56 protein-coding genes (1 of these 56 cut by a window edge) are annotated in these 56302 nt (G+C 69.0%); 33 read left to right on the forward strand and 23 right to left on the reverse strand.

Annotated features, from left to right (window positions below; all coding sequences use genetic code 11):
• Window positions 1–72 precede the first annotated feature (72 nt).
• Both ACWEPL_RS41375 and ACWEPL_RS41380 read right to left on the reverse strand, forming a co-directional pair.
• Window positions 73–549 carry an MFS transporter gene (locus tag ACWEPL_RS41375; RefSeq protein ID WP_452439422.1) on the reverse strand — a complete coding sequence of 159 codons (477 nt, stop codon included), beginning with the start codon at window positions 547–549 and terminating at the stop codon, window positions 73–75.
• The gene (locus ACWEPL_RS41380; RefSeq protein ID WP_363976565.1) at window positions 546–1112 is read right to left on the reverse strand and encodes a winged helix-turn-helix domain-containing protein; all 567 of its coding nucleotides are present in this window, start codon (window positions 1110–1112) and stop codon (window positions 546–548) included. Before ACWEPL_RS41380 ends, ACWEPL_RS41375 begins: the two co-directional genes overlap by 4 nt.
• A 74-nt stretch (window positions 1113–1186) precedes the next feature.
• Here ACWEPL_RS41380 and ACWEPL_RS41385 point away from each other — a divergent pair, with 74 nt between their 5' ends.
• The 5 genes from ACWEPL_RS41385 to ACWEPL_RS41405 all read left to right on the forward strand — a co-directional run bounded on the left by ACWEPL_RS41385 (window position 1187) and on the right by ACWEPL_RS41405 (window position 7718).
• On the forward strand, window positions 1187–1831 hold the full coding sequence (locus tag ACWEPL_RS41385) for a B3/B4 domain-containing protein (protein WP_355205179.1): 645 nt from the start codon (window positions 1187–1189) through the stop codon (window positions 1829–1831).
• A 204-nt stretch (window positions 1832–2035) separates the two neighbouring features.
• Window positions 2036–5677: a multifunctional oxoglutarate decarboxylase/oxoglutarate dehydrogenase thiamine pyrophosphate-binding subunit/dihydrolipoyllysine-residue succinyltransferase subunit gene (locus tag ACWEPL_RS41390; protein ID WP_452439423.1), complete on the forward strand. Its 3642-nt coding sequence runs from the start codon at window positions 2036–2038 to the stop codon at window positions 5675–5677.
• 68 nt (window positions 5678–5745) lie between these two features.
• Window positions 5746–5925, forward strand: a complete 180-nt coding sequence (locus tag ACWEPL_RS41395; RefSeq protein ID WP_192793777.1) for a DUF6104 family protein — start codon at window positions 5746–5748, stop codon at window positions 5923–5925.
• 228 nt (window positions 5926–6153) lie between these two features.
• On the forward strand, window positions 6154–6981 hold the full coding sequence (locus tag ACWEPL_RS41400) for a DUF4097 family beta strand repeat-containing protein (RefSeq protein WP_350729333.1): 828 nt from the start codon (window positions 6154–6156) through the stop codon (window positions 6979–6981).
• Window positions 6978–7718 carry a helix-turn-helix transcriptional regulator gene (locus tag ACWEPL_RS41405; RefSeq protein WP_452439424.1) on the forward strand — a complete coding sequence of 247 codons (741 nt, stop codon included), beginning with the start codon at window positions 6978–6980 and terminating at the stop codon, window positions 7716–7718. The genes ACWEPL_RS41400 and ACWEPL_RS41405 overlap by 4 nt, the downstream gene beginning before the upstream one ends.
• Window positions 7719–7725: 7 nt before the next feature.
• On the opposite strand, the gene ACWEPL_RS41410 is transcribed toward ACWEPL_RS41405, so the two are convergent.
• From ACWEPL_RS41410 to ACWEPL_RS41435, 6 genes are all read right to left on the reverse strand, one after another.
• A complete protein-coding gene (locus tag ACWEPL_RS41410; RefSeq protein ID WP_452439425.1) occupies window positions 7726–8586 on the reverse strand; it encodes an oxygenase MpaB family protein in 861 nt (286 codons plus the stop codon).
• Window positions 8587–8660: 74 nt separating this feature from the next.
• Window positions 8661–9617: a zinc-binding dehydrogenase gene (locus ACWEPL_RS41415; protein ID WP_350729328.1), complete on the reverse strand. Its 957-nt coding sequence runs from the start codon at window positions 9615–9617 to the stop codon at window positions 8661–8663.
• Between the two features lie 9 nt (window positions 9618–9626).
• Window positions 9627–10505 carry a hypothetical protein gene (locus ACWEPL_RS41420; protein ID WP_452439426.1) on the reverse strand — a complete coding sequence of 293 codons (879 nt, stop codon included), beginning with the start codon at window positions 10503–10505 and terminating at the stop codon, window positions 9627–9629.
• A gap of 46 nt (window positions 10506–10551) precedes the next feature.
• Entirely contained in the window at window positions 10552–10971 is a 420-nt protein-coding gene (locus tag ACWEPL_RS41425; protein ID WP_363976582.1) for a type II toxin-antitoxin system VapC family toxin, read from the reverse strand.
• Window positions 10958–11212, reverse strand: coding sequence for a hypothetical protein (locus ACWEPL_RS41430; RefSeq protein WP_363976585.1), 255 nt, complete (start codon window positions 11210–11212; stop codon window positions 10958–10960). The genes ACWEPL_RS41425 and ACWEPL_RS41430 overlap by 14 nt, the downstream gene beginning before the upstream one ends.
• A gap of 96 nt (window positions 11213–11308) precedes the next feature.
• Window positions 11309–12745, reverse strand: coding sequence for an acetyl-CoA synthetase (locus ACWEPL_RS41435; protein WP_452439427.1), 1437 nt, complete (start codon window positions 12743–12745; stop codon window positions 11309–11311).
• Window positions 12746–13028: 283 nt separating this feature from the next.
• Between ACWEPL_RS41435 and ACWEPL_RS41440 the strand changes: the two genes are divergently transcribed.
• The 7 genes from ACWEPL_RS41440 to ACWEPL_RS41470 all read left to right on the forward strand — a co-directional run bounded on the left by ACWEPL_RS41440 (window position 13029) and on the right by ACWEPL_RS41470 (window position 23158).
• On the forward strand, window positions 13029–14150 hold the full coding sequence (locus ACWEPL_RS41440) for a trypsin-like serine peptidase (protein ID WP_363976591.1): 1122 nt from the start codon (window positions 13029–13031) through the stop codon (window positions 14148–14150).
• Between the two features lie 280 nt (window positions 14151–14430).
• Window positions 14431–15552, forward strand: coding sequence for a hypothetical protein (locus ACWEPL_RS41445; protein ID WP_452439428.1), 1122 nt, complete (start codon window positions 14431–14433; stop codon window positions 15550–15552).
• A gap of 197 nt (window positions 15553–15749) precedes the next feature.
• Complete coding sequence (locus tag ACWEPL_RS41450) at window positions 15750–16916, forward strand: trypsin-like serine peptidase (RefSeq protein ID WP_452439429.1); 1167 nt, start codon at window positions 15750–15752, stop codon at window positions 16914–16916.
• A 132-nt stretch (window positions 16917–17048) separates the two neighbouring features.
• The gene (locus ACWEPL_RS41455; RefSeq protein ID WP_452439430.1) at window positions 17049–17450 is read left to right on the forward strand and encodes a transposase; all 402 of its coding nucleotides are present in this window, start codon (window positions 17049–17051) and stop codon (window positions 17448–17450) included.
• Window positions 17451–18022: 572 nt separating this feature from the next.
• Entirely contained in the window at window positions 18023–19531 is a 1509-nt protein-coding gene (locus ACWEPL_RS41460) for a trypsin-like serine peptidase (protein WP_452439431.1), read from the forward strand.
• A gap of 435 nt (window positions 19532–19966) precedes the next feature.
• On the forward strand, window positions 19967–21481 hold the full coding sequence (locus ACWEPL_RS41465) for a trypsin-like serine peptidase (protein ID WP_452439432.1): 1515 nt from the start codon (window positions 19967–19969) through the stop codon (window positions 21479–21481).
• Between the two features lie 174 nt (window positions 21482–21655).
• A complete protein-coding gene (locus tag ACWEPL_RS41470; protein ID WP_452439433.1) occupies window positions 21656–23158 on the forward strand; it encodes a trypsin-like serine peptidase in 1503 nt (500 codons plus the stop codon).
• A 76-nt stretch (window positions 23159–23234) separates the two neighbouring features.
• Here the strand turns inward: ACWEPL_RS41470 and ACWEPL_RS41475 are convergent, their stop codons facing one another.
• Both ACWEPL_RS41475 and ACWEPL_RS41480 read right to left on the reverse strand, forming a co-directional pair.
• On the reverse strand, window positions 23235–24593 hold the full coding sequence (locus tag ACWEPL_RS41475) for a hypothetical protein (RefSeq protein WP_350729309.1): 1359 nt from the start codon (window positions 24591–24593) through the stop codon (window positions 23235–23237).
• Between the two features lie 156 nt (window positions 24594–24749).
• Complete coding sequence (locus ACWEPL_RS41480) at window positions 24750–25946, reverse strand: NAD(P)-dependent malic enzyme (RefSeq protein WP_355205138.1); 1197 nt, start codon at window positions 25944–25946, stop codon at window positions 24750–24752.
• Between the two features lie 278 nt (window positions 25947–26224).
• Here ACWEPL_RS41480 and ACWEPL_RS41485 point away from each other — a divergent pair, with 278 nt between their 5' ends.
• From ACWEPL_RS41485 to ACWEPL_RS41500, 4 genes are all read left to right on the forward strand, one after another.
• Window positions 26225–27082 (forward strand): ABC transporter substrate-binding protein, encoded by an 858-nt coding sequence (locus ACWEPL_RS41485; protein ID WP_363976615.1) that lies wholly within the window; start codon window positions 26225–26227, stop codon window positions 27080–27082.
• 3 nt (window positions 27083–27085) lie between these two features.
• Entirely contained in the window at window positions 27086–27913 is an 828-nt protein-coding gene (locus ACWEPL_RS41490) for an amino acid ABC transporter permease (RefSeq protein WP_350729305.1), read from the forward strand.
• On the forward strand, window positions 27910–28653 hold the full coding sequence (locus ACWEPL_RS41495) for an amino acid ABC transporter ATP-binding protein (protein ID WP_363976618.1): 744 nt from the start codon (window positions 27910–27912) through the stop codon (window positions 28651–28653). The genes ACWEPL_RS41490 and ACWEPL_RS41495 overlap by 4 nt, the downstream gene beginning before the upstream one ends.
• Window positions 28654–28867: 214 nt before the next feature.
• On the forward strand, window positions 28868–29293 hold the full coding sequence (locus tag ACWEPL_RS41500) for a CGNR zinc finger domain-containing protein (protein WP_355205127.1): 426 nt from the start codon (window positions 28868–28870) through the stop codon (window positions 29291–29293).
• Here ACWEPL_RS41500 and ACWEPL_RS41505 read toward each other — a convergent pair.
• On the reverse strand, window positions 29290–29655 hold the full coding sequence (locus ACWEPL_RS41505) for a S24 family peptidase (protein ID WP_363976621.1): 366 nt from the start codon (window positions 29653–29655) through the stop codon (window positions 29290–29292). The two genes, ACWEPL_RS41500 and ACWEPL_RS41505, sit on opposite strands and share 4 nt — an antisense overlap.
• A 17-nt stretch (window positions 29656–29672) precedes the next feature.
• Here ACWEPL_RS41505 and sodN point away from each other — a divergent pair, with 17 nt between their 5' ends.
• The 3 genes from sodN to ACWEPL_RS41520 all read left to right on the forward strand — a co-directional run bounded on the left by sodN (window position 29673) and on the right by ACWEPL_RS41520 (window position 31424).
• A complete protein-coding gene (gene sodN, locus ACWEPL_RS41510; protein ID WP_350729297.1) occupies window positions 29673–30074 on the forward strand; it encodes a superoxide dismutase, Ni in 402 nt (133 codons plus the stop codon).
• Between the two features lie 127 nt (window positions 30075–30201).
• Entirely contained in the window at window positions 30202–30627 is a 426-nt protein-coding gene (locus ACWEPL_RS41515) for an ATP-binding protein (protein WP_127936220.1), read from the forward strand.
• Window positions 30628–30644: 17 nt separating this feature from the next.
• Window positions 30645–31424, forward strand: a complete 780-nt coding sequence (locus tag ACWEPL_RS41520) for an RNA polymerase sigma factor SigF (protein ID WP_176573444.1) — start codon at window positions 30645–30647, stop codon at window positions 31422–31424.
• Here the strand turns inward: ACWEPL_RS41520 and ACWEPL_RS41525 are convergent.
• A complete protein-coding gene (locus ACWEPL_RS41525; protein WP_350729295.1) occupies window positions 31421–31804 on the reverse strand; it encodes a hypothetical protein in 384 nt (127 codons plus the stop codon). The two genes, ACWEPL_RS41520 and ACWEPL_RS41525, sit on opposite strands and share 4 nt — an antisense overlap.
• 88 nt (window positions 31805–31892) lie before the next feature.
• Here ACWEPL_RS41525 and ACWEPL_RS41530 point away from each other — a divergent pair, with 88 nt between their 5' ends.
• Both ACWEPL_RS41530 and ACWEPL_RS41535 read left to right on the forward strand, forming a co-directional pair.
• Complete coding sequence (locus ACWEPL_RS41530; RefSeq protein WP_350729293.1) at window positions 31893–32849, forward strand: diacylglycerol/lipid kinase family protein; 957 nt, start codon at window positions 31893–31895, stop codon at window positions 32847–32849.
• 270 nt (window positions 32850–33119) lie between these two features.
• Entirely contained in the window at window positions 33120–33374 is a 255-nt protein-coding gene (locus ACWEPL_RS41535) for a WhiB family transcriptional regulator (RefSeq protein ID WP_185068358.1), read from the forward strand.
• Window positions 33375–33619: 245 nt separating this feature from the next.
• Here the strand turns inward: ACWEPL_RS41535 and ACWEPL_RS41540 are convergent, their stop codons facing one another.
• Window positions 33620–35089 (reverse strand): histidine kinase N-terminal domain-containing protein, encoded by a 1470-nt coding sequence (locus ACWEPL_RS41540; RefSeq protein ID WP_363976630.1) that lies wholly within the window; start codon window positions 35087–35089, stop codon window positions 33620–33622.
• A 227-nt stretch (window positions 35090–35316) separates the two neighbouring features.
• On the opposite strand from ACWEPL_RS41540, the gene ACWEPL_RS41545 reads away from it, so the two are divergent.
• From ACWEPL_RS41545 to ACWEPL_RS41575, 7 genes are all read left to right on the forward strand, one after another.
• The gene (locus ACWEPL_RS41545) at window positions 35317–35574 is read left to right on the forward strand and encodes a hypothetical protein (RefSeq protein WP_355205114.1); all 258 of its coding nucleotides are present in this window, start codon (window positions 35317–35319) and stop codon (window positions 35572–35574) included.
• Complete coding sequence (locus ACWEPL_RS41550; RefSeq protein ID WP_350729287.1) at window positions 35571–36290, forward strand: GntR family transcriptional regulator; 720 nt, start codon at window positions 35571–35573, stop codon at window positions 36288–36290. Before ACWEPL_RS41545 ends, ACWEPL_RS41550 begins: the two co-directional genes overlap by 4 nt.
• Before the next feature lie 40 nt (window positions 36291–36330).
• Entirely contained in the window at window positions 36331–37041 is a 711-nt protein-coding gene (gene bioD / locus ACWEPL_RS41555; RefSeq protein ID WP_363976634.1) for a dethiobiotin synthase, read from the forward strand.
• Between the two features lie 77 nt (window positions 37042–37118).
• Complete coding sequence (locus ACWEPL_RS41560) at window positions 37119–38282, forward strand: sensor histidine kinase (protein WP_363976637.1); 1164 nt, start codon at window positions 37119–37121, stop codon at window positions 38280–38282.
• The gene (locus ACWEPL_RS41565) at window positions 38273–38929 is read left to right on the forward strand and encodes a response regulator transcription factor (RefSeq protein WP_350729282.1); all 657 of its coding nucleotides are present in this window, start codon (window positions 38273–38275) and stop codon (window positions 38927–38929) included. Before ACWEPL_RS41560 ends, ACWEPL_RS41565 begins: the two co-directional genes overlap by 10 nt.
• Window positions 38926–39705 (forward strand): DUF4097 family beta strand repeat-containing protein, encoded by a 780-nt coding sequence (locus tag ACWEPL_RS41570; protein WP_452439434.1) that lies wholly within the window; start codon window positions 38926–38928, stop codon window positions 39703–39705. The genes ACWEPL_RS41565 and ACWEPL_RS41570 overlap by 4 nt, the downstream gene beginning before the upstream one ends.
• A gap of 49 nt (window positions 39706–39754) precedes the next feature.
• Window positions 39755–41395, forward strand: a complete 1641-nt coding sequence (locus ACWEPL_RS41575) for an acetolactate synthase (protein WP_452439435.1) — start codon at window positions 39755–39757, stop codon at window positions 41393–41395.
• A 3-nt stretch (window positions 41396–41398) separates the two neighbouring features.
• On the opposite strand, the gene ACWEPL_RS41580 is transcribed toward ACWEPL_RS41575, so the two are convergent.
• A complete protein-coding gene (locus tag ACWEPL_RS41580; RefSeq protein WP_452439436.1) occupies window positions 41399–42982 on the reverse strand; it encodes a serine/threonine protein kinase in 1584 nt (527 codons plus the stop codon).
• Window positions 42983–43232: 250 nt separating this feature from the next.
• Here ACWEPL_RS41580 and ACWEPL_RS41585 point away from each other — a divergent pair, with 250 nt between their 5' ends.
• Window positions 43233–43625: a thioesterase family protein gene (locus tag ACWEPL_RS41585; protein ID WP_452439437.1), complete on the forward strand. Its 393-nt coding sequence runs from the start codon at window positions 43233–43235 to the stop codon at window positions 43623–43625.
• Here the strand turns inward: ACWEPL_RS41585 and ACWEPL_RS41590 are convergent.
• The 7 genes from ACWEPL_RS41590 to ACWEPL_RS41620 all read right to left on the reverse strand — a co-directional run bounded on the left by ACWEPL_RS41590 (window position 43615) and on the right by ACWEPL_RS41620 (window position 49995).
• Window positions 43615–43827 (reverse strand): biotin/lipoyl-binding carrier protein, encoded by a 213-nt coding sequence (locus ACWEPL_RS41590; RefSeq protein ID WP_363976649.1) that lies wholly within the window; start codon window positions 43825–43827, stop codon window positions 43615–43617. The genes ACWEPL_RS41585 and ACWEPL_RS41590 overlap by 11 nt on opposite strands.
• Before the next feature lie 32 nt (window positions 43828–43859).
• The gene (locus tag ACWEPL_RS41595; protein ID WP_355205095.1) at window positions 43860–45215 is read right to left on the reverse strand and encodes an acetyl-CoA carboxylase biotin carboxylase subunit; all 1356 of its coding nucleotides are present in this window, start codon (window positions 45213–45215) and stop codon (window positions 43860–43862) included.
• 96 nt (window positions 45216–45311) lie between these two features.
• Complete coding sequence (locus ACWEPL_RS41600; protein ID WP_452439438.1) at window positions 45312–46604, reverse strand: HD-GYP domain-containing protein; 1293 nt, start codon at window positions 46602–46604, stop codon at window positions 45312–45314.
• Window positions 46601–47950, reverse strand: coding sequence for an HD-GYP domain-containing protein (locus tag ACWEPL_RS41605; protein WP_363976654.1), 1350 nt, complete (start codon window positions 47948–47950; stop codon window positions 46601–46603). The genes ACWEPL_RS41600 and ACWEPL_RS41605 overlap by 4 nt, the downstream gene beginning before the upstream one ends.
• 225 nt (window positions 47951–48175) lie before the next feature.
• The gene (locus tag ACWEPL_RS41610; protein ID WP_363976657.1) at window positions 48176–49117 is read right to left on the reverse strand and encodes an NAD-dependent epimerase/dehydratase family protein; all 942 of its coding nucleotides are present in this window, start codon (window positions 49115–49117) and stop codon (window positions 48176–48178) included.
• 9 nt (window positions 49118–49126) lie between these two features.
• On the reverse strand, window positions 49127–49354 hold the full coding sequence (gene rsrA, locus ACWEPL_RS41615) for a mycothiol system anti-sigma-R factor (protein ID WP_452439439.1): 228 nt from the start codon (window positions 49352–49354) through the stop codon (window positions 49127–49129).
• 35 nt (window positions 49355–49389) lie between these two features.
• On the reverse strand, window positions 49390–49995 hold the full coding sequence (locus ACWEPL_RS41620; protein WP_173526616.1) for a sigma-70 family RNA polymerase sigma factor: 606 nt from the start codon (window positions 49993–49995) through the stop codon (window positions 49390–49392).
• 234 nt (window positions 49996–50229) lie between these two features.
• Between ACWEPL_RS41620 and ACWEPL_RS41625 the strand changes: the two genes are divergently transcribed.
• Window positions 50230–50970, forward strand: a complete 741-nt coding sequence (locus ACWEPL_RS41625) for a class I SAM-dependent methyltransferase (RefSeq protein ID WP_357750681.1) — start codon at window positions 50230–50232, stop codon at window positions 50968–50970.
• Window positions 50971–51031: 61 nt separating this feature from the next.
• Here the strand turns inward: ACWEPL_RS41625 and ACWEPL_RS41630 are convergent, their stop codons facing one another.
• Entirely contained in the window at window positions 51032–51364 is a 333-nt protein-coding gene (locus ACWEPL_RS41630; protein WP_452439440.1) for a TraR/DksA family transcriptional regulator, read from the reverse strand.
• 154 nt (window positions 51365–51518) lie between these two features.
• Window positions 51519–52265 (reverse strand): SOS response-associated peptidase, encoded by a 747-nt coding sequence (locus ACWEPL_RS41635; RefSeq protein WP_350729260.1) that lies wholly within the window; start codon window positions 52263–52265, stop codon window positions 51519–51521.
• A 271-nt stretch (window positions 52266–52536) separates the two neighbouring features.
• On the opposite strand from ACWEPL_RS41635, the gene aroA reads away from it, so the two are divergent.
• The 3 genes from aroA to hisN form a co-directional block, all read left to right on the forward strand.
• Window positions 52537–53838, forward strand: coding sequence for a 3-phosphoshikimate 1-carboxyvinyltransferase (gene aroA / locus ACWEPL_RS41640; RefSeq protein ID WP_452439441.1), 1302 nt, complete (start codon window positions 52537–52539; stop codon window positions 53836–53838).
• A gap of 250 nt (window positions 53839–54088) precedes the next feature.
• Complete coding sequence (gene rsgA / locus ACWEPL_RS41645) at window positions 54089–55132, forward strand: ribosome small subunit-dependent GTPase A (RefSeq protein ID WP_364260048.1); 1044 nt, start codon at window positions 54089–54091, stop codon at window positions 55130–55132.
• 862 nt (window positions 55133–55994) lie between these two features.
• Window positions 55995–56302, forward strand: the 5' end (the start) of a protein-coding gene (gene hisN, locus ACWEPL_RS41650; RefSeq protein ID WP_452439442.1) for a histidinol-phosphatase. 526 nt of this gene lie beyond the right edge of the window; only the first 308 of its 834 coding nucleotides appear in the window; it begins with the start codon at window positions 55995–55997; its stop codon lies off the right edge, out of view.

Genomic DNA, 56302 nt, shown 5'->3' on the forward strand with positions numbered 1-56302 from the left:
GGCGCCGTGAGGTCGATCACCTCGATCGCCCCGCTGCGCACGCTGTCAACGAAGCTCTGCAAGACCGACATGTCATCCTCCCGATGGGCCCGCCAGCACGCCCACGCACAGCGCCCCGGACTCCATCGCGCCGCCCCTGGCCAGCCCCGGTTTGAGGTCGGCGTCGCGGCCCTCGATCCCGTGGAGCGTGTCGACGTACCAGGAGGTGGCCGGGCCGCTGGACAGCGCCCTGGCCACGCCCTTGAGCACGCCGCTGATCAGGAACATCCAGAACGTGGTGGAGACGGCGAGCAGCGCGAGCGCGGCCACGGTGAACGCGGCGGAGACGGCCAGGACCACGCGCCGCCCGAGGACGTCGGCCAGGCCGCCGGTCGGCAGCTCCAGGGTGGCGGTGACGACCGAGAACACCGTCACCGCCAGGCCCACCTCCGCCAGGCCGAGCCCCCGCGCGGTCATGAGGAGCACCATGGTGGCCGCCATCAGGCCCAGGGGCAGCCAGGTCAGGAAGCTGACGAGCATGTAGCGGCGTAAGGCCGAGCGTGCGGTCACGACTCCTCCTCCTGCGATCGCGGTACGGCGCCGTGCCAGGCGTGGACCTGCCTGGCCTCGGGATCGCCGGCGTATTTGGCGGCGAGGTCGCGCAGCAGCTCCTCGGCCCTGTCGTTGAACTCGCGCACCCCGGCGGGCGGCAGCGAGACGATGTGGTCGCTCATCCCCGCCGCGTCGCCCCAGTCGCGCGACCAGCCGTCGAGGTCGAACTCCTCCATCACCCGCCCGACGAACTCGGCCTGCCGCAGGTGCATGATCCGGACCGCCTCGCGGCCCTCGGCCGTGTCGGACAGCTCGCCGGCGTCCCACGAGGTGTAGCGGTGGCGGGCCCGCCAGCGTCGCTCGCGCCCGTCGCGCCGGTCGTCGTCCTCCTCGATGAAGCCGTACTTGAACAGCTCCCGGAGGTGGTAGCTGGTGGAACCCGAGCTCTCGCCCGCCTTGCGCCCCAGCTCGCTCGCCGTCGCGGGGCCGTCCAAGCGCAGCAGGCCGAGCAGGCGCACGCGCAGCGGGTGGGAGACCGCTTTGAGCACCCGCGGGTCACTGATCCTGTACTGCTCCTCCATGCGTTCCACCGTAAACCGCAAAGCTAATTTTGCAAAGAGATTTTTGCGGTCTCGGTCACTTCTAGACTGTGGGGATGCTTGACGACATCTGGGTGGACGACTCCGTCTTCGCGCTGCGCCCCGACTTCGCGGTGCTGGTCATGACCGCGCACGGCCTGCGTAACGGGCCCACGGACGACCGGTCCCGGGCCTGGCTGGCGGCGGCCTCCGAGTACGAGGTGCAGACGGACAAGATCGACGCCTGGAAGGACGCCTATCGGGCGTTCGGCGCCAAACCACAGCGGACCAGGCCCTCGGTCGACGCCCTGACCCGCAGGATGCCGCTGCCGGAGATCAACCAGGCGGTGGACGCGTACAACTCGATCAGCGTGAAGCACGCGCTGCCGATCGGCGGCGAGGACCTCGACCACTACGCAGGCCCGGCCCGGCTGCTGCGGGCGACCGGCGACGAGGCGTCCGAGGAGGCGCTCGGCACGCCCGAGCCGGGCGAGGTGATCTGGCGCGACGACGTCGGCGTCACCTGCCGCAGGTGGAACTGGCGTCAGGTCGCGCGCACCCGGCTCACCGAGGAGACCACCAACGCGATCTTCCTCCTCGAGCGCCTCGAGCCGATGTCCCTGGAGGAGCTCAAGGAGGCGGGCGAGGAGCTGGCCGACCTGCTGTCCGAGTTGTCACCAGAGGTACGGATTGCTAGCAGATTGGTGTCCGGCGGGAAATAAACCTCCCGTCGTAGTGTTGATACCAAAGAGTAATAATTGCGGCACCACCCGGATTGACTAGGGGGACGTGACCTCTTTGCACTGTCCTGAGAGGATCGTTCGAGGCGGCACGGGCTCTTCGGCGCGCGCTGCCGGTCCGGGCGAGTAGCCTTGGACAGGTTCTCTAACATCAACGCCGATCTGCGGAAGAGGGCGATTTCCGCCGTGTCGTCAGAGTCGTCGCGGACAAACCCGCTGGCAAGCTTTGGTCAGAACGAGTGGCTTGTCGACGAGCTGTACCAGAAGTACCTCCAAGATCCCGAGTCTGTCGACAAGGCATGGTGGAACTTCTTCGCTGACTACAACCCTGATTCCGGAACGGGCCGGGCAGCGCCGGTCAGGGAGGTGGCGAACGGCACCGTGACCGCTCCCGCTCCCCCCCAGGCGCCGCCGAAGGCACCACCGGCTGCCGAGAAGCCGAAGCAGCCGGCCACCCCGGTGCCCAAGGGCGCCGAGGAGGTCAAGCTGCGCGGCGCCGCTGCCCGCACGGCCGCCAACATGGACCTGTCTCTGACGGTCCCGACGGCCACCAGCGTGCGCGCGATCCCGGCCAAGCTGCTGATCGACAACCGCATTGTGATCAACAATCACCTCAAGCGGGGTCGCGGCGGGAAGATCTCCTTCACCCACCTGATCGGCTTCGCGATCGTCAAGGCCCTGAGGGCCATGCCGGAGATGAACTACTCCTACACGGAGGTCGACGGCAAGCCGACGCTGATCAAGCCCGAGCACGTGGGCTTCGGCCTGGCGATCGACGTCCAGAAGAGCAACGGCGAGCGCCAGCTCCTCGTGCCCTCGATCAAGGGCGCCGAGGAGATGGACTTCCGCCAGTTCTGGATGGCGTACGAGGACGTCGTCCGCAAGGCCCGCGCGGGCAAGCTGGGCGTCGACGACTTCGCCGGCACCACGATCTCGCTGACCAACCCCGGCACGATCGGCACCGTCCACTCCGTGCCGCGCCTGATGCCCGGCCAGGGCACCATCATCGGCGTCGGCGCGATGGAATACCCGGCCGAATACCAGGGCGCCTCGCCCGACACGCTCTCGCGCCTGGCCGTCTCCAAGGTCATGACGCTGACCAGCACCTATGACCACCGGATCATCCAGGGCGCCCAGTCGGGCGACTTCCTGCGCCAGATCCACCGGCTGCTGCTGGGCGAGGACGGCTTCTACGACGAGATCTTCGAGGCGCTGCGGATCCCGTACGAGCCGGTCCGCTGGGTCCAGGACGTCTCGGCCTCCCACGACGACGACGTGTCGAAGTCCGCCCGCGTGATCGAGCTGATCCACGCCTACCGCGTGCGCGGCCACCTGATGGCCGAGACCGACCCGCTGGAGTACAAGCAGCGCAAGCACCCCGACCTGGACATCCAGTCCCACGGGCTGACGCTGTGGGACCTGGAGCGCGAGTTCGCCACGGGCGGTTTCGGCGGCCGCGCGCTGATGAAGCTCCGCGAGATCCTCGGCGTGCTGCGCGACTCCTACTGCCGCACGGTCGGCATCGAGTACATGCACATCCAGAACCCCGAGGAGCGGGCCTGGATCCAGGCGCGGGTGGAGAAGCCGCACAAGTCGCCCGAGCGTGACGAGCAGCTCAACATCCTGTCCCGGCTCAACACCGCCGAGGCGTTCGAGACGTTCCTGCAGACGAAGTTCGTCGGCCAGAAGCGCTTCTCCCTGGAGGGCGGCGAGTCCCTGATCCCGCTGCTCGACTCGGTGATCAGCGACGCCGCCGACGAGGGCCTCGACGAGGTCGTCATCGGCATGGCCCACCGCGGCCGCCTCAACGTGCTGGCCAACATCGTGGGCAAGTCGTACGCGCAGATCTTCGGCGAGTTCGAGGGCAACATCGACCCGCGCACGGCGCACGGCTCCGGCGACGTGAAGTACCACCTCGGCGCGACGGGCACGTTCACCTCGCCGGGCGGCAAGACCATCACCTCCTCCGTGGTCGCCAACCCCTCCCACCTGGAGGCGGTCGACCCGGTGCTCGAGGGTGTCGTCCGCGCCAAGCAGGACCTCCTGGAGCGCGGCGAGGAGGGCTTCACCGTCCTGCCCGTGCTCATCCACGGCGACGCGGCCTTCGCCGGCCAGGGCGTCGTGGCGGAGACGCTCAACCTGTCGCAGCTGCGCGGCTACCGCACCGGCGGCACCGTGCACGTGGTGGTCAACAACCAGGTGGGCTTCACCACCTCGCCCGCCTCGTCCCGGTCCTCGGTCTACGCGACCGACGTGGCCCGGATGATCCAGGCCCCGATCTTCCACGTCAACGGCGACGACCCCGAGGCCGTGGTGCGCGTGGGCCAGCTGGCCTACGAATACCGCCAGGCGTTCCGCAAGGACGTCGTCATCGACCTCATCTGCTACCGCCGCCGCGGCCACAACGAGGGCGACAACCCGGCCTTCACCCAGCCGCTGATGTACGACCTGATCGACGCCAAGCGCTCGACCCGCAAGCTCTACACCGAGGCGCTGATCGGCCGGGGCGACATCACGGTCGAGGAGGCCGAGCAGGCGCTGCGCGACTACCAGGCCAAGCTGGAGCAGGCGTTCACCGAGACCCGCGAGGCGGCGAAGAAGCCGGCCGAGGCCGCCGCGATGCGGGTGCCGCCGACCGAGGTCGTCAAGTGGTCGCACGCCGACACGGACACCGCGATCAGCGACGAGACGCTCAAGCGCATCGTCGACACCCAGCTCAACCTGCCCGAGGGCTTCACGCCGCACCCGCGCCTGGCGCCGGTGCTGCAGCGCCGCGGCCAGATGGTCGAGACGGACACGATCGACTGGGCGATGGGCGAGACGCTCGCCTACGGCTCGCTGCTGATCGACGGCCACCCGGTGCGCCTGGTCGGCCAGGACTCGCGCCGCGGCACGTTCACGCAGCGCCACGCCGTCCTGGTGGACCGGATGACCGGCGCCGACCACACGCCGCTCAAGACCTTCAACCAGGGCACCACGAAGTTCTACATCTACGACTCGCTGCTGAGCGAGTTCGCGGCGCTCGGCTTCGAGTACGGCTACAGCGTCGTCCGCCCGGACGCCCTGGTCGCCTGGGAGGCGCAGTTCGGCGACTTCGTCAACGGCGCCCAGACGATCATCGACGAGTTCATCTCGTCGGGCGAGCAGAAGTGGGGCCAGAAGTCCTCCGTCGTGCTGCTGCTGCCGCACGGCTTCGAGGGCCAGGGCCCCGACCACTCCTCGGCCCGCATCGAGCGGTTCCTGCAGGTCTGCGCGCTCGACAACATGACGGTCGCGCAGCCCTCGACCCCGGCCAACTACTTCCACCTCCTGCGCTGGCAGGTGGAGTCGCAGCGGCACAAGCCGATGGTGGTCTTCACGCCGAAGTCGCTGCTGCGCCACAAGGCGGCCACGTCCAAGGCGTCCGACTTCACCACGGGCACCTTCCAGCCGGTCCTGGGCGACACGACCGTGGACGCGGCCAAGGTCACCCGGGTCGTGCTCACGTCCGGCAAGCTCTACTACGACCTGGCGGCGGAGCGCGACAAGAAGGGCCGCAACGACGTCGCGATCGTCCGGCTCGAGCGCCTCTACCCGTTCCCGGGTGAGGAGCTGGCCGCCGAGCTGTCCCGCTACGGGTCGCAGGCGGAGCTGATCTGGGCGCAGGACGAGCCGGTCAACATGGGGCCGTGGCCGTACCTGGCGCTCAAGCTGGCCGAGGACCCGGAGACGCTGGGTGGCCGCCCGCTGCGCCGCGTCTCGCGCCGCCCCAACAGCTCGCCGGCGACGGGCTCGCACAACTCGCACGACACCGAGCTCGAGGAGATCCTCCACGAGCTGTTCGGCTGATCCAACACCAGAGTGAGCCCCCGGCCCCGGCTGGGGGCTCACTGCCGTTTCAGGAGGACTTGAGAAAGATGTACTTCACCGATCGGGGGATCGAGGAACTGGTCGAGCGGCGGGGCGAGGAGGAGGTCAGCCTGCTCTGGCTCGGCGAGCGGCTGCGCGAGTTCGTCGACCTCAACCCGGAGTTCGAGATCCCGATCGAGCGGCTGGCCACCTGGCTGGCACGGCTCGACGACGACGAGGACGACTGACCCCACCCCACCGCGGCCCCCTTCCCCGCCACGGCGGCGAGGGGGCCCCGGCGCCGCCACCCGCAAGCGTCCTGCACGATGGGGCCCTCGCCCCCCAGCCCGCCCCAAGGGTCCTGCACGGCGGCCCTCCAGCCCGCCCCCTCCCCCAAGGGACGGCACCTCGACGCGCCAACGCGATACATCTTGAGTTTCCCAAGAACGCGACATATCGTGTTACGTAGGGAGAACATGTCGCCAGAAGGGCGGGGGAACATGCAGCAGTGGACGATCGAGGGCCCAGAACAGCTGACGTTCGGCCAAGTGGAAGCGCTCGACGTGCGCATCGTCGCCGGCCGCCTGGCCGTGCTGGCCAGCGACGGCCCGCCCACAGTCGAGGTGTCCGAGATCGAGTCGGCATCCCCGCTGCTGGTCACGTACGACGAGGACGCCAAGGAGCTCTCCATCACCTACAAGGACCTCACCTGGGACGGCCTCCTCGGCTGGCTCCGGCGCGACCGGCGCAGGACGGTCCTGACGATCACCGTTCCCAAGCACTGCACCGTCAACGCCGGAGTGGTCTCCGCGCCCGCCGTGGTGGCCGGGTTCGAGAGGATGACGCAGGTCAGGAGCGTGTCCGCGGAGATCGTGCTCGACGGCGTCAGCGGCGACGTGAACGCGACGACCGTCTCCGGCCCCGTGGAGAGCCGGGCGATGGACGGCGACCTGGCGTTCAAGAGCGTCTCGGGCGACCTGACCGTGGCCGACGGCACCCCGCGCCGCCTCAAGGCGAACACCGTCTCCGGCCGCATCACGGCGGATCTGGCGCTTCGGCCGACCGGCCATGTGACGCTCAACAGCGTTTCCGGTGACATCCTTGTCAGGCTGCCGGAAAACGTGGAGGCGGACGTCAACGTGAGATCCACCTCCGGCAGGCTGGTCAGCACGTTCCACGAACTGTTCAACTCGAACGGCCCCGGCACGAAGTCGATGTCGGGCAGGCTGGGCGGCGGCATGGCGTCGCTGTCGGCGATCACGGTCTCCGGCGAGGTCGCGCTGCTCAAGGGGGAGAAGGAATGAGCCCTGTCTTCGGTCACGGCCGGCTCCGGCTGTACCTGCTCAAGTTGCTGGAAGAGAGCCCGCGTCACGGCTACGAGGTCATCAGGCTGCTCCAGGACCGCTTCCTCGGCGTCTACTCGCCCTCTCCCGGCACGATCTACCCGCGCCTGGCCCGCCTGGAGGAGGAGGGCCTGGTGACGCACGAGGTGGTCGAGGGCAAGAAGGTGTTCTCGATCACCGACAAGGGCCGCGAGGAGCTGAACGCCCGGCTCGACGAGCTCGACGACCTGGAGCAGGAGATCTCCGCCTCCGTGCGCGACATCGCCCGCGAGGTCAAGGAGGACGTCCGCGACACGGTCAAGTCGTTGCGCGACGAGCTCACGCGGATGGCCAAGGACGTTCGCACGGGGGCCCGGGACGACACCCGGCGGCTCAAGGAGCAGCAGAAGGCGGACTTCAGGCGGCTCAAGGAGCAGCAGAAGCGGCAGTGGATGGAGCACGCCACCCACTGGCAGGACGAGGGCGAGCGGCTCAGCGGGGAGTGGCGCAGGATCTGGTCCGAGGTCTGGGCCACGCTGGGCGGCTCGCCGATGAGCCGCGCCGACCTCGACGCGGAGCTGGGCGAGCTGCTGGCCGACTTCATCGCCGAGGCCCGGCAGGAGGCGTCCGAGGCCCGGCTGACGCCGGAGAAGCTGGCGGAGCTGCGTACGGCGCTCGACGAGACCCGCCGCCGCGTCCGCGACATCCTCGAAGGCTGACCTCCGTTCATGCCGAGCGGAGGTGCCGTTCCGGGCGGCGCGGGCCGCGGGCGGCCTTGCGGGCGTGGTAGGCGATGGGCATGTACCTCAGGCGTTCGGGCAGGCGCGGCGTCAGCACGGCCACCGCGTGCCCGAGGTGCCGCAGCCGCCGCTCCTCCCGCGCCGTCCACGGCAGCCCCAGCTTCCGCCGGATGGCGGGCGGCAACGTACCGACCGTCACGAAGTAGTTGAACTCCCCCGATCCCACTCCCACAGGCGTCCACAGCCGCCGCAACGGTCTCGGCAGCCCGGGCGGCGCCGGCGTGCCGCGCAGGACCGACAGCACGTCGAGCGCCGTCGGGTGCGCCTCCAGCCGGTCGGCCACCATCGCGTCGAAGTACCGCCAGAACGCCTCCAGGTCCGCGGGCATCTCCCGCTCCGGCACCCGCAGGATCGCGCCGAGCTGCCGCGACTCGGCGTAGAGCCGCCGCTCCTGCTCGACGGTGAACGGGGTGCCGAAATAGCGGTTGAGCGCGACGAAGCGCTCGAACAGCGACAGGTGCACCCACGCCCACGCCTCCCCGTTCAGCGCGTGGTAGGGCCTGCCGAGCTCGTCCACCCCGCTGATCTGCCGGTGCAGCCTCCTGAGCCGCGCGCCCTCGGCCGGGCCGTCCGCGCCGCCGTACACCCATTTCTGGATCGAGACGAGCGTGCGGGTGAGCCGCCCCCACGGGTCGTCCTTGTACGTGGAGTGCTCGGCGACGGCCGCACCCACGGCCGGGTGCATCGTCTGCATGACCAGCGCGCTCCCGGCGACGAGCAGATTGCGGTATTCGCCGGTGGTGTCCCAGTGCATCGAACCGGGACCGAAGGGCTGAACCTCCATCATCACGGCCTCCCGGGTGAGACAAGCCCACTCATGCTTGTATCACCCGGAAAGCCGGGAAGTAACCCTTTACTTATTCAGACGGTGAAGACGATCTTTCCGAAGATGTCCCCTTCGGCCATGGCCGCGAACCCGTCCCGCGCCTCCGCCAGCGGCAGCACCCTGTCGACGACGGGCCGTACCCCGGTCTGCTCCAGGAAGACCGCCAGCCGGCCGAGCTGTTCCCGCGTGCCCATCGTGGAGCCGACGACGGACAGCTGCAGGAAGAAGACCCGGTTCAGGTCGGCGGGCGGGACCGCGCCGCTGGTGGCGCCGCTGACGACGATGCGCCCGCCCGGCTTGAGCGACTTGAGCGAATGGTCCCAGGTGGCCTGACCGACGGTCTCCATGACCGCGTCCACCCGCTCGGGCAGCCGCGCGCCCGGCTCGAACACCTGGTCGGCGCCGAGTTCGAGGGCACGCGCGCGCTTCTCCTCGGAGCGGCTGGTGGCCCACACCCGGTAGCCGCCGGCCCGGCCGAGCGCGATCAGCGCGGTGGCGACGCCGCCGCCCGCGCCCTGCACCAGCACGGTGGAGCCGGGCTCGAGCCCGGCCTTGTCGAACAGCATCCGGTACGCGGTCAGCCAGGCCGTGGGCAGGCAGGCGGCGTGCTCGAAGCCGAGCCCGGCCGGCTTGGGCACGAGGTTGCGCCGCGGCACGGCCACCCGCTCGGCGAACGTGCCGTCGTGCACCTCGGACAGCAGCGTGCGCTTGGGATCGAGCGTCTCGTCGGCGCCCGTGCCGATCACGGAGTGCACGATGACCTCGTTGCCGTCCTCGTCCACGCCGGCGGCGTCGCAGCCGAGCACGATCGGCAGCCGGTCCTGCCTGATGCCGACGCCTTTGAGCGTCCACAGGTCGTGATGGTTGAGTGCGGCCGCGCGCACGGAGACGGTTGTCCATCCGTCCGGGACCTTCGGCTCCGGACGCTCGCCGAGCGTCAGCCCGGCGAGTGGGTTGTCGGGGTCGGTCTGTGTGGCGGTTACGGCGAACATGGCCGCACCCTACTTCAGCGTGATCCGAATCCCTTCCAAGGCCCGCTTCCTGAACGACTGTGGCCCCGTGACCGCGACCAGCACATCGCCCCTGCACACCGAGCCGGCCGGCCGCCCGCGCCCCACGATCACACTCGGCATCCCGGCCTTCTTCTTGCAGCCGGGCGTGGGCGCCAGCACGACCATCTCCCCCGCGCCGCCGCCGAACCACAGCTGCGGCCCCAGCGGCTGCCCCTGCGCCGTCTCCCCCGGCCTGGCCAGCCGCACGGGCGACCTGGCCGACAGCACGAGGTAGCCGTCCTTCGTCTCCCTGCCCTTCAGCCCCCGCGCGAGGGCCACCCGCTGGTCGAACGTCAACCCCTGCCCCCGGTCGTACATCGCCAGCCGCCACCGCCCGAACGTGAACAGCAGCACCTGCCCGTAGTAACCGCTGCCCGCCCGGCGGGGCCAGAGGGTGACGTTGGGCGCGTAGTTCCTGATCGCCTGGCCACCCGCGGTCACCTCGAACTCACCGTTGTACGGGGCGGACAACTGCCGATACTGCCCGTCGATCCAGACCCCCTGGTAGGGCCGCGACCCCATGGCGGCAAGACCGAGCTCGGCCGGGTATCGCACCTCGGCCCGCACCCCGTGCGGGAACACCACCTCCATGACCTCCTCACCGCCCTTGGCCGCGGGCCGGACGGTGAGGGCGTTAGGGGCGCTGTCTATCTTGGTGAGGGACCTGATGGGCTCGGAGGTCGGCCCTGCCGGCGGCGCAGGCTCGGGATCCCGGCTGATGAGCAGGCTGACGACAGGGATCAGGAGGAGCGCGAGCACCACCACCAGCCCGACCCACCGGCGGCGACCACGCTCGCCTACCTCGATGACATCGAACCGGTCAACCACGACGGTTCCTAGCCGAGTAGTGCGGGCTTGCGCCCTTTCATCCAGTTCAGTTGAGCGGCGACCGCCAGCGCAAGCCCTGGAACCTGGCGAAATCCTTGTCGCAGGTCACAAATTCACAACCGTGCTCGATGGCGAGTGCGGCGAGATAGGCGTCGGGGATGAGCTTGCCCACGGCGCCGGTTTGCTCGCACAGCTTGACGAAGATCTCCCAGTGTCTCGGGCCGGCGTGCACCACCACCGCATGAGGCTGGTGGCGGACGATCTCGGCAAACGTCCGCGCGGCCTCGAACGAGGTGGGGCGCGGGATACGCGTCGCCACGCGGATGAAGCCATTGAGTGCGAAGTCGCTCACTGCATAGGCCTCGTCGCCATGCAGCATCTCGGTGAGCACGACATGGCACTGCTCGTGGTGCTCCATGTCACGCCGCTGCGCGTTGACGAGGACGTTCGTGTCAAGCATCCGCATGGCAGGTCCTCATAACGCGCTCGATGTCCTCCTGCTCGAGAATCTCCTTGATCTCGGCCCAGGTCAGCTTCGGCCCTGCCGCGGATCCGGAGACGGGTAGCTCGATGCGCGGCCGTTCTGCCAGCTCCGCGGAGCGGTTGAGCAGTTGCCTCAAGGCATCCTCCATCACTGAGTTGAGACTGCGTCCGTTACGTGCCGCGTACGCCTTCGCCTCGTTGAGGAGCGTCTCGTCGATGCGCACCGTTGTCCTCCGCATGACTCCAGCGTCCGCCGCTGACATCAAAATGTCAACTCCAGACAGTAGTCGCACGGTCACGGTCTTTGCATCAACTTTGAGTCACCACGCCGCCACGTTGACCTTCCCGTCAGAGGACACCCGCACCACCTGCCCCACCAGCTCCCGCGACTCCGCGTCCGCCAGCAGCCCGGCCTCCTCCACCACCGCATAGGCCCGCCCGCCCGGCACCTCCACCACCAGCACCCCCCGCTCGGCGGCACCGTCGCGCCCGTGCGCCACCGTGTACCCCGCAACCACCCCCTCCCCCGCACAGACCCCCACCAGAGGCACCTCCTCGGCCACGAACACCGGCGCGGCGCTCCCCAGCCGCCCTCCCGGCTCGCTGGACCACACCGCATACGTGTGCTTGGTCAGATGCATCCCCACCCCGCTCACCAGCCCGTGCCCGGACTGGGCCCGCAGCAGCCCCGCCATGGTCGCCGTGGAGTGCAGGACGTAGTCGCTGGCCGGCCCGCCCGCGTACGGCAGCCCGCCGGTGACCGTGAGCCCGCGCCGATCCAGGGGATCGAGCCCGATCGCGTCGCACGCCTGCCGCAGCGCCACCGCGAAACAGCTGTACAGGTCGAGCGCGTGCATGTCGCCGAGCCCGAGCCCGGACCGCCGGAAAGCGGCCTCCGCCACGTGCGCGATGGCCCGGGAAGACCCGAGTTCGGGCCGCGCGGCCACCTCCCAGGTGTCCTCCCCGTACGCCCACCCGCGCAGGTAGACCCGCCCCTCCGCCGGCACCCCGAGCCGGTCGGCCAGCCGCGAGCTGGCCAGGATGACGGCCGCCGCCTGGTCCACCTCCAGCACGGCCACCGTGTCCCTGGTGTAGGGCCAGCCGACGAAGCGGTCGCCCGTCGCGAGCTCGTCGGGGGTGCGGACGGTCCGGCGCCAGGCGTGCGGGTTCGCAGCGGCCACCTCGGTCATGGGCGCCATCAGCCGGCCCCTGTCGCGCATCTCCTCCGCGATCGTGAGCCCGGACGCCGCCCGCCGCGCCGTCTCCATGATCGCGTAGGTGTGCACCGGCATGAAGAGCCCGTGGGCCAGCGCGTACGGGTGAGGCGGGCGCTCCCACCCGTACGGGGGCTTGGGCACGGCGGGGTGGCTCCACGGGACGTGCTCGCCCGCCCGCCGGTACGCCCGGCGCGTCGCCAGCGCCTCGGCTCCCGTGACCAGCGCGGAGTCCAGGTCACCCGCCGCGATCCTGGCCGCCGCCTCGCCGATGAGCAGCTGCGGGGCCGTACCGCTGACCTTGGAGTACGCACGGTGCCGCGGCGTCGCCCCGAGACGCTCGGCGAGGCGGCCGACCGGCGAGTCGTACTGCCACGAGTCCGTGTGGACGATCTGGATCGAGTCCAGCCGCTCGACGGGGAGCCGGGCGTCCTCGGCGGCCGCGCGCGCCGTCTCCTCCCACAGATCGAGCGGTTCCGGGCCGGGCTGCTCGCGAATGGTGCGTTGTGCGATGCCGATGAGACAGGGGGTGCGAGGATCCATGAATCCATCTAACCAGAACAAGATTCGGTTGATAAGGAGTGGCATTTGATAATGCCTGTTACCGCTGTTGCGCGAGACAAAAAACGGGCGGCGTGACCTGCGGGGATGCCAATCATGAATACATGCGGTTTCGCTATTTCTATAACGGAATGGAACCGGGCCATGCTTTTTCGCGTCGTTTCATGGCCATCCCCTTGCGCCATTCATTAGCGTTCCGATCGTTTTCCTGGCCCACCGGGGCGCAGTACCCCGCTCTGGGCCGCCGAAAGCCGAAAGGAGCTCCATGTTTTCCCGAGCAAGGCGCATCGCGTTCCCGCTCGCCGGCCTGATGGCCGTCGGGCTGGCCGCGGGCATGGTCGGCGGCACCCCGGCCAACGCCCAAGCACCCTCCGACGTCGTGTCCCAGAACTCCGCCACCCCCGCCGAGCAGGCGGTCCAGTTCTGGACCCCCGACCGCGTCAAGCTGGCCACCGACTACGACGCCGGCCTCGACCTGACCTCCAAGGGCGTCAAGGGCAGCAACGACGCACCTGACGGCCCTCCGGGATCCGTCCCGCCGATCGGCGAGGAGAAGACGAAGGCCAAGAAGAGCAAGCACGTCAATCTGCCCAACACGGTCGGCCGCGTGTTCTTCACGCTGCCCAAGGCCGACCCGCGCGACCCGAGAAGCTGGCGGTACTGCTCGGCCAGCTCGGTCCAAGGCAAATACCGCAACCTCGTGGCGACCTCGGCCCACTGCGTCTACGACACCAGCAAGAACACCTTCTACGACAACTGGATCTTCATTCCGTCGTACTGGGACGGCAACAATGTCTGGGAGGGCAAGGCGCCCTACGGCATTTACGCCGCCAAGACGTTCAACGCGCACGACGACTTCGTGGTGAAGGAGGACTACGACTTCGACTACGCGTTCGTCAACGTCTACAACGGCATCAAGGTCAACTGGGAGAAGGTCGGCAACCGCTGGCAGTGGACGGTCAAGAACGTCGGCCGCCTCGGTGACAACGTCGGCGGCCAGGGCTTCACCTGGAACAGGAGCACGAAGCTGGACGTGTTCTCGTTCGGGTACCCGGCGGGCGAGCACCCCGACGGCGACAAGCCGTACACCGGCCGCACGATGAAGTACTGCTTCGGCAAGACCCGGCCGATGCCCGAGGCCAGGAAGTACAACCTGCAGGAGCACATCGGCTTCAAGTGCTCCTTCACCGCCGGCGCGAGCGGCGGGCCGTTCATCTACAACTACAAGAGCGCGTCGCGCACCGGCTACCTGGTCGGCGTCAACAGCGTCGCGTGGGACACCGACGCCAACGACCGCTACGACTACATCTCGTCCCCGTACTTCAACACCGACACGTACAAGGTCTACAAGGCCGCGGCCAACCGCTGGACCGGCAACTTCCGCTGATCGAGGTGGCTTCCGAGGCCCCGGTTCCCCTGGGAACCGGGGTCTTCCACTGAGGCGTACATCACTGGAACGGGCGCGGAATGAGTGGAATTCAACAAGCGCCTACACCCACTCCGACCTGCGGAAACACCTCTTACCAATGATCATTTAGAGATCTGTCTGACGATGTCCTTATAGTGCACAGAGCACTCTTGATCAGGTAACGAATCTCTATCCTGGCTGCAATACCACCAGTACATCTGGAAAAATCCACCCTTACGACCCCAAGAAAGGTTAATTCATGATCCCCCGGGCCAGGCACTTGGTGGCGGCTGCGCTCAGCAGCGCGCTGCTGATGGCGCCTGCCTTCACGGGGACCGCGAACGCCGCGCTCGACAGCAACGCCGCGCTCGACAGCAGGGTCTTCGCCGTCTCGCTGGCCAAGACCGCGGTGGACGTCAAGCGGGTCGCCGACTACTGGACACCCGACCAGCTCAAGCAGGCCGACAGCTACAGCCCCGCGACGCCCGGCACCCAGGCCGCCACCCCGGCGCCGTCGACCTCCGCGCAGGCCTCCAACCCCGCCACGCAGGCCGCGACCACCGTCACGCGGGCCGTCGCCGCGCAGGCCGTGTCGCCGGTGCTGCCGCGCAAGGGCTCGGTCGCCAGGACCATGGGCAAGGTCTTCTTCCGGTTCGGGGAGAAGGAGTACTGGTGCTCCGCCAGTGCGGTCGCCGCCGGAAACCGCAGCGTCGCCGCGACGGCCGGGCACTGCGCTTACGACCCACGACAGGCCAAGGCTGCCGACTACTGGATCTTCGTCCCCAACCCCGGGCCCAACGGCGAGACGCCTGACGGCATCTACGTGGGCTCCTCGATCAGCATGCACGAGGACTGGTCGGGCAAGGGCGACTACGACTTCGACTACGCGTTCGTGACCGTGCACCGCGGCTTCAGGTGGGAGGCCAAGGACGGCCGCTACGTCATGAGGGACGTGGGCCGGCTCCAGGACAACGTGGGCGGCCAGGGCATCGAGCTGAACAAGAAGCCGACCACGTACACGGTGGCCGCGTTCGGCTACCCGGCGGGCGCGCAGCCCGACGGCACCCGCCCGTTCGACGGCAAGCGCCTGGAGATGTGCAAGGAAGGCCCCACCCGCTGGACCTCCGCCGTCAGCCTCGACCTGCAGAAGGGCGTGCAGCTGCTCAACTGCGACTTCAGCCCGGGCGCGAGCGGCGGCCCATGGCTGATCGGCTTCAACAAGGATCGCTGGACCGGCTACCTCAACGGCGTCAACAGCCTGACCTGGAACAGAGACGCGAAGGGCTGGTACGACGCGGTGTCGTCCCCGTACTTCGACACCACCGCCGGAGCGGTCTACCGACGCGCCGCCGCGCAGACCACTCCGTCAAATGTGACCTAAATCACTGCAACCGTCCGGTCACTGCTGGTGATCAGCGCATCCTTTGTCTCAGCAAGGTCACGATGCCCTGTTGGAGCGCTGACATGATCTACCCGAAATTCACATGAGCATTGTCAAACCGGTAAGTTCCGGGCTGTCCGTTTGCTGAGTTATGGAGGTGCACCAGGCGCCTCATGTCAGCGCAACCTGGAGTTACCTTGAAGCGAATCCTGCTGCCCGCCGGCGGTGCCGTCCTCGCGACCGGCCTGCTCGCCGTAGGTCTGACCGGTACGGCCCAGGCCGAGGGCGACGTCTCCCACGACCCGATGGCCAACAACACCGCCGAGGCCGCCTCCGTCGCCTCCTTCTGGCTCGCCTCGAACGGAGCCGCGCTCCGGCAGGCGACCCAGTACACCTGGGACGCGAACGACGTTCGGAAGGTCGTCTCCAAGGGCGGCTACACCCCCGACGGCAAGCCCGGCACCACGGCTCCGACCGGTGAGACGAAGTCGAGCGGCGCCAAGGCCCAGAACGTGAACATCCCCAAGACCATCGGCAAGGTCTTCTTCGTCGACGGCTCCGGCAAGTTCCGCTGGTGCTCGGCCACCTCCATCCAGTCGAACTACCGCAACCTGGTCTCCACGGCCGGCCACTGCGTCTACGACACGGACAGCAACAAGGCGCTCCTCGACAACTGGGTCTTCGTCCCCGGCTACTACCAGGGCAAGACCCCGTGGGGCATCTACGTGGGCAAGCAGGCCTTCACCCACTATGACTTCGACACGTACGAGGACTGGGACCGCGACTACGCGTTCGTCACCGTCTACAACGGCATCCAGTTCAACGGCGTGAAGCAGGTGGACCGCAAGGACTACCAGAGCTTCACCGGCCCGAAGCGCGCGTGGGGCGGCCGCTACTACATCCTGCTGTCCAAGGACGCCGGTCGCCTCGGCGACAACGTCGGCGGCCAGGGCTTCTCCTGGAACCAGCCCACCGGCAAGCCGGTCCGTGCCTTCGGCTACCCGGCCGCTCCGCACCCGGACGGCAACAAGCCGTACAGCGGCGTCACGCCGAAGAACTGCTACGGCACGACCACCGCCAAGGCGGTCGGCGCCTCCTGGCTCAAGATCGAGGAGCACATCGGCCTCAAGTGCGCCGTGACCCCCGGTTACGACGGCGGCCCCTGGCTCCAGAACTACAGCAACGGCAAGCGCCTCGGTTACGTGAACGGTGTGACGAGCACCTTCGCCGACCAGGACGGTAACGACCGCGTCGACTACATCACCTCGCCCTACTTCGACGGCGAGACGGCCGCGGTCTACAACGCGGCCAAGAACGTGTGGTCGGGCAAGATCGTCGGCCCGAACGGCGAGCTGTACAAGTAAGCCCTTCCAGGGGATAGCCGAGGGTCTCGGTATTCCGAGGCCCTCGCCTCATCTTTTGTCGGGGCACTTCCGAAGACGAAGATCTTTTTTGGATCTGCTGACACAGAGTGTTTACCTTGTCACGATGGGCACATGCATCGTGGCGATCTGACGAACGCCGAATGGGCACGGCTGGCATCGCTGCTACCCCCCGGCGACACGCTTGGAGACCGGTGGGACGAGCACCGGATGATGATCAACGGGGCGCTCTACCAAGCCAGGACCGGTCTGCGATGGCGTCATCTGCCCGGGCGGTTCGGCTGCTGGGTGACCATCTACCGGCACCACCGCCACTGGACGGCCGACGGCACCTGGCGACGACTGCTGAGAGCGATCGAGACCGCCCAGGACGACACGACCACCGATGACGGCGCCGCACCGCCACAACGCCCCGTGCCGGCCCACCACCCGCGACACGAAGCCCTCGCCCGCGATCCGGTGCTGCTGAGCCTGCGCACCCACCTGGCGGCAGTCGTCCGCCAGAGGGACATCTAAGCCACACCTGGCGAACCGACCCGTTCGCCCTTCCTCCGACGGCCGAGGAGCACCCCTCCAACTCCTCGCCCGCCATCACGCACACTGAGGCGCTCAAGGGCGCCCCAGTCCACATAGGCCAGGCGCGGGGGTGTCTCCCCTACGACCCCACGCCTGGCGCTCCACAGCCGTCCTCGCCGCCCCTCCTCCCGGCGAGGACGGCTTCTTTTTGGCCCCTATAACCCGAACCTGAAGATCACCTGTGAGGATTGGAGCGAGTTAGACGGATTAGGCGCCAATCCGGTTCCTGTGATCTGAGTCACGTTTCGTCGGCTACGTTATGTGGCGAACAGCTAACGGCACACGGGTCCCATCTGCCACAACCCGTCCATACCCAGCGAAAACGTAACTATCCAATCACCGCGCGCGAAGATCTCTGACAGATAACAGCACGGTAACGGCGGTAGGAGCGCCTACCGGATCGCCCAAACCGGGTTCCACCTGCGGAGATCACCACGCTATGTTCCTTGCTATCCCTTTACTGACGCATGGGACGCATGTTGCGACCCACGACAGAGCAAGGAGCAGTTCCCTTGAAGCGCATCCTCATCCCCGCCGGTGGCGCCATCATGGCTACCGGCCTTCTGGCTGCCGGCCTGGCCGGCACCGCCCAGGCCGCCAGCGACGTCGCCAGTGACCCGATGGCGGCGAGTGCGGCGAACGCCAAGGCCATTGCCGAGTTCTGGGCTGACAACAACGGTGCTGCCCTCCGGGCCGCCAAGGAGTCCAACGTCTGGGACAAGGGCGACATCGCCAAGCTGCAGAGCAAGGGCGGCTACAGCGCCGACACCAAGCCCGGCTCGACGGCTCCGATCGGCCAGGAAAAGAAGACGACCGTCAAGGTCCAGAACGTCAACATGCCGAAGACCATCGGCAAGGTGTTCTTCGTCAACAGCAAGGGCGAGAAGAAGTGGTGCTCCGCCACTTCGATCCAGTCCCAGTACCGCAACCTGGTCGCCACGGCCGGTCACTGCGTGTACGACACGGCCACCAACTCGGACGTCATGTCCAAGTGGGTCTTCGTCCCCGGTTACTACCAGGGCAAGTCCCCTTGGGGCATCTACGTGGGTAAGCAGGCCTTCACCCACTACGACTTCGACGTGTACGAGGACTGGGACCGCGACTACGCGTTCGTCACCGTGTACAACGGTGTCCAGCTCGGCAACGGTACGCCCAAGAAGGTCACCAAGGCCGAGTGGGACAAGTTCCAGGGCGTCAAGGACGCCAAGGACGAGCAGATCACCCAGGCCGAGTACCAGAAGTGCAAGGACCTCAACGGCGGCGAGACGCCGGACTGCTGGGCCAAGGCGACCGACTTCGACGACCTGGTCGGCCCCGACTACGCGGGCGCGATCAAGGTTCTGAAGGAAGTCTCCAAGGAGCAGTACGACGCCGCGCCCACCGGCAAGAAGAACGGCGCCAAGGCGGAGCAGGCGACCGTCACCGAGAACGTCACCGAGTCGCAGTACAAGGGCTACAACGGGCCTGGCTACAAGAAGATCGATGACAAGGGTAACTTCACCATCACCCACACCTTCCTCAAGTACTGGGTGAAGCGGACCACTGAGGTCAAGTACTACAGGACGACGTTCTTCATCGTCGATGGCTACGTCAAGGACGCCGGCCGTCTCGGTGACAACGTCGGCGGCCAGGGCTTCGCCTGGAACCAGCCCACCGGCAAGCCCGTCCGCGTGTTCGGCTACCCGGCCGCTCCGCACCCCGACGGCAACAAGAACTACACCGGCGTGACTCCGAAGTGGTGCTACGGCAACACCACGAAGAAGCTGGTCGGTTCGGCTGCCAAGAAGATCGAGGAGCACGTGGCCCTCAAGTGCGCCTTCACCGAGGGCGCCGACGGTGGTCCGTGGCTGTACAAGTACAGCAACTCCAAGCGTCTCGGTTACCTGAACGGTGTCGTGAGCACCTTCAACGACCAGGACGGCAACGGTCGCGTGGACTACATCTCCTCGCCGTACTTCGACGGTGAGACCAACGTGGTCTACAAGGCCGCTGCGGTCGCGTGGTCCGGCAAGATTGTCTAAGGTGACGGACAGCGACCGGTCTTAGACCGTTCGTATAACCGTTTCCTCCGAAGGGCCCGGCATCCTGCCGGGCCCTTCTGCGTTCCCGCCAAAAGTGAAGGGCCGTTGGACGCATGGGGCGCCCATACGGTGCCATCAATCCAATGTGATCTGCATCACATCGACTCTTCGACCGCGATCGAAGGGACACTCGGACCCCGCGAACCGCTCTGACAACTCCCTTATGTTGATCAGGGCAAACGGTCCCGAAGCGAGCTTTCCTCGACTCCTGCGCATCAGCCGTTTAAACATCACAGAACGGTCACGCCCGTCTTGTCGCCTCTTTTCCTGTCAAAGCGGCTACCCGCGAGCAAGATCCACACTGTATGTTCCTGGCTATCCCTTTACTGACGCATGGGACGCAAGAGGCGTTCCACGACAGCGCAAGGAGTTTCCATGAAGCGCATCCTCCTCCCGGCCGGTGGCGCCATTCTGGCCACTGGTCTGCTGGCTGCTGGTCTGGCTGGCACCGCCCAGGCTCAGGCCGACAACACCGTCGCTAGCGACCCGCTCGCCAAGACGGCGGCCCAGGCGGCCGAGACCCTGGACTTCTGGACCAAGTCCAACAACGCGGCCCTGAGGGGCGCCGTGGCGTTCACGCCCGACGCTCTCGAGGTCTCGAAGATCTCCTCCAAGGGTGGGTATACGAACGACACCAAGCCTGGGTCGACCGCCCCCATCGGCGAGGAGAAGAAGGCCACCGTCAAGGTTCAGAACGTGAACCTGCCGAAGACCATCGGTAAGGTTTTCTTCGAGGGCCGCGACGGCAAGCTGTACTGGTGCTCCGGTACCTCGATCCAGTCGCAGTACCGCAACCTGGTCGCCACGGCCGGTCACTGCGTGTACGACCTGGCTGCGAACGACGAGGTCGTGTCCCGCTGGGTCTTCGTCCCCGGTTACTACCAGGGCAAGGCTCCTTGGGGCGTCTACGTGGGTAAGCAGGCCTTCACCCACTACGACTTCGACGTGTACGAGGACCTCGACCGCGACTACGCCTTCGTTACCGTCTACGACGGCATCGGCGGCACGCTCAACAAGCCGAAGCAGGTCAAGAAGGCCGAGTACGACGCCTACCAGGGTGAGAAGTTCGGCAAGGACATCGAGATCTCTGCGGCCGACTACCAGAAGTGCAAGGACCTGAACGGCGGCGAGACGCCGGACTGCTGGGCCAAGACCACCGAGTTCGGTGACGTTGTCGGCCCGGACTACGCCGGCGGCGTCAAGGTTCTGAAGGAAGTCTCCAAGGAGCAGTACGACGCTGCCCCCTCGGGCCAGGTCAACGGCGGCAAGGCCATCAACGCCACCACCGTCGAGAACGTGACCGAGTCGCAGTACAACGCCTACAGCGGCCCTGGTTACAAGATCAAGGACGCTAAGGGCAACTACACCATCACCCACTACTACCTCAAGTACTGGGTGAAGAAGACGACCGAGGTCAAGTACTTCCGGACCGAGTTCTACATCGTCGTCCACGAGGTCAAGAGCGTTGGTCGCCTCGGCGACAACGTTGGCGGCCAGGGCTTCGCGTGGAACCAGCCGCGTGGCAAGTACGTGCGGACCTTCGGTTACCCGCAGGGCGCTCACCCCGACGGCAACAAGCCCTTCACCGGTGTCACGCCGAAGTGGATCTACGGCAAGACTGCCACCAACTACGTCGTGGTGCCGAAGTACAAGGTCGAGGAGCAGGTCGGTCTGAAGGGCACCGTGACCGGTGGCTACGACGGCGGCCCGTGGCTGTACAAGTACAGCAACGCCAAGCGTCTCGGCTACGTCAACGGTGTCACCAGCCTCATCGCTGACACCGACGGCAACAACCGGTACGACACGATCACGTCGCCGTACTTCGACGGTGAGACCAACGTCGTCTACAAGGCCGCTGCGGCTGCGTGGAGCGGCAAGCTCATCCCGTAGTTCGCTGCGGATCGGAACGAAGACTTGTTCGTCGTTCTCTAGCAATACCGAAGGGCTCGGCATCCTGCCGGGCCCTTCGGCCTTTTTGCTGAGAAATCTGGCAACCACCCTTACCAGGGTGACTAAAGGGTCGATAGTGTCTTTACACCCTTTTTGACAACTGTGGAGCCTCCCTTGAAGCGCCTGCTCATCCCCCTAGCCGCCGCCTGCCTGAGTGCCGCCGCGCTCGCCGTCCCAGCCACCGCCGCACCGAGCTGGGCCACCGACAATCTCGCGCCCAAGCCGGCCGACGCGTACGGCGACGCCTTCTTCTGGCTCGACTCCAACGGAGCCGCCCTGCGCAAGGCCACCCAGTACAACCTGGACGCCAAGAACGTCTCCAAGCTGGTGTCGACGGGCAGCAACGGCGCCCCTGACGGCAAGCCGGGCATGACCGGACCGACCACCGCCCCCAAGGCGACGCTGTCCAAGAACATCAACCTGCCCAAGACCATCGGCAAGGTGTTCTTCCTCGACAAGTCCGGCCAGTACCGCTGGTGCTCGGCCACGTCCATCCAGTCCAGGAACCGCAACCTGGTCGCCACCGCGGGCCACTGCGTCTTCGCGAACGGCAAGGACGACGTCTACGACAAGTGGATCTTCGTGCCCGGCTACTACCAGGGCAAGGCCCCCTTCGGGGTCTACGCGGGCGCCTACGCCTTCACAGCGTACGACCTGGACACCTACGACGACTACGACGGCGACTTCGCGTTCGTGGCGGTGCACAACGGCTTCGCGCTTGCGGGCGAGAAGCAGGTGTCCAAGGCCGACTACGACAAGTGGCTCGGTGACAAATGGGCCAAGGACGCCGAGATCACCCCGGCCGAGTACCTCAAGTGCGTTGCCCTGCATGGTGGCGAGACGCCCGACTGCTGGGCAAAGCTCTCCACGATCACCGACGTGGTCGGCCCCGACTACACGGGTGGCAAGAAGCGCGCGTTCAAGGAAGTCTCCAAGGAGGAGTACGACAAGGCTCCGGCCGGCGACGGCAACGGCGCCAAGGAACCGGCCAAGGGTGTCATCGACCAGGTGACCCAGTCGGAGTACAACGCGTACAAGGGTCCCGGCTACAAGAAGATCGACGCTGCCGGCAACTACACGATCACCCACTACTTCCTCGGGTACTGGGTCAAGGAAGCCTCGAAGACCCTGTTCTACAAGACGGTCTTCACTGTTGGCATCGCCAAGGACATGGGCCGGCTCGGTGACGTCGTCGGTGGGCAGGGTGTGGCCTGGAACCAGCCCCTCGGCCAGCCGGTGACCGTCTTCGGCTACCCCTCGGCCCCGCACCCCGACGGCGACCGCCCGTTCACCGGCGTGACGCCGAAGTGGTGCTCCGGCAAGACCGCCACCAAGAGCTACCAGGTCAACACGTTCAAGGTCGAGACGCACCAGTTGCTCAAGTGCTCCATGACCGCCGGCGCCGACGGCGGCCCCTGGCTCATGAAGTACGACAACAACAAGCGCACCGGCTACGTCAACGGCGTGACCAGCCTGTTCCACGACAACGACGGCAACGGCCGGGTCGACTACATCAGCTCGGCGATCTTCGACGGTGAGGTGGCCGACGTGTACAACAAGGCCAACTACGCGGAGACCAAGAAGATCGTCGGCCCGAACGGCGAGCTTCTCCAGTAGACGACAGCACGTAGACGGCAACACGAAGAACGGCCCGGGTGACAAGCACCCGGGCCGTTTTCGCGTCATACCGGCGTCATACCGGCGTGAGCTCCCGCGTCCGTTCGCGCAGCGCCAGCACGGCCCGCTCGTTCTTGTACGGCTCCAACCGCCGCCGCAGGTCGGCCGCGTACGACCGCGACCGGGTCGACTGCAGCTCCCCCGCCAGCGCGAAAGCGGTGCCCGCGACCGAGCACGCCTCCTCCAGCTCCCCGCACTGCAGCAGCCCGGCGGCCAGCAGCGACAGGTTGAACATCCGTCCGCGGACGTAGCGGGAGTCCATGTCGAGCGAGCGCCGGGCCTGTCGCACGGCCCGCTCCCCCTCCCCCAGGTCACGGAAGCAGTGGGCGAACTTCGCCGACAGGTAGGCCTCGTCGAAGTAGCTGAGCCAGACCGGCTCGTCGTCGGGCTTACGGGCGTCGAAGGCGGACTCCGCCTCGTGCAGGGAGACCCCGCAGGAGCGGGCGTCGCCCAGGCCGGCGTGGGCGTGGGCCTCCAGGACGTGAGCGGAGGCGAGGAGCGTGTGCACACCGGCGCGGCGGGCCGCCATCTGGGCGGAGCGGGCCAGGTCGAGGGCGTGGGAGGGCTGGCCCATGTAGATGGCCTGGTGGGCCATGCCGGCCAGGATCTCGCCGCCCAGGGTGTGGTCGTCGGCGCTCCTGGCCAGGCGGAGCGCCTGGATGAGGTAGCGCTGGGCGAGACCGTGCTGCTCCATGTCGTACGCCATCCAGCCGGCCAGGCGGGTCAGCTCGGCGGCCGCGGCGGCCAGGCGGCGGCCGGTGGATTCGCCGTACAGGCCGTCCTTGAGCAGTGGCGAGACGGCGGTGTCCAGATATTTGACCACGGACGAGCGGACCCGGCCGCTGCCGAAACGGTTGTCGAGCTCACCGAACGATCGGGTGACCTCATGGATGGCGGCGATGTCGGCGCGGCCCACCCGACGCCCGCCCGTGCCGCTCAGCTGTCCCCCGGGTGGGGACGTCAGCCAGCGGATGGCTCCCACGGAGCCCGCTCCTATCGCGAAGGTCGAGTCGATCAGGAACCTCCGCCTCTCCACGTCGGCCCGCCATAGCGCAGTCACGGTCGCGACCCCCTCCTGCCACGTGTGCGTGAACTCCTGACCGAGATCGAGGGGTGTGAGGATCGCCGGCATGCCCAGGTCCTCCGAGGTAACCGGTCGGCCCAGCCGCATCGCGAAGATCTCCGCGAGCAGGTAGGGCACCGGGTCACGTGGCCTCTGACCACCGATCCAGCGCAACACGGAGCTGTGGTCGTATTTGAGGCCCGGAGTGCCACGGGCGGCTCCCCAATCGTTCAGGCACCTGGCCAGTCCTTTGTGGGAGAAGCCCGCTTCCGCGATGAGCTGCTGAAGCAGTCGGTTCGGCTCGCGTTCCATCGCTCTCCTCGTCACAGGAGTTGGGCGCCCACACCTTACAGAGAGCTACTGTTATAGCACCTTGAGTAAAGGTTTCAGGGCGGTTCTTAAAGAGACCACCAACTCCACGACGAAACGGGGGCCTCCCTGATCCAAGGAGGCCCCCGTACGAGGAGGTCAGACGCGGGCGACGCCGTCCGCGCGGGCCTGGGCCGCGACCGCGGCGGTCACGGCGGGCGCGACGCGCTCGTCGAACGGGCTCGGGATGACGTACGTCGCCGAGAGGTCGTCGCCGACGACGCCGGCCAGCGCGTTGGCGGCGGCCACCTTCATGTTCTCGGTGATGGCGGACGCGCGCACGTCGAGGGCGCCCCTGAAGACGCCGGGGAAGGCCAGCACGTTGTTGATCTGGTTGGGGAAGTCGGAGCGGCCGGTGGCCACGACCTTGGCGTGCCGGGCGGCCACCTCGGGGTGGACCTCGGGGGTGGGGTTGGACAGGGCGAAGACGATGGCGTCGGGCGCCATGGAGGCGATGGCCGCCTCGGACACGGTCGACCCGGACAGCCCGACGAACACGTCGGCGCCCGCCAGCGCGTCCTCCGTCGAGCCGGTGTGGCCGGCGCGGTTGGTGTCGCGCGCGAGGGCCTCCTTGACGGGGTTGAGCCCCTCGCGGCCCGCGTAGATCATGCCCTTGGAGTCGGCGACCGCGATGTCGCCGATGCCCGCCTCCAGGAGGATGCGGGAGACCGCGACGCCGGACGCGCCCGCCCCGGCCACGACGGCGCGCAGGTCGCCGAGCGAGCGCCCGGTCAGGCGGGCGGCGTTCTGGAGCGCGGCGAGCACCACGATGGCGGTGCCGTGCTGGTCGTCGTGGAAGACGGGGATGTCGAGCAGCTCCCGGAGCCGGTCCTCGACCTCGAAGCAGCGCGGGGCGCTGATGTCCTCGAGGTTGATGCCGCCGAACGACGGCGCGAGGCGCACGACGGTCTCGACGAGCGCGTCGACGTCGGTGCAGTCGAGGCAGATGGGGACGGCGTCGACGTTCGCGAACTGCTTGAACAGCAGCGCCTTGCCCTCCATGACCGGCATGGCGGCCGAGGGGCCGATGTCGCCCAGGCCGAGCACGGCGGTGCCGTCGGAGACGACGGCCACCACGTTGGAGACCCAGGTGTAGTCGTTGACCAGCGCGGGCGTCTCGGCGATGGCGGTGCAGACCCGGGCGACGCCGGGCGTGTAGGCGAGGGAGAGATCGTCCGCGTCGCGGACGGGAACGGTGGAGCGGACCTCGAGCTTGCCTCCGCGGTGCAGCGCGAAGGCCGGATCGAGATCGAGTTGCTCGACGGGAACGGAAGCAGAAGCGGGCGTGACAGCCACAGCGACCCCTGTAGTCATCGGGAGCGGAAGAAACCTTCGGCGGGCGAGCGCGAGCGGGCTGGCCTCGGTAGCTGCCAGGATCCCCTCGTCGGTCGTCTCAGAGGGGTACGGGGGTCACCCGTCTCCCTATCGTGCCACATGGTGAGATGGACTCGGTGTCAGTGCCGACGCCGTTCCGTTGACGCATCGTTAAATGTCTGATGGCTGACCGGTGCAAAACCCCATTTAAACTGCACAAAACGCAAGTTTCCTGGCTTTTCACATCGAGGAGGCCGTACATGGCCCTCAGCCCCAAGGGCCGCCGTGGCTATGCCGCCGGCGTGCTCGCGTTGACCGCCGCACTGGCGCTGACCGCGTGCGGGAGCGGTGGCAACAGCTCGAGCTCCGCCACGACCGGCGCGAGCGCCTCCGCAGCCGGCGGTGTTCAGCTGGTGCAGCCTGGCAAGCTCACAGTCTGTACGAACATCCCGTACGAGCCGTTCCAGTTCAAGGACGCGAGCGGCAAGATCGTCGGTTTCGACGTCGACATCGTCGACCTTGTCGCGAAGAAGCTGGGCGTGACCCAGGAGATCGTGGACATCGACTTCGCGGTGATCAAGAGCGGCGCCGCCATGGCGGCCAAGAAGTGCGACCTGGCCGCCGCCGGCATGACGATCACGCCGGAGCGCAAGGCGAACATCGACTTCTCCGACCCGTACTTCGACGCCACCCAGGCGCTGCTCGCCAAGAAGGGCACCGGGGCGACGTCGCTGGCCGACGTCAAGGCCAAGAACCTCAAGCTGGGCGCCCAGGCCAGCACCACGGGCCTCGACTACGTCAAGAAGCAGGGTTTCGACCCGACCGAGTACGCCGACTCCGCCAAGGAGCTGCTGGCCCTGCAGGCCGGTCAGGCCGACGTGATCGTCCAGGACCTCCCCGTGGTCCTCACCTGGCTGAAGAAGCCGGAGGTCGCCGCGAAGTTCGAGCTGATCGGCAGCCTGGACACCGGCGAGCAGTACGGCCTCGGCCTGAAGAAGAACGCCGACCCGGTGCTGCTCAAGACGATCAATGAAGAGATCGCCAAGGCCAAGCAAGACGGCACCTACGAGAAGATCTACGTGAAGTGGTTCGGCAAGAAGCCCGGCGAGCTGGGCTGATCCATGGCCGACCAGCCGAAGACGGCTGAGCCCGCACGCGCCGGGCTCAGCCCTCGGAAGAAGCAGCAGATCAGCCGCGGCATCCAGTACGCCGTCCTGGTCGTCGTGCTCCTCCTCCTCGTCCTTTACGCGGACTGGGGCAGCCTCGCCCAGAACTTCGCCAAGCCCGACGTGGCGAAGGAGACGCTGCCGGAACTGTTCACCATCGCGCTGCGGAACACGGTCATCTACACGGTCACCGGATTCGTCCTCGCCTTCCTCGTGGGACTGCTGCTCGCGCTCATGCGGCTGTCACCGGTCCGGCCCTACCGGTGGATCGCGATCGTCTACATCGAGATCTTCCGTGGCCTGCCCGCGCTGCTGATCTTCATCATGATCACCTTCTTGCCACTGGCGCTGCCGGGCTTCCAGGTGCCTTTCGGCACATACGGCCAGGTCGCCCTCGGGCTCGGGGCGATCGGCGCGGCCTACCAGGCGGAGGTGTTCCGCGCGGGGCTGCAGGCCGTGCCCAAGGGGCAGGTCGAGGCCGCCAGATCGCTGGGCATGTCCGCCACCCGCGCCCAGTTCACCGTGGTGATCCCGCAGGCCCTCCGCATGGTCATCCCGCCGACCACCAACCAGTTCGTGGCCCTGCTCAAGGACTCCTCGCTGGTGCTGTTCCTCGGCGTGTCCAGCGAGTATGTCGAGCTCGCCAAGTTCGGCAACGACCTGGCCTCCCAGCACTCCAACGCCACGCCCATCATGGTCTCCGGTCTGACGTACCTGATCGTCACGATCCCGCTGGGATATCTGGCGACCCGGCTGGAGGGACGTAAGGGGAGGAACCGATGACGCACGCGATCGAGATCGCGGACCTGCACAAGCACTTCGGCAGGAACGAGGTGCTCAAGGGTATCCACATGACCGTCGACCCCGGCCAGGTCGTCTGCGTCATCGGGCCGTCTGGCTCCGGCAAGTCCACCCTGCTGCGCTGCGTGAACCTGCTGGAGGTGCCCACCAAGGGCAAGGTGTTCGTGGAGGGCGTCGAGCTCACCGACCCCGATGTGGACATCGACGCCGTACGCCGCCGCATCGGCATGGTCTTCCAGCAGTTCAACCTGTTCCCGCACATGACCGCGCTGCAGAACGTGATGATCGCCCAGCAGCGGGTGCTGAAGCGGGGCAAGAAGGAAGCCGAGGTCGTCGCCAGGGAGAACCTGGACAAGGTCGGCGTCGGCGCCAAGTGCGACGCCTACCCGGCGCAGCTCTCGGGCGGCCAGCAGCAGCGGGTGGCGATCGCCCGGGCGCTGGCCATGAACCCGGACCTGATGCTGTTCGACGAGCCCACCTCGGCGCTCGACCCCGAGCTGGTGGGAGACGTGCTCACCGTCATGCGGAAGCTGGCGGAGGAGGGCATGACCATGCTGGTGGTCACCCATGAGATGGGGTTCGCGCGGCAGGTGGCCGACCGGGTGGTGTTCATGGACGGCGGCGTGATCGTCGAGGACGGCGAGCCGGCGCAGGTGATCGGCGACCCGCAGCAGGAACGCACGCGCGCCTTCCTCCACCGGGTCCTGCACCCCGAGGAGTAAGCCCGGCAGGCACGGCGGGGAGCTCCGTACCACCGTACGGAGCGCCCCGCCCACCGGACTCAGCGCCCCATGTACGCCTCGAAGCGCTGCCCCAGGGCCCTCTTTACCCGGCGGCACGCACGGCCCCTGAAACGCCTTCTCAGCCGCGCCTGACCGCACTCCCCGCCGGAAGACCCGGCCCCGATCGGCGTGGCCCGTGATGTAATACACCCGCATGGACCTCACCTCTTACGCCGAGTGGGCCGTCCGGCTGGTCAACGATCCCGACCCGCCGCCGGAGCTGAGGCCGCTGCGCGACGAGCTGGCCGCCGCCTTCGACGAGGCCGACGACGAACGGGCCGTGGCCGCGCGGCTCAACGCCCTGCTCGTGCGCTATCCCGTACGCCCCCAGCTCACCGACCACGACGGCGGGGGCTGGCACCTCCACCTGGCCGAGGACTCCGCCGCCTGCGCCGTGATGGGCCTGGCCGCGGTCGTGGCGGAGCTGGGCGCGGACCGGCTCGGCCGGTGCCAGGAGCCGCGTTGCGGCAAGGCGTTCCTCGACACCTCGTCCAACCGTTCGCGCCGCTACTGCTCCTCCCGCTGCGCCAGCCGCGCGAACGTCGCCGCCTTCCGCGCCCGCCGGCGCAACGGCTCCTAACGCCGCCGCAGGAGGGGCCAGTAACGCAGCACGACCCGTCCGACGATGTCGTGGACCGGCCCGAAGTCCCAGCTGTCACGCCGCCCGCTGGCCCGCTGGTTGTCGCTCTCCAGCCACCATCCGTCCTGTCCGTGCCACTGCGCCCGTTTCACGATGAGCTGCTCGGGATCACCGGGAAGTCTCGCCACCACGAGATCTCCCGGGTGGACGGTGGCGCCCCTGCGTACGAGGAGCCAGTCGCCGGGAACCAGCGCGGGGCGCATCGAATCGCCCTCGACACGCACTCTCATGGGCTGTGACCCCCTACTCCGCAGGCGTTGGGACCCGAGTAAGGTCGGTTGTGGACCAAGCTGATTCAGCATCAAGGAAGGACTTTCTGATGCTCGCACGACTGCTACGACCCAAGCATGTCGCTTCCGCACACTGCGACCTGCCCTGCGGGGTCTACGACCCCGCTCAGGCCCGCATCGAGGCCGAGTCGGTCAAGGCGATCATGGAAAAGTACGCGGCCAACGAGGACGCGGTCTTCCGCGCCCGCGCGCTGTCCATCAAGGAGGAGCGGGCCGAGCTGGTCAAGCACCACCTGTGGGTGCTCTGGACCGACTACTTCAAGCCGCCGCACCTGGAGCAGTACCCTCAGCTTCACCAGCTCTTCTGGGACGCCACCAAGCTCGCGGGCGCCGCCGGCGCCAAGGGCACGGTCGACGTCGCCAAGGCCGAGGACCTGCTGGGCAAGATCGACGAGATCTCCAAGATCTTCTGGGAGACCAAGGCCGCCTAAAACGGCACATAAGGCTCTGTACGGCAGCAGCCGTACAGAGCCTTTTCCGTTGATGGCGAGTCTGAATCGTCCAAGCACCTCCCAGGGGCGGTAAGTTGCAGTTGGCGTCGGAAACGCGAGGAGGAACGTGACCGAGGAAACCGAGACGCGCGCGGAGGGCGTGGCCGGCATTCGCGACGTGGTGAGCATCAGGCTCCCCGCCGCCAGTGCCTACCTGTCTGTGCTGCGTACGGCTACCGCCGGGCTGGCGGCGCGGCTGGACTTCACGCTCGACGAGATCGAGGATCTACGGATCGCGGTCGACGAGGCGTGCGCCATGCTGCTGAGCGAGGCGGTGCCCGGCACCGACCTCACCGCCGAGTTCGAGCTGACCGGGCATGAGATGCAGGTCAGGGTCGAAGTGGCCACGGTCGGAAGCTCCGCGCCCAAACGCGATGACTTCGCCTGGATGGTGCTGACCGCCTTGGCCGACGACGTCGACGCGGTGACCGACTCCCCAGATCGCATGGCTATCGTCCTGCGTAAGCGCCGAGGCGCAGCGAGGCCGGCGTGACGGAAAGGACTGGAGCCATGGCCACCAGCGAACACGCCGTGCCCGACCGGGTGCGTGCCCGCATGCTCTTCGCCGAGCTGGCCGAGCTGGGCCCCGAGGAGCCGCGCCGCCAGCGCATCAGAGACGAGCTGGTCGAGCTTCACCTTCCCCTGGTCGAATACCTGGCCCGCCGCTTTCGGAACAGGGGCGAGTGGCTCGACGACCTGACCCAGGTCGCCACCATCGGCCTGATCAAGTCCATCGACCGGTTCGACCTCAACCGCGGCGTGGAGTTCTCCACGTACGCCACGCCCACGATCGTCGGCGAGATCAAGCGCCATTTCCGCGACAAGGGCTGGGCGGTCCGCGTCCCGCGCCGGCTGCAGGAGCTGAAGCTCTCGCTGACCAAGGCGATAAGCGATCTCTCGCAGCGCGAGGGCCGCGCGCCGACGGTCGCCGAGCTGGCCTCCTACCTCAAGATGACCGAGGAGGAGGTGCTCGAGGGCCTCGAGTCGGCCAACGCCTACTCGACCGTGTCGCTCGACGCGCCCGACTCCGGCGACGACGACGCCCCCGCGGTGTCCGACTCGCTCGGCATCGTGGACGAGTCGCTCGAGGGCGTCGAATACCGCGAGTCGCTGAAACCGCTGCTCGAACGGCTGCCGCCGCGGGAGAAGCGCATCCTGTTGTTGCGCTTCTTCGGCAATATGACGCAGTCGCAGATCGCCACCGAGCTGGGCATCTCGCAGATGCACGTCTCGCGCCTGCTGGCCCGCACCCTCGCGCAGCTGCGCGAGGGTCTGACCGCCGAAGACTAGCCGTCTCCGTAGAGGGCGTGCGTGGTGGGCGGCGCCAGCAGCGTCGCCAACCCCGCCACCGCGATCACGATCAGCGGGATCCCGAGCTGGGGCTGGCCTGACTGGATGAGCGTGACGGAGATCGGCACCATGAAGATCTGCGTCAGGACGCCGGGCGACCGCCCCCACCGCTCCATCCTGAACAGCCCGCCCCATGCCACCCAGAGCAGCCCCGCTCCGACCAGCACGCCGAAGGCCGACTCGGCGATGGCGGTGGTCAGGTTGTCCGGGGTGCTGACCAGGGTCTCCACGGCCACGTAGATGCCGAGGCCGAGCGCCACCAGGCCTTCCAGGGCGACGATGGCGGCGGCGATGACGAGGGTGACCGGACGACGATTCACGCCCGTACCCTACCCCTCGGGTCACCCGGTCCGAGAAATAGGACGTTCGGCCGATAACGCCCACAAGTCCAGCGGATACGCTGGCGATATGCGCGCCATGCTCTTGGTGAATCCCAAGGCCACCACCACGAACGCCCGTACGCGTGACGTGCTGATCCGCGCGCTCGGCGCGGCCGTGGAGCTGGCGGTGGAGGAGACCCGCTACCGCGGGCACGCCGCGGCGCTGGCCGCCACCGCGCGGGCCAAGGGATACGACGTCGTGGCGGTGCTCGGCGGCGACGGTACGATCAACGAGACCGTGAACGGCCTGCTCAACCCGGTGAACGGCGGCGACGTCCCGCCCGGCAGCGAGGGCCGGCCCGCGCTCGTCGTCATCCCCGGGGGCAGCGCGAACGTGTTCGCCCGCGCGCTGGGGCTGCCGAACGACCCGGTGGAGTCCACGGGGGCGGTGCTGGAGGCGCTCAGGGACGGCCGCCGCAGGACCGTGGGTTTGGGGCAGGCCCTATGGGAAGGCCAGAGCCGCTACTTCACCTTCTGCTCGGGCATGGGGTACGACGCAGAGGTTGTACGGGCCGTGGAAGGCCTCAGGGGAACGGGCCGCAAAGCCACGCCTACACGGTACGTGAACACCGCCCTACGGCACTATCTGGCCACGGACAAACGGCATCCAGCGATGACCCTGACCGGTCCGGGGATCCCGACGGCCCGCGGGCTGTTCATGGCGATCATCTCCAACACCTCTCCATGGACGTACGTCGGCACCAGGCCCGTGCACCCGACCCCGTGGGCGAGCTTCGAGACCGGGCTCGACCTTCTCGGGCTGCGCCGGATGGGACCGATGTCCATGGCGTCAGTGATCCGACAGATTCTCACGGAGAGTGACGCCCTTCCGGGCGGCCGGCACCTCGTACAGCTGCACGACGAGGCCGAGTTCACGCTCACCGCGGAACGCCCCGTGGCCTTCCAGCTGGACGGGGACTACCTGGGCGAATACGAAACCGTAACATTCCGGTCTACACCGAACGCGTTACAAGTTTTGGTCTAGGTGGTTACATTCGGTCATTGTGTGACGCATCCGACAGCCATAACACCCAAAACTTCCCGTCAACCCTCTTGCGTGCACTCAGCGTGGCTGACAGTCTCAAGACTGACGTCGGAACGTAGGACCTTTAACAACCCCAAGGTTCTCCGAGCGTCAGCGAGCGATCCCGGTCCTCACAGGTCCGGGTCTTGTTCGCGCGAGTTAGTGAAACTCTTCACAAAGTAGTAGCCGCACGGAGCCGACCAGAGGCTCCATCTACTAAGGAGTGGACGCATGGACTGGCGCCACCGAGCTGCCTGCCGTGACGTGGACCCCGAGCTGTTCTTCCCGATCGGCAACACCGGCCCGGCACTCATGCAGATCGAAGAAGCCAAGCAGGTCTGCCGTTCCTGCTCGGCCGTCGAAGCCTGCCTGAAGTGGGCGCTGGAGTCCGGGCAGGACGCCGGCGTCTGGGGCGGCCTCAGCGAGGACGAGCGCCGCGCTCTCAAGCGCCGCACCGCTCGCCACCGCGCCCGCCTCACCGCCTGACCCGCCACCGTCATCTGATCTCCACCACCATCTGACCCCGCGTCGCCCGAGCCCCGATCGGCTCGCGCGCCGCCGCACCCTCCTCGCCCCGATGCGTCGCCGCCGGCCGCCGCGCCACCCGCCGGACGCGCCACCGCCCAAGCCGTCACCCCGGCCGACGCACCGCCGCCGTTCGACATGCCCGCACCCGACGCGCCGAGCCCTCGTACTCCCGTCGAACCCCGACGGACGCGTACGAACCGGGATCAGGCCGCCGGGAGCGGGATCGACAGCGTGACCTCCGTACCCCCTTCGAGCCGCGGCTCGATGGACAGCCGGCCGGAAAGCTCCCCTTCGACCAGCGTGCGGACGATCTGCAGCCCCAGGCTGGTGGAAGTGTCGAGGTCGAAGCCGGCCGGAAGCCCGAGGCCGTCGTCCCACACCGTGACGTTGAGCCGGTCGGGCTCGGGCTCGACGACCACTTCGAGTCGCTTGGGCCGCCCGTGCTGCATCGCGTTCTGCAACAGCTCGGTCAGCGCCATGGCCAGCGGCGTGGCGATGAGCGAAGGCAGCACGCCGAAGCCCCCGACGCGGCGCGGCGTGACCGCCACCTCCGCGGCCGATACCTCCCCCGCCATCGCGAACACCCGGTCGGCGATCTCGTCGAAGTCCACGAACTCCTCGGGCGCGTGGGACAGCGTCTCGTGCACGATCGCGATCGACCCGACCCGGCGGACCGCCTCCTCCAGCGCCTCCCGGCCCTCCGGCACCTGCAGCCGCCTGGCCTGTAGGCGGAGCAGCGCGGCCACGGTCTGCAGGTTGTTCTTCACCCGGTGGTGGATCTCGCGGATCGTGGCGTCCTTGGTCATCAGCTCGCGCTCGCGGCGCCGCAGCTCGGTCACGTCCCTGATGAGCACGAGCGCGCCGATGCGGCCGCCGCCGACGATCAGCGGAATGGCTCTGAGCTGCACGATCGTGCCGCCCGACTCGACCTCGGTCTCCTTGGCCGCGCGCCCGCTGGCCACGATCATGAGATCTTCGTTGATCGGCTCGTCGGAGTAGCAGAGCGTCGCGGTGACCCGGCCCAGCTCGGCCCCGACCAGGTCGGCGTGCAGGCCGAGCCGCCGGTAGGCGGACAGGGCGTTCGGCGAGGCGTACGTGACGCGCCCGGCCCGGTCGAGCCGCAGCAGGCCGTCGCCGACGCGCGGCGAGCGCACCAGGATCGGCTCCTCACCCGAGAACGGGAACCGGCCCTCGGCCACCATCTGCGCCAGGTCGGAGGCGCTCTGGAGGTAGGTCAGCTCCAGGCGCGACGGGGTGCGCGCGGAGGAGAGGTTCGTGGAGCGCTGGATCACCGCCAGGAACCGGCCCTCGCCTCCCTCGACGGTCCGCCGCACGGGGATGGTCTCCTCGCGCACGGGGACGCCCGTGGACCAGTCGGGATCGCCCTCGCGGCAGATGCGCCGCTCGTTCCAGGCGGTGTCGATGAGGTGGCGCTCTCCCTTGGCGGCGACGCTGCCGACGATGTCGTCGTGGTAGACGGTGGGGCCGGTGGTCGGTCGCATCTGCGCGATCGCGATCCAGCCGCTCTCCCCCAGCAGCGGCGCCCACAGGATGAGATCGGCGAACGACAGGTCGGCCAGCAGCTGCCAGTCGGAGACCAGCGAGTGCAGCCAGTCGAGATCCGCCTCGTCGAGGGCGGTGTGGCGGGCTACGAGGTCGCTGAGAGTCGGCACAGGTGCATCATGCGTGCTTTTCCCCGCAACAACCAAACCGGCTCCCTGGCTGAATGCGCGCCCGGATACGCGGGCAGGACTCCGCATGGCACGGCCGCACACCCGCTCGTTCGCACAGTGACGGCATATACGGCATCGTGCACCCAACTCGACATATCGGGAATCTCATATTGTGAGAACCGTCACACCATGAGAGCTGCTCGAACCGCAGACGGGACGAGTCGGAGGTGATCGACACGGGCAGGTGGCTCCACCCTGACACGGATCACGGACCGGCCTCGGTTGCGATCGCGCTCGCCGCTGTGGATATCCTTCACAATCAGCCTGAGCTGCCCGGATCCGTGCGCGCCGGCTACCGTGCCCGCCCGGTGCCGGTCGGCCGCCACAGCCCGCGGTTGACCGCTCGGGCTGATGTGAGTTCCGATGATCTCGCGGTGATCAGACACGCCTTCACCGCCGTGGCAGAAGTGAAGGTGAGAGCGTGACAGACGACAGCCCCCGCGTGCCCAAGTACTACGACGTCAAACGCAGCCTGCTCGAGCTCACGAAGACCCTGCCCGCCGGCGCGGCACTGCCGCCGGAGCGCACGCTCGCCGTACGGTTCGAGACCTCCCGCACCACGGTCAGGCAGGCGCTGACCGAGCTCGTGGTGGAGGGCCGGCTGCTGCGGATCCAGGGCAAGGGCACCTTCGTGGCCCAGCCGAAGGTGGCGCAGGTGCTGCAGCTCACCTCGTACATCGGCGACCTGCGCACGGCGGGCCTGGAGCCGGACACCAAAATACTCGAGATCGGCTACATCACCGCCGACGAGGCCCTGGCCAGGCGCCTGGCCATCAACCCCGGCGGCCGCGTGCTGCGCATCCACCGCCTCCGGCTGGCCAACGGCGAGCCCGTCTCCATCGACACCACCCACCTGTCCGCGCGCCGCTTCCCCCGGCTGCGGCGGGAGCTCGAGGTGCACGCGTCCCTGTACGAGACGCTGCACAACGCCTACAACGTCCGGCTCACGGACGCCGAGGAGATCATCGAGACCGTCCTGGCCACCCCGTACGACGCCAAGGCCCTCGGCGTCGACGTCGGACTCCCCATGCTCCTCCTCACCCGCCACGCCTTCGACGCCGACGGCAACCCCGTCGAGTGGGCCCAATCCCTCTACCGCGGCGACCGGTACAAGTTCGTCACCCGCCTGCGGCGCCCCTGACCTTCGCCTGCGGGCGGATGGGCTGGCCTACGCTGGGGCTATGAGCATCCTCGTCGTCACAGGCACCGACGCCGGGGTCGGCAAGACCGTCGTGACGGCGGCGCTGGCCGTGTTGGCCAGGCGGCGGGGGGCCTCCGTGGCCGTGGTGAAGGTCGCGCAGACCGGGGTCGCACCCGAAGAGGCCGGGGACGTGGATCAGGTGATCCGGATGTCCGGGGTCGGCACGACCTTCGAGGTGCGGCGGTTCGCCGAGCCGCTGCCGCCCGCCGCCGCCGCCCGCGTCGCCGGGGTGCCGCCCGTGTCGCTGGCCGAGGTGGGGCAGCTCGTACGGGAGCTCGCCGAGAGCAACCGGATGGTGGTCGTGGAGGGCACCGGAGGATTGCTGGAGCGCTTCGACGAGGACGGCGGGACCATCGGGGACCTCGCCCGGGCCCTGAGCGCGCAGGTGCTCGTCGTGGTCCGGCCCGGACGAGGGGCGGTGAACCACACCGCGCTCACCCTGGAGGCGATGGCGAACCGGGGGCTCGAGCCGACGGGGATCGTCATCGGGCGCTGGCCCGGCGAGCCCGGGATCGTCGAGCGGAGCTGCGTGTGCGACCTGGAGATGCTGGCCGCGCGGCCGCTGGCCGGGGTGCTGCCCGAAGGGGCCTGGGGGATGGGCGGGGAGGAGTTCGCCGAGGTGGCGCGGAGCGGGTTGGGCGTGATGTTGGGGGGATCGTTCGATCCTGCCGGATTCAAGGCGACGCTCTGAGGGTGGGGAAAACCCCACCATTCATCAGCACACCAGGGCTATTTCGCGTCTCACCCGCTGCTCAATACCGTTGAGCCATGAAAGTCCCCCGTCCGTGGTCGGCGCGGGCGTGGCTCGACACGGCCCACGTGATGATCGGTCTCCCGGTCGCAGTGCTGCTCGGCGGGCTGACGCTCGTCCTGGCCCTGTGGCCGCCCCTGCTGATGCGGAGCGTGCCGCGGTTCACGAGGGTGCAGCGGTCCAGGTTCGAGGCGTTCCTGGGCGCGCACATCCCGCCCGTACGCTCCCCGAGCAGCTGGCGCAGCCCGGCCACGTGGCGGCAGATCAGTTATCACCTGCTGTCGCCGTTCGTGGGGTTCGCGGCCGCGGTGCTGGTGGCGTTGGCGTGGGGAGGGGCGATCGTGGGGTTGCTGTCGTTCCTGCCGCAGAGGTTGCAGCCGCCGCCGATGGAGTTCGAGGAGTTCGACCTCAGGGACGGCAGGGTCGTGGCGATCTACATAGCGATCGGGCTCGTGCTCCTGCTGCTCGCGCCGGTGCTGGCGCGCGGCATGGCGGCGCTGGACCTGTCGGTGGCGCGTACGCTGCTCGGGCCCAGCCGTTCGGAGCTGGGCCAGCGGATCGAGACGCTGACGGAGAGCCGGGCGGGGGTGATCGACGCGGCCGACGCCGAGCGCCGCCGGATCGAGCGCGACCTGCACGACGGCGCCCAGCAGCGGCTCGTCTCCCTCGCCATGAACCTCGGCCTGGCCAGGGCCACCCTGACCGACCTGCCCGAACCGGCCCGCGAGGCCATCGCGCAGGCGCACGAGGAGGCCAAGCAGGCACTCAAGGAGCTGCGCGACTTCGTACGGGGCCTGCATCCGGCCGTCCTGAACGACCAGGGCCTGGACGCGGCGCTGTCCGGCGTGGCCGCCCGCGCGCCGTTCCCCGTCAAACTCCACGTCGACATCGAACGGCGTGCCACTCCGACCATCGAGGCGGTGGCGTTCTTCATCGTGTCCGAAGCACTGACCAACATCGCCAAGCACGCGGCGGCCACCAGGGCCGAGGTGAGCGTGCGGCGCGAGCGCGAGCGCCTGTACGTGCTCGTGTACGACGACGGCTGCGGCGGAGCCCGGCTGGACGGCGGTACGGGGCTGCGCGGCCTGGCCCAGCGGATCGACGCGGTGGACGGGTCGCTCCGGCTGTCCAGCCCGCTGGGCGGCCCTACGACGATCGAGGTGGACCTGCCGTGCGAGTAGTGCTCGCGGAGGATTCCGTACTGCTGCGCGAGGGGCTGATCAGGCTCCTGGACGCCTCCGGCATGGAGGTGGTGGCGGCCGTGGACGAGGCCGAGGGGCTGCTGCGGGCCGCCGCGGAGCACAAGCCCGAGCTGGTCATCACGGACGTCAGGATGCCGCCCACGCACACCGACGAGGGCCTGCGGGCCGCGCTCGTGCTGCGCCGCCAGCAGCCGGGCCTGGCCGTCCTGGTGCTCTCGCAGTACGTCGAGGAGCGCTACGCCGCCCAGCTCCTCGCCTCGGCCGCGACGGGCGGGGTCGGCTACCTGCTCAAGGACCGGGTGGCGGACGTGGCGGAGTTCATCGACGCGCTGCGCAGGGTGGCCGCCGGCGGCACCGCGCTCGACCCCGAGGTGGTGGCCCAGCTCCTGCTGCGCGGCAACAGCGACCCGCTCGAACGGCTCACTCCCAGGGAGCACGAGGTGCTCCAGCTGATGGCCGAGGGCCGTTCCAACGCCGGCATCGGCCAGTCCCTGGTGCTCAGCGAAGGGGCGGTCGGCAAGCACATCGGCAACATCTTCAGCAAACTCGACCTGTCGCCGGCCGAGGGCGACCACCGGCGCGTGCTGGCCGTCCTGCAGTTCCTCAAGATCAGGAGCCTGCCGTGAGAGCCGCCTGGCTGGCGGCGGGCGCGGTGGCGACCGCGTTCGCCCTGCTGCTCTCCGTCGGAGGGCTCTGGCGCGGGGTCGCGCGGGCCAGGATGCCGGAGGAGAACACGCAGCGGTCCATCGCCTTCGAGCACAAGAACGTACGCATCAAGGCGGGCAAGGGCTCCCAGGTCGACCTGAGCATCCTGCCGGGCAGGGCGGGCGAGCTGCTCATCGCGAGGTCGCTGCGCTGGTCGAGGAACCGGCCGACCATCACCGAGGACTGGGACGTCCGTTCCAGCACCCTGCGGCTCGACGCCGTCTGCCCCGGCGGCGAGCAGCCGAACGGCCCCGTCTGCTGGGCCGACTACGTGATCTACGTGCCGCCGGAGACCGACGTCGAGGCCGGCACGGGCAACGGCCGGCTCAGCGTCACCGATCTCTTCGGCAAGGTCCGCCTGTCCTCCGTCGCCGGCGACGTCCAGGTCGACAACCTCTCCGGCACCCTCTGGGCCAGGAGCGGCACGGGCAGCGTCGATGCCACGGAGCTCGACGTCGAGGCGGCCGACGTGGAGATCGGCTCGGGGGACGTCAACCTGTCCTTCGTCAGCGCCCCCACGACCGTCAACGCGGTGGTGCGGACGGCGGGCGACGTCAGCCTGGACCTGCCGAGGACGGCCTACGACATGACGGTGGAGGGGAACGACACCAATGTCGACGTCGCCCGGAACCCCACCTCACCGCGGAAGATCGTCGTACGGGCGCCGAAGGGCAGGGTGTCCGTCTGCTGCGACTGAAGATCCTTAAGATCTGTTTACTCTGGTGACTGGTTGGTAAGTTCCCGGCATGGAGTCTGCGAAGCACGCCGGTGACGCCGCTGTCGCCGTTTCCAAGGCCTACGGCGTCGAGACCATGTTCACGCTGTCGGGAGGGCACGTCTTCCCCCTTTACGACGGCGCCGTACACGAGGACATGCGCATCCTCGACGTACGCCACGAGCAGAGCGCGGTCTTCGCCGCCGAGGCGACCGCCCGGCTGACCAGAAGACCGGGCCTGGCCGTCCTGACCGCGGGCCCCGGCATCACCAACGGCGTCAGCGGCGTCGCGACCGCCCACTTCAACGGCTCCCCCGTCGTCGTCATGGGCGGCCGGGCGCCCCAGTCGCGCTGGGGCAGCGGCGCCCTCCAGGAGCTGGACCACCCGCCGCTGCTCAAGCCGATCACCAAGCTGTCGTTCACCGCGACCGACGCCGAGTCCATCGGCCAGGACGTCGAGATGGCCTTCCGCACCGCGGTCGCACCCCACCGCGGCCCGGTCTTCCTCGACTTCTACATGGACCACCTGTTCTCCCCCTCGCCCACGCACGAGGTGCGGACGCAGACGCCGTCGCCGCTCGAGCCCGACCCCGACGACCTGGCCGCCATCGCGCGGCTGCTGGCCGAGGCCGAGCGGCCCGTGCTGGTCTACGGGTCCGACGTGTGGATGGACCGGGCCGAGGAGGCCGCCCGCGACTTCGCCGAGACCTGGCGGCTGCCGGTCATCCCCAACGGCCAGGGCCGCGGCGTCCTGCCCTCGGGCCACGAGCTGCTGGTCACACGGGCCCGCGGCCTGGCCCTCAAGCAGGCCGACCTGGTCATCGTGATCGGCACGCCGCTCGACTTCCGCCTGGGCTACGGCTGGTTCGGCAGCAAGGACGCGCTGGCCCGGGTCGTCCACATCGCCGACGCGCCCTCGCAGCTGGCCACGCACATGCAGCCGGCCGCGTCCGCCGCGGGCGACCTGTCCGTGGTGCTCTGGAGCCTCGGCACCGCCTGCGGCGACGCCGGGGTCAAACCCGACGCGTACGCCTCCTGGGTGTCGAAGCTGGCCGACACGGCCGCCGCGGCCATCGCGGGCGACGCCGAGCTGCTGGCCTCCGACTCCGACCCGATCCACCCCATGCGCGTGTACGGCGAGCTGGGCAAGGTCCTGGCCGACGACGCCGTGGTGATCGGCGACGGCGGCGACTTCGTCTCCTACGCGGGCAAGTACGTCGAGCCGAAGCAGCCGGGCAACTGGCTCGACCCCGGCCCGTACGGCTGCCTCGGCACCGGGCTGGGCTACTCCGTCGCCGCCCGCCTGGCCAGGCCGTCCTCGCAGGTGGTGCTGCTGCTGGGCGACGGCGCCGCGGGGTTCTCGCTCATGGACGTCGACACCCTCGTCCGCCACAAGCTGCCCGTCGTCATGATCTGCGGCAACAACGGCATCTGGGGCCTGGAGAAGCACCCCATGCAGCTCCTGTACGGCTACGACGTGGCCGCCGAGCTCCAGCCGCAGTGCCGCTACGACCAGGTCGTGACCGCGCTGGGCGGAGGCGGCGAGCTGGTCACCAAGCCGTCGGAGATCGGGCCGGCGCTGCGCAGGGCGTTCGACTCCGGCATCCCGTACATGGTGAACATCGCCACCGACCCGCAGATCGCCTACCCCCGCAGCACCACGGGGGTGTGAGACCTACGACTTCGGCGTGGCGCTGGGCGAGGGGCTGCCGGTGCTGTCCTCCGGGCAGACGCCGTCGACGATGACCAGCGTGACCGGTTTGGTCACCTCCTGCACCGTCCCGGCCCCCGGCACGGTCCGGACGACCTTGCCACAGCGCATGCCGTTGGAGGTGGAGGTCCGGTCATCGGGGATGATCTCCTCGAAGCCCGCCGCCTCGACCATCTCCTGCGCCTGCAGGAACGGCATCCCGACCACCTTGGGCACGCGTACCTTCTTGACGTCCGACGTCGGGGTGCTCGTGGGCGTCTTGGTCGGCGTCTTGGTGACGCTCGGCGTGCTGGAGGGCGTCTTGGTCGGCGTCTTCGTCGGCGGCTTGGCTTCCTCGGTCTCCACGGGCCTCGGCCTCTCGGTCGTCGGCTCGGGGTCCGGGGTCGGCTCCTCCACGTGGGTCTTCGGGGGCTTGGTCTTGGGGGGCTTGGGACTGCTCTGGTTGGCCACTGACGAGGCGGTGCTCGTCGGGGCGGGCCCGCTGGGGGTCATGCCCGTCAGCGCGACCGCGGTGGCGCCCGCGCCGAGCACCGCCGCGACGGCGATGCCCGCGATGAGCCCGGTCCTGCGCGGCGCCTTGGCCGCGCGGCGGCCGCCCGGGCGCCGGTCGGCCATGGTCGTCGTCTCCTCGGCGGGACGCGCCTGATGGGCACCCGTCTGGTACGCCTCCAGCGGCGGCGCCATGGTGGCCCCGGTGGCCGGCGCCGGCTGTTCGGGGATCTGGGCGGGCGCCTGCCCGCTCGCGATGGCCTTGGCCGCCTCGCTCATGGCCCTGGCGGTCGGGTAGCGCCTGGCCGGGTCCTTCGACAGCGCGACCTCGACCAGCGTGCGCACGGCCTGGGGGATGTCGGCGGGCAGCGGCGGCGGGGCCTCGCGGATGTGCTTGAGCGCGATCGTGACCGCGCTGTCGCCGTCGAACGGCCGCTGCCCCACCAGGCACTCATACGCGACCACGCCGAGTGCGTAAATGTCGACCGCGGGCGTGACAGGGGCGCCCTCGGCCTGCTCGGGGGCGCAGTAGGCGGCCGTGCCGAGCACCATGCCGGCGTCGGTCAGCCGGTTGGCCAGGTCGGAGCGGGCGATGCCGAAGTCGGTCAGCACCAGCGTGCCGTCGCGCTGCACGAGCAGGTTGCCCGGCTTGACGTCGCGGTGCACGATCCCCTGATCATGCACGGCCTGCAGCGCCGACGCGGCCTGCGCGATCAGCTCCATGGCCGCCTGCGGCGGGATCCTGCCCAGCCTGGCCAGCAGCCGGTCGAGCGGCTCGCCGTCGACGAACTTCATGACCAGGTAGACGGTGTCGCCGCTGATGCCGTAGTCGTAGACGTCGACGACGCCGCTGTGGTTGATCGTGGCCATCGCCCGTGCTTCCCCCTGAAAGCGAGCGACGAATCCGGGGTCCTGCGTACGACCGGGAAGCAGCACCTTTACGGCGACGGTGCGGGCCAGGACGATGTCCTCTCCGCGCCACACCTCGCCCATGCCGCCGGCGCCGATGCGGGTGTCCAGCCGATACCGCCCCGCCAGCGTCGTTCCTTGGGCCACCATGACTCCCCCGTTACCCCCCTACACCAGTAACCTCTTGCACCCCGCGGCTCCAACAAAGCGAACTTTCGTCGCGGACAGGTCACACAGTGGTCACGGAACTCAGAGAGTGTACGACCCACCTGTTTCACATGCCACTCAAATGTCTTAAGCCGTACCACACCCTATCCTGGGGCCTTATGCCCGCACTTGTCCGCGTTTCCGGGAAGTCAGCTGACCCGTTGGACAGGTGCGACCGCCGTAGGCTGACCCCATGACGCTCGCTCCGGGTCTGCGCGCCCAGTTGCTCATCATGGTCGAGGCGGAGGACACCGCGAAGAAGGTCGGCAGCGGGGACGTGCCGGTGCTCGCCACGCCGCGGCTGCTCGCGCTGGCCGAAGCGGCGACCGTACAGGCCCTGGACAAGCACCTCGCGCCGGGCGAGACGTCGGTCGGCACCAGGGTCGAGCTCGAACACCTGGCCGCCAGCCCGCTGGGCACGCACGTGCAGATCGGCGTCGAGCTCACCGAGGTCGACGGGCGGCGGCTGGTCTTCGCCTTCGAGGCCCACGACAAACACGCCGTCGTGGGCCGCGGCACCATCGAACGCATCGTCGTCGACCGCGCCAAGTTCCTGGCTAGAACACGGCGACCTACTATTGGATGACGGCGATCAGGTCGCCTTCCTGGATCACGTCGCCCTCGGCCACCTTGACCTGCGCCACGACGCCGTCTTCCTCGGCGAGCACCGGGATCTCCATCTTCATGGATTCGAGGATGACCAGCGTGTCGCCGTCGGAGACGGTGTCGCCCTCCTTGACGACGACCTTCCAGACGTTCGCGACCATCTCCGCGCGTACCTCAGCCACCGGAACTCCCCTCTGTCATCAATGTACTCACCTTAGGCCCGCATCCGCCCAACCAGACCAGTGTCGTAGACACCAGTGACAAACTCCGCGTTGTCCAGCAGCTCCGCGCAGAACGGCAGATTGTTCTTGGGCCCTTCGACGACGAACGCGTCCACCGCCTTGCGCCCCTTCTCCAGCGCGTCGGCGCGGGTCTCGCCGTGGACGCAGAGCTTGGCCAGCAGGGGGTCGTAGAACGGGGTGACCGTGTTGCCCGCCGCGTAACCGGAGTCGACGCGTACGCCCGCTCCGTCCGGCTCGACCCATGCGGTGATCGTGCCAGGTCCGGGGAAGAACCGCTGGGGATCCTCCGCGTAGACCCTGAACTCGATCGCGTGCCCGGTGGTCGCGGGCCGCACCTCGGGGCTCTCGCCGGCCGCGACGCGCAGCTGCAGCTCGACCAGGTCGAGCCCGGTGACCAGCTCCGTGACCGGGTGCTCCACCTGCAGCCGGGTGTTCATCTCCAGGAACACGAAGTCCTGCTGGTCGGCGTCGACCAGGCACTCGACGGTGCCCGCGCCGAGGTAGCCGACAGCCTCGCCGGCGCGCACGGCGGCGGCCAGCATGCGCTCGCGCAGCTCGGGGGTGATGCCCGGGGACGGCGACTCCTCGACGACCTTCTGGTGGCGGCGCTGCACCGAGCAGTCGCGCTCGCCCAGGGCCACGACCCGGCCGTCGGGCAGGCCGAGGATCTGCACCTCGACGTGGCGGGCCCGCTCGATGTAGCGCTCGAGCAGCACGGCCGGCCCGTCGAGCGCGTCGCCCGAGAACCTGGCGGCCGCCCTGGCCGCCTGCTCGAACGCCTTGGCCAGGCCCTCGTCGTCGTGGGCCACGCTCATGCCGATGCCACCGCCGCCGCCCGCGGTCTTGACCATGACCGGGTAGCCGATGGCGTCGGCGGCCTTGAGCGCCAGCGACAGGTCGGTGACCGGCTCGCGGGTGCCCGCGGCGACCGGCACGCCGGCCTTCTCCATGAGGTTCCGGGCGTTGATCTTGTCGCCCATCTTGTCGATGGCCTCGGGCGCGGGACCGATCCACACCAGCCCGGCGTCGATCACGGCCCTGGCGAACGCGACGTTCTCCGCGAGGAACCCGTAACCCGGGTGGATCGCCTTGGCGCCGGTCGCGCGGGCCGCCGCCAGCACCTTGTCGGCGTCGAGGTAGCTCTGCGCGGGGTCGGCCGGACCGATCAGCACGGCCTCGTCGGCCTCCCGTACGAACGGCAGGTCGCCGTCGGCCTCCGAGTGGACGGCGATGGCACGCAGCCCCAGCCGCTGGACCGTGCGGATGACCCGCCGCGCGATCTCCCCTCGGTTGGCGACCAGAACGGGTCCGAGCGTCTCAATTAACACGCCGACCACACTAAAGCCGCGACCGCCGCGGCTCCTTCCCCCTAAACCACCGATCCGGCGATCATGATCTGTAGGAACCCCACAATTCCATACGGGCTAGACCCGCCCGCGGTCGATCACCCGGGTGAGCGCCTCGATCGCGTGGGGATCGTACGCGCTGCCCGACGACAGCCGGATGCGCTCCAGCGCGGCCCCCGCGCGGTCGCGGTCGGTCGAGGGCCCCACCAGGTCGTCGTAGGCGTTGGCGACCTTGATGATGCGGCTCGACAGGGGCGGGTCGTCGATGATCGGATCGCACTGGCGCCGCACCACGTCGGCGACCCGGTCGAGCACGCCGGTCTGCCTGATCACCTCGGCGCCCAGCTCGGCGATGCGCCGCGCCTGGTCGGGCTCGGTGAGGACGGTGGCGCCGCCGGGGATCGGGTCGCGCAGCGAGAGCTGGCCGATGTCGTGCATCAACGAGGCGTACTCCAGCTCCAGCAGCTCGGGCTCGGACATGCCCAGCTCTCTGCCGATCGCCACGGCCAGGCGGCTCACCCGGCGCGAATGGCCGGGCTCGACGTAGCCGCCGACCTCCGTGACCCGCGACAGCGCGCGTACGGTCTGCAGGTAGGTGGCGCGGATCCCGGCGTACTTCCTGAAGGCCACCTGCGTGACCAGCAGCGGCGCCGCGAACACCAGCAGCGCCACCAGGTCCATGCTGTGCGTGGCCAGCGCGAGCAGCACGCCCGACGAGGCCACGGCCGCGCCCAGCGGGAAGGCCATGTTGACCTCGTCGCGCACGGCCACCCGGAACGAGGTGCGCAGCCGCTCGGCCCGCAGCAGCGCGGCGATCAGCACGTCGATCAGCAAGGTGATCGCGATGAGCGTGACCATCACCGCGAGGGCCGGCCACCAGGTGCTGGTCGGCGGCTTGGTCAGCAGGTAGAGCGGGTCGGCCAGCGGCCGGAACGCGAAGGCCAGCAGCGCGCCGGTGAGCAGCCGCCGCGCCATCGCGTCCAGCCGCGGCGGGCGGCCGACCGCCAGGTGCGGGAGCGCGCCGGCCGCCATACCGACCGCGATCACGGCGACCACCTGCAGGGCCGAGTGGCGCAGCGGGTTCTGGCTGAGGTCGAGCAGCAGCGTGTAGCCCAGCGCGGCGGCGGCGCCGATGGGCGCGACCTCCCTGTTGCCCGGCATGGTGAGCCTGGCCAGCTCGCCGACCGCGATCAGCGCCCCGAACCCGACCGCGATCTCCGTGCGATCGAGCCCGACGGCCGCGGTGTGGGCGACGCCTGCGATCGCGACCAGCCCCGCCGCGCAGATGAGCAGCAGCTGGCCGGAGTCGAGCCGGCGGAAGACCGTGTTCGCAGAGCGTTCTGCGCGCCTCGGGCGCTCCGTGGTGATCATTGTCCGGTCACGACCTCGATGGGCATGGTCGGGTCGTCGTGGTCCTTGATCGGGGTCTCGTCGGGCGGCGGCGCCTCGACCTTGCGCGGCGGCTGCCACGGCTCCCGGTCGAGCACCCGGATGAAGGCCGCGACCATGACGGGGTCGAAGTGGGTGCCCGCGGTCTTGCGCAGCTCCTCGAGCGCCTCCGGGACGGGCCTGGCGCCCCGGTAGGACCGGTCGGAGGTCATCGAGTCGAACGCGTCGGCCACCGCGATGACCTTGGCGAACTCGGGGATCTCGTCACCTGCCAGCCCCATCGGGTAGCCGGTGCCGTCGTGGCGCTCGTGGTGGTGCATGATCCCGGCGTAGGCCTCGTCGAGGAAGCCGATGCCGCGTACGATCTCCAGGCCCCGCATGGGGTGGAGCTGGATCGCGGCGAACTCCTCCTCGGTGAGCGGCCCGTCCTTCTGCAGCACCTTGGTGGGCACCCCGAGCTTGCCCACGTCGTGCAGCATGCCCGCGTAGCGGATGGCCCGTACGCGCTCGGGACCCATGCCGATCTCCTGAGCGATCATGGAGGAGGCGAGCGAGACCCGCGTGCAGTGGCCCCGCGTGTAGTAGTCCTTGGTCTCGACGGCCTGGCAGAGCGCGGCGATCGTGGCGTCGTACGAGCGCTGCTGCGCGTGATACTGGCCGAACGCCCACCGCGCCACGAACAGCGGCAGCAGCACCAGCACCGCCGAGATCGACTGCACGGTCGCCCAGAGCCCGGCCACCAGCAGCCCGAACGTGCCGTACCCGAGATAGGACAGCAGGAACTGGGCCATGCCGCGCAGCGGCACCTCCGTGGCCCGCACCCGCGTGGCCAGCCCGATCATGGTCAGCGTGAGCACGATGTTGAGCGGCACGAAGACCGCCATGGCGGCGGCGTAGGGGCCGATGAGATCGTCGAAGGCGTTGACCTGGGGCACGCCGACCTGACCGTGGAGCGCCTCGTAGACCCACCCGGACACGTAGCCGCAGATGGCGAACTGCGCCCCGTTGAACAGCCGCTTGATCAGCGGCAGCCCGGGCCGCACGCTCACCATCGCGGTCAGCCCCACCAGTGCCGCGCCGTCGGGCCCGATCAGCACCACCGCCGCCAGCGAGGCGGAGAAGCTGACCGACACCGCGAACTGCTCCACGTTGAGCAGCGTCGGCATCGACTCGCACACCAGGAACAGCAGGGCGAGCACGAGAAGGACGTCGAGGTCCTCCGGGGCCACGGGGGCCCCGGAGACCATGACGCTGCGCACCATGAGAGCGACCGCCGCGCCGATCACGGCGACCAGATAGACCCTTGCAGGCCACGGCAGATCACGCATTGCGGCCCCCTACGGACATCAGGTCCAGGACACCCCTGGGGGAAGCACTCCCCCAGCGATCAGCATGACCACAGGAGTGAGCATGACGACGGCCGTGAGCAGTCGGGCGACCATAGACTTGAACATCCACATGCCTCCACGTCGAGTTCTGGGGTTCAACGCTACAGAAGACGACGTCGCCGCATGGGCGGAGTCGGAAATCGCAAGCAAAGCGTAATCAAGCCACTACTTCACGCGACGATTTCGGGCCCATTCGACTGTTTTCTTCACACCTGTCGGCAGGTCCGTACGCGGCTGCCAGCCGAGCCCTTCATGGGCCGGCACCGGATCGACCGCCATCGCGGGCAGGTCGCCCACGCGCGGCGGCGCGAACCCGGGCTTGTCCTGGGCGCCCGCCGCGTCGGCGATGAGCGAGTGGAGGCGGCGGTCGGTGGTCTGGATGCCGGTGCCGAGATTGAACCTTTGGCCGTCGCCACGCTGCCCGAGCGCCTGGACGAAGCCGTCGACCACGTCCTCGACGTAGACGTAGTCGCGGGTCTGGGTGCCGTCGCCGTAGACGACCGTGGGCGTGCCGCTGAGCAGCGCGTCGGTGAAGATCGACACCACGCCCGCCTCGCCCTCGGGCGACTGGCGCGGGCCGTAGACGTTGGAGAGCACCAGAGTGGTGTATTCGATGCCGTGGAGCGCGCGGAACGCGGCGAGGTACGTCTCGCCGCTCAGCTTCGACGCGGCGTACGGCGAGCGCGGGTCGGTGGGCGCGTCGCCGGGCACGGGGATCGTGCCGGGCCTGCCGTAGACGGCCACGGACGAGGCGAACAGCACCTTGCGGGCCCGCCCTTCGTGGGCCGCGGCGAGCACGGACGCGGTGCCCTCGACGTTGATCCGGGCGTCGCGCCTGGGCTCGGCCACGCTCTTGCGCACGCTGATCTGCGCGGCCAGATGGCAGACGACCTCCGGCTGCAGCTCCGCGACCAGGCCGGTCAGCGCGGGGTCGAGCACGTCGAGCACGTGCAGCCGGAAGTGGTCGCTGGAGGCGGCCTCTGCCAGGTTTTCCCTGGACCCCGATGACAGGTCGTCGACCACGTCGACCTCATGCCCCTCGGCGAGGAGGCGATCGACGAGATTGGACCCGATGAACCCGGCACCCCCGGTAACCAACACGCGCATGGGGGAATCCTAGTCGGCCAGCTCCGATCTCACCTGTGCGATGCGGGCGAGCACTTTGGAGCGCAGATCGCCGGGGACCGGGTCGCAGCCGCAGTGCTTGTGCACGAGCGCCTTGATCGCCTTGTCCAGGTCGTATTCCTGGAGGCACGGGCCGCATTCGTCGAGATGCACGCGGATCTCGACGATGTCGGTCTCGGTCAGCTCGCCGTCGAGATAGGCGTAGACCTTGTCGAGCACTTCGCGACAGTCGGTGTCATGCGGGTTGCCACAGCTCATTTCGATCCCTCCGCCGGGACCAGACCCCGCTCACGAGCATAGTCCTCAAGGAGGCCCCGGAGCTGCCTGCGTCCTCTGTGCAGCCTCGACATCACGGTGCCGATCGGAGTGCCCATGATGTCGGCGATCTCTTTATAGGGGAAGCCCTCGACGTCGGCCAGGTAGACCGCGATCCTGAACTCCTCCGGCAGGGCCGCCAGAGCCTGCTTGATGTCGCCGTCGGGCAGATGCTCGAGCGCCTCGACCTCGGCCGACTTCAGCCCGCTCGAGGTGTGCGACTCCGCCCGCGCGAGCTGCCAGTCCTCGATCTCCTCCGTGCCGGACTGCTTCGGCTCACGCTGCTTCTTGCGGTAGCTGTTGATGAACGTGTTCGTCAGGATCCGGTAGAGCCACGCCTTGAGGTTGGTGCCCTCCTGGAACTGGTGGAACGACGCGAACGCCTTGGCGAAGGTCTCCTGCAGCAGGTCCTCCGCGTCCGCGGGATTCCGGGTCATCCGGAGCGCGGCGGAGTAGAGCTGCTCGAGATACGGCATGACATCGCGCTCGAATCGCTCGCTTCGCTGCTCCAGCGTCTCCGCGCCTGTCGCGGGCACCGGACCCACCCCCCTAAGATCACCGGTGGCCAGCTGTTGCGGAACACCGTACTCAGGGGAGGATACCCGCTGGCCGGTGCCTTGCCGGTCAGTGGGGAGGGGTCTTGCCATAGTGAGCATGCTCGTCGCAACACGCCCGCGCACTTGTCTGTTCCCGCAAGATAGAAGGTACGAAGGACCCGGTGCGGGGAACGTCCATACGTACCGGCTGGTAGCCCTTTACCCGGAACTCAGGAGTCGCGTGTGCTGCCCATTCCGGCCGAGGAACTGAACGGCTCAGGGACGCTTGGGCCGTACTGGACCTTCTACCGCGCCGTCGCCGCCGAACAACTCAACCGCTGGCTCCCCGGCCAACCCTCCGTCGTCCTCGATCTCTCCGGCGGCCGCGGGCGTTGGTCCGGCCAGGTGGCCAGGGCAGGGCACAAGGTGATCGAGGTGCTCGACTTCCGCCGCACCGTCGACGGGCGGTCCGGCCTGCGGGACGCCGACCGGGTCCGGCACGTACGCGCCGACGATCTGGCGTTCCTGCCGGACGCGAGCGTGGACGCCGTGCTCGCCGAGGAACGCGTGATGTCGATCGAGCTGATGGCCGAGTCGGCGATGAGCGACGTGGCCAGGGTCCTGCGGCCCGGCGGGCGGGCGCTGGTGTGCGTCGACTCGCTGGTGCTGGGCATGGCGATCCTGGCCGAGCAGGAGCAGTGGCAGCACCTGCGGCAGACCGGCGAGGTCATGCTCGTGCCGTGGCCGGACGGCAGCATCACGCGGTGCTTCAGCAGCGGGCAGCTGCGCGAGCTGCTGATGGGCGCCGGGCTCGAGGTGGAGTGGATGCGGCCGCGCACGGTGCTGTCCCCGTCCACGGTCGACCACGTGCTCGGGGCCGACGCACGCGCGCTCAACTACCTGGTCCGTACGGAGCTGGAGGCCCATCCGGACGACGACGACACGGTCGGCATCCATCTGGTCGCCAGCTGCCGCAAAAGCTGACTCCGCCTGGCTGTAGAGAGGTGTGCCGCCGTTCTTCGTGTCCGGCGGCATCCCGGCTCGCTCAGCGGCGCCGCTCCCGCTTGCCCTGGCACTGCACGCACCGCGCGGCCTCCGGACGGGCCTCCAGCCGCCCTTCCGGCACCGGCTTGGCGCAGTCGAGGCACCGGCCGTACACGCCTTGTTCCAGGCGCTTGATGGCCTCGACCACGGCGCGCCGCTGTGACGTGGCCACGGTCAGCATGGCCTGGGCCCGATCGGTGTCGGTCAGGTCAGAACCCGCGTCGGCCGCCGAGTGCTCGCGCACGGCGACGGGGTCGCCCTGGAGGACCCCGATCGATCGGTCCAGTTCCGCGAGCATGTCTTCCAGCCGCTCACGAGCGGTCGTGACGTCCACGAATCCGCACCTCCGGGTGAATCACGGCAACCCGCGGCTGGGACTCCCCGGTTGTCCCGCCCGGTGCAATTAGGGGCATTTATGGCGGTGACACCGAGTAAACGGATGCATCGCTTTCCTCACCGGATGCCCACTTACCGTGCTTCTTACACCTTTAGAAAAGTGCGGTTTCCTCCTCTTCCGGTAGAGGTTTGATGAGGTCCGGGCCATTGTTTCTGACGTTGTTGACGTCCGTGGAGACCGGATACGCCGTGAGCCGCCCCTGCTCGGCGGGCACCAGCAGCCGCGTGGCCTGCCCGACGTCGGTGACCTTGGGGTCGAGCCACTCGGCCCAGCGTTCGCGCTCGATCATCATGGGCATCCTGTCGTGGATGCGGCCGAGCTCGTCCTCGGCGTCCGTGGTGATGACGGTGCAGGTCACCAGCCATTTGAGAGGATCGTCATCGGCCCGGGACGGGTCTTTCCAGAACTCGTACAGGCCCGCCATCGCCAGCACCCCGCCGTCCTCGGGATGGATGAAGTACGGCTGTTTCTTTTTCTTCTCGCCTTCGACCGGCATCCACTCGAAATAGCCGTCGGCCGGGAGCAGGCACCTGCGCTTGGCGAACGCCTGCCGGAACGACGGCTTCTCGGCCACCGTCTCGATCCTGGCGTTGATCAGCCGGGACCCGATCGACGGGTCCTTCGCCCAGGCGGGCACCAGGCCCCACTTCACGACCCTGAGCTGCCGCACCGCCCGCTGGGCCTCCTTGGGCACGCGGCTCAGCACGGCGTAGACGTTCTTGGTCGGCGCGACGTTGTAGTCGGCCCCGAGCTCCGTGTCGGGGTCGCCGTCCTGCTCGACCTCGAACTCCTCGAGCAACTCGTGTTTCTTGCGCGCCGACGCGTATCTACCGCACATAACCCCACACTGCCACGTACGGTACGGCTTTCGCTCGCCTGCCCGCCTCGGGGCGTCCACAAAAGCAGGAGGCCCACCCCTACCTACCTCGGAACCTGCACGAAAACCGGAGGCAGGCCCACCCCCGCCTACCTCGGGGCGTCCGCGGAAACCGGAGGCCCACTCCCGCCGGCACACCTGATGACCGGCGTTGTCCACAGGGCGCGACGGCACGCGAGACGCCGTCCACAGGCTGTGACCCTCGCCCTACCACTCCCAGTACTCTTTGACCATGCCCGCTCCGACCACGCCCACGCCGCACTGGCCCGCGCCCACGGCGACCTCTCCGGTCACCGCCACCGTCCCGCTGCCCGGCTCCAAGTCGGTGACCAACCGCGCGCTCGTCCTGGCCGCGCTCGCCGACGGCCCCGGCGTCGTGCGCCGGGCGCTGCGCAGCCGCGACGCGGACCTGATGGCGTCGGCCCTGCGGGCCCTGGGCGCCACTCTGGAGCCCGCCGACGAGAGCGCCGCGGGGGTCGACTGGCACGTGACGCCGGGCCCGATCCGGGGCGGCGCGAGCATCGACGCGGGCCTGGCCGGCACGGTCATGCGGTTCGTCCCGCCGGTGGCCGCCCTGGCCGACGGCCCGGTCGCCTTCGACGGCGACCCGCACGCGCGCAAGCGCCCGATGGGTCCCATCCTCGACGCCCTGCGCTCGCTGGGCGCCAGGATCGACAACAACGCGCTGCCGTTCACGATCAGCGGGCCGCTGGCGGGCGGCGAGGTCACGCTGGACGCGTCGGGCTCGTCGCAATTCGTGTCGGGGCTGCTGCTGACCGCGGCGCGGTTCGAGAAGGGCATCACGATCCGCCACGTCGGCCCGCCGGTGCCCTCGCAGCCGCACATCGAGATGACCGTGGAGATGCTCAGGGCGGCGGGCGTCACGGTCGACGACAGCGAGTCCGACGTGTGGCGCGTCGAGCCCGGCCCGATCGCGGCCAGAGACATGACGGTGGAGCCCGACCTGTCCAACGCGGCCCCGTTCCTGGCCGCCGCCCTGGTCACGGGCGGCACCGTGACGATCCCCACCTGGCCGGAGCGCACCACGCAGCCCGGCGACGCCCTGCGCGGCCTCCTCACCGCGATGGGCGCCACCGTGACCCGCTCCCCCGACGGAGCCGACCTGGTGGTCACGGGGCGGCCCACGGGCGAGATCGCCGGCATCGACGCCGACCTCCACGAGGTGGGCGAGCTGACCCCCACCATCGCCGCCCTCGCCGCGCTCGCGACCACGCCGAGCCGTATCCGGGGCATCGCCCACCTGCGCGGCCACGAGACCGACCGGCTGGCCGCGCTCGCCACCGAGATCAACCGGCTGGGTGGCGACGCGGAGGAGACCGCCGACGGCCTGATCATCCGCCCCCGCCCGCTGCACGGCGGCACCTTCCACAGCTACGACGACCACCGCATGGCCACGGCCGGAGCCGTGATCGGCCTCAGGGTGCCCGGCGTGGAGGTGGAGAACATCGCGACGACCGCCAAGACCCTGCCGGAGTTCGTCCGGATGTGGGACGGCATGTTGGAGGCCCGGTGACCCGGCGGCGCCTGCCCTCGGGCGCGGGTTTCGCACCGGAAACGCCGGGCACGTCGGAAAAGGGCGGTCCGTGAGGGTCCGCCGCCTGTATGGCGAGGAAAAGATCCAGCAGCACGGCGCCACCCCGGACTGCCCGCGGCGGCGTCCGATCCCCCATCAGCACCGGCCGGCCGACGACGCGTCTCCGGCCTGACCGGGGCGACCGCGCAGGTCATCGAGCGAAAGCGAGCGAGGACATGGGAGCAGACCGCTGAAGAAGCGGGAGTACGACGAGGACGACGTACGGGTCAGGCCGGGCAAGGGCTCCAGGCCGCGGACCCGGATCCGTCCTGCTCACGAGGACGCCGTGCAGGGCTTCGTGGTGGCCGTGGACCGCGGCCGCTACACGACGCTGGTCGAGCCCGAACGCCCGAAGGGGTCCGCGCAGAAACGCAAGCAGCAGCCGCAGCGGCGCCTGGTGGTGGCCATGAAGGCCCGCGAGCTGGGCCGCAAGGGCATTGTGGTGGGTGACCGGGTGGCCCTCGTCGGCGACGTCTCGGGCCGCCCCGACACGCTGGCCAGGGTCGTCCGCGTGGAGCCTCGCACGTCGATGCTGCGCCGCTCGGCCGACGACACCGAAGACACCGACGGCATCGAGCGCCCGGTCGTGGCCAACGCCGACCAGCTCGTCATCGTCACCGCCCTGGCCGACCCGCCGCCCCGGCCCCGCATGATCGACCGCATCCTGGTGGCCGCGTTCGATGCCGAGATCGACACCCTGCTCTGCCTCACCAAGTCCGACCTCGCCCCGCCCGACGAGCTGGTGGCCCTCTACGAGCCGCTGGGCGTCCCGCACGTCGTCGTGCACAAGGGCGGCTCCCTGGAGGAGCTCCGCGACCACCTGAAGGGCCGCGTCAGCGTCCTGGTCGGCCACTCGGGTGTCGGCAAGTCCACCCTGGTCAACGCCCTGGTCCCGGACGCCAACCGCGCCGTCTCCCAGGTCAACGCCGTAACGGGCCGCGGCCGCCACACCTCCACCTCGGCCGTGGCGCTGGAACTGCCGGAGAGCGGCTGGATCATCGACACTCCGGGCGTACGCAGCTTCGGCCTGGCCCACGTGTCCATGGAAACGGTCCTGGCCGCGTTCCCGGACCTGGTGGAGGGCACGGTCGACTGCCCGAAGGGCTGCACACACCTGGGCCCGGAGTGCGCCCTGGACGCCTGGGTCGCCGCCGGCAACGCCGATCCCACCCGCCTCAAATCCCTCCGCCGCCTCCTCTCCAGCCGCGAAGGCACCCTCGACGACACCCCTTGACCCCAGCCAGAGCCCCCGGCCCACCCGGCGACGCCGGGCACCGACCAGGGCACGCCCGCCGACGCCGCAGACGCCCCCTGCACACCGGCCACGGCGCTCCCGAGGGCGCCGCCGCCGGTCCCGCCACCCCGCACCCCACCACCGAGCACCCGGTCCCTGTGACGCCGTGCAGCGGCGCACAACGCAACGCGCCCGCCGAAGGCCTTGCACACCCGCGGCCAAGCGCCCTGTCGAGAGCCCTCGCCCGCCCGCCATCAAGCGCCCCGCCGTCACGGGCCCCAACGCCATGCCGCGGCACGGGTCCCGCCATCAAGCGCCCCGCCGTCACGGGCCCCAACGCCATGCCGCGGCACGGGTGCCGCCATCGAGCGTCCTGCCGTCGAGCGCACCCGGCGACGCCACGCGGACCCCACGCACCGACCAGGACGCGCCCGCCGAGACCGCCGACGTCCCCTTGCGCATTGGCCACAGCGCTCCCGGAGGCGCTGCCTGCCCGCCACTCGCGCGGCCCGCGCCCGACCGCCAAGCGAAGCGTCCTTAGGGTGACGCAGTGCAGCGCGGTCGGCGGTCGAAGGCCTGCGTTGCCATCGTCACCGGCCACGCCGTCCGCCGAGAACGCGCCACCGCCCCTCACCGCCGCGCCATTGCCACACCGCACCCCGCACCGCGCCGTCGCCACACCGCGCCGTCGCCACACTGCACTGTCGCCCCGCCACGCACCGCCGCGACACCGCAGCCATGCACCGTCGGCCAGCACAGCACCACCCCATCCCAGCCCCGCGCCGTCGCCGTTCCGTCGTTTGGGGTGGTGGCGACACGCGCGAGATGGACACCGTTACCAGAAAAGGGGCGTTGGTGACTGATGTTCTGTATGGCGGACACGGTAGCGTGGGCGACCGTGCAGGGTTACAACGATGATCTCCGGCTGGCCCACGTCATGGCGGACGCCGCCGATGACCTGACCATGCGGCGGTTCAAGGCGGTCGATCTCAAGGTCGACACCAAGCCCGATCTGACGCCGGTCAGCGATGCCGACCGCACCGTCGAGGAGGCCATCCGGGGTACGCTGCGCCGCGCCAGGCCGCGCGACGCCGTGGTGGGCGAGGAGTTCGGGAAGACCGGCTGGGGCGCCCGTTCGTGGATCATCGACCCCATCGACGGCACGAAGAA

This window comes from Nonomuraea sp. NPDC004186 (assembly GCF_053603495.1).

Excerpts from the sequence above, each read along its gene's own strand:
- ACWEPL_RS41410 (WP_452439425.1), bottom strand. The coding sequence starts at position 8,586 with ATGATGGAGGTTCAGCCCTTCGGTCCCGGTTCGATGCACTGGGACACC.
- ACWEPL_RS41405 (WP_452439424.1), top strand. The coding sequence starts at position 6,978 with ATGAGCCCTGTCTTCGGTCACGGCCGGCTCCGGCTGTACCTGCTCAAG.
- ACWEPL_RS41585 (WP_452439437.1), top strand. The coding sequence starts at position 43,233 with ATGACGCTCGCTCCGGGTCTGCGCGCCCAGTTGCTCATCATGGTCGAG.
- ACWEPL_RS41445 (WP_452439428.1), top strand. The coding sequence starts at position 14,431 with ATGATCCCCCGGGCCAGGCACTTGGTGGCGGCTGCGCTCAGCAGCGCG.
- ACWEPL_RS41605 (WP_363976654.1), bottom strand. The coding sequence starts at position 47,950 with ATGCGTGATCTGCCGTGGCCTGCAAGGGTCTATCTGGTCGCCGTGATC.
- ACWEPL_RS41635 (WP_350729260.1), bottom strand. The coding sequence starts at position 52,265 with ATGTGCGGTAGATACGCGTCGGCGCGCAAGAAACACGAGTTGCTCGAG.
- ACWEPL_RS41520 (WP_176573444.1), top strand. The coding sequence starts at position 30,645 with ATGGCCACCAGCGAACACGCCGTGCCCGACCGGGTGCGTGCCCGCATG.
- ACWEPL_RS41400 (WP_350729333.1), top strand. The coding sequence starts at position 6,154 with ATGTCGCCAGAAGGGCGGGGGAACATGCAGCAGTGGACGATCGAGGGC.
- ACWEPL_RS41500 (WP_355205127.1), top strand. The coding sequence starts at position 28,868 with ATGGACCTCACCTCTTACGCCGAGTGGGCCGTCCGGCTGGTCAACGAT.
- aroA (WP_452439441.1), top strand. The coding sequence starts at position 52,537 with ATGCCCGCTCCGACCACGCCCACGCCGCACTGGCCCGCGCCCACGGCG.
- ACWEPL_RS41395 (WP_192793777.1), top strand. The coding sequence starts at position 5,746 with ATGTACTTCACCGATCGGGGGATCGAGGAACTGGTCGAGCGGCGGGGC.
- ACWEPL_RS41415 (WP_350729328.1), bottom strand. The coding sequence starts at position 9,617 with ATGTTCGCCGTAACCGCCACACAGACCGACCCCGACAACCCACTCGCC.
- ACWEPL_RS41600 (WP_452439438.1), bottom strand. The coding sequence starts at position 46,604 with ATGATCACCACGGAGCGCCCGAGGCGCGCAGAACGCTCTGCGAACACG.
- ACWEPL_RS41475 (WP_350729309.1), bottom strand. The coding sequence starts at position 24,593 with ATGGAACGCGAGCCGAACCGACTGCTTCAGCAGCTCATCGCGGAAGCG.
- ACWEPL_RS41425 (WP_363976582.1), bottom strand. The coding sequence starts at position 10,971 with ATGCGGATGCTTGACACGAACGTCCTCGTCAACGCGCAGCGGCGTGAC.
- ACWEPL_RS41455 (WP_452439430.1), top strand. The coding sequence starts at position 17,049 with ATGCATCGTGGCGATCTGACGAACGCCGAATGGGCACGGCTGGCATCG.
- ACWEPL_RS41560 (WP_363976637.1), top strand. The coding sequence starts at position 37,119 with ATGAAAGTCCCCCGTCCGTGGTCGGCGCGGGCGTGGCTCGACACGGCC.
- sodN (WP_350729297.1), top strand. The coding sequence starts at position 29,673 with ATGCTCGCACGACTGCTACGACCCAAGCATGTCGCTTCCGCACACTGC.
- ACWEPL_RS41485 (WP_363976615.1), top strand. The coding sequence starts at position 26,225 with ATGGCCCTCAGCCCCAAGGGCCGCCGTGGCTATGCCGCCGGCGTGCTC.
- ACWEPL_RS41495 (WP_363976618.1), top strand. The coding sequence starts at position 27,910 with ATGACGCACGCGATCGAGATCGCGGACCTGCACAAGCACTTCGGCAGG.
- bioD (WP_363976634.1), top strand. The coding sequence starts at position 36,331 with ATGAGCATCCTCGTCGTCACAGGCACCGACGCCGGGGTCGGCAAGACC.
- ACWEPL_RS41575 (WP_452439435.1), top strand. The coding sequence starts at position 39,755 with ATGGAGTCTGCGAAGCACGCCGGTGACGCCGCTGTCGCCGTTTCCAAG.
- ACWEPL_RS41440 (WP_363976591.1), top strand. The coding sequence starts at position 13,029 with ATGTTTTCCCGAGCAAGGCGCATCGCGTTCCCGCTCGCCGGCCTGATG.
- ACWEPL_RS41505 (WP_363976621.1), bottom strand. The coding sequence starts at position 29,655 with ATGCTGAATCAGCTTGGTCCACAACCGACCTTACTCGGGTCCCAACGC.
- ACWEPL_RS41535 (WP_185068358.1), top strand. The coding sequence starts at position 33,120 with ATGGACTGGCGCCACCGAGCTGCCTGCCGTGACGTGGACCCCGAGCTG.
- ACWEPL_RS41435 (WP_452439427.1), bottom strand. The coding sequence starts at position 12,745 with ATGGATCCTCGCACCCCCTGTCTCATCGGCATCGCACAACGCACCATT.
- ACWEPL_RS41385 (WP_355205179.1), top strand. The coding sequence starts at position 1,187 with ATGCTTGACGACATCTGGGTGGACGACTCCGTCTTCGCGCTGCGCCCC.
- ACWEPL_RS41490 (WP_350729305.1), top strand. The coding sequence starts at position 27,086 with ATGGCCGACCAGCCGAAGACGGCTGAGCCCGCACGCGCCGGGCTCAGC.
- ACWEPL_RS41530 (WP_350729293.1), top strand. The coding sequence starts at position 31,893 with ATGCGCGCCATGCTCTTGGTGAATCCCAAGGCCACCACCACGAACGCC.
- ACWEPL_RS41380 (WP_363976565.1), bottom strand. The coding sequence starts at position 1,112 with ATGGAGGAGCAGTACAGGATCAGTGACCCGCGGGTGCTCAAAGCGGTC.
- ACWEPL_RS41610 (WP_363976657.1), bottom strand. The coding sequence starts at position 49,117 with ATGCGCGTGTTGGTTACCGGGGGTGCCGGGTTCATCGGGTCCAATCTC.
- ACWEPL_RS41465 (WP_452439432.1), top strand. The coding sequence starts at position 19,967 with ATGAAGCGCATCCTCCTCCCGGCCGGTGGCGCCATTCTGGCCACTGGT.
- ACWEPL_RS41580 (WP_452439436.1), bottom strand. The coding sequence starts at position 42,982 with ATGGTGGCCCAAGGAACGACGCTGGCGGGGCGGTATCGGCTGGACACC.